This is a genomic window from Oscillibacter sp. GMB15532 (assembly GCF_041020825.1).
Lineage (GTDB): Bacteria > Bacillota > Clostridia > Oscillospirales > Oscillospiraceae > Oscillibacter.
On sequence record NZ_JBEVTO010000011.1, the window covers coordinates 55926 to 111526 of the forward strand.

Consider the following 55601-nt stretch of genomic DNA (forward strand, 5'->3'; position numbering starts at 1 on the left):
CGCTCCACCGCCTCGTCCAGCCCGTAGCCCTTCGCCAGGTTGGAGGCGATGGCGCTGGAGAGGGTGCAGCCGGTGCCGTGGGTGTTGGGATTGTCGATGCGCCTGCCGTTAAACCAGCGGGCTTCTCCGTTTCGGTACAAAAGGTCGTTTGCGTCGTTGAGCTGGTGGCCGCCCTTGCACAGCACAGCACAGCCATAGGCGTCCGAAATGGCCTTCGCGGCCCGTTCCATGTCGGCGGCGGTTTTTACCGTCATTCCGGAAAGAACCTCCGTTTCCGGGATGTTGGGCGTAAGCAGCGTTGCAAGCGGAAGCAGCAGCCGCTTCAGCGCGTCCACCGCGTCCCCACTGATGAGGCGCGCGCCGCTGGTGGACACCATCACGGGGTCCACCACAATGTTTGCAGCGTTGTACTGCCGCAGCTTCTCTGCGATGACTTGAATCAGCCCCGCGGACGAAACCATGCCGATTTTCACCGCGTCGGGCGGGATGTCGGTAAACACGCAGTCAAGCTGCTGGGCAAGAAATTCCGGGGGGACCTCGAAAATCCCCTGGACGCCGGTTGTGTTCTGGGCAGTCAGGGCCGTGACGGCGCTCATGGCGTATACGCCGTTGACGGTCATGGTTTTAATATCTGCCTGAATCCCGGCGCCTCCGCTGGAATCACTTCCAGCGATTGATAATGCTGTTTTCATAAATGAAAACTCCTTTCCACTGTCAGCACTATTTTTATGGAGCGGCAGAGAGTGGTGCCCCCGGTCTGCCGCTATTTCAAGGCGCTTTCGCCTGTGAAATCAATGAAACGGTGGGGCCGGCAATGCGCCGGCCCCACAAAATGGGTAGGGCCTATTCGCGGCCATCCACCAGCTTTTCCGCAAGAGTCCGCAGGGCGGCGGTGGCCGCGCCGGGGTCCGTTGCCCCGAAAATGGCGGATACCACCGCCACGCCGTCCACTCCGCTGCCGGAGAGCTTTAAAATGTTCTCCCCGGAGATGCCGCCGATGGCCACGGTGGGAACGTCCACGGCAGAGCAGATGGCCCGGAGGGTTTCGAAGGGCATCACATCTACGTCCGATTTTGTGGAGGTGGAAAACACAGCCCCAAGGCCCAAGTAATCCGCACCGTTTTTCACCGCCTCCAGGGCTTCGTCCACGGTGTGGGCGGAAACGCCCACGATCATACCGTCGCCCACCCGTGCCCGAACGTCGGCGGCAAGCATATCCTCTTGTCCCACGTGAATGCCGTCCGCGCCGGATTTGATGGCGATTTCCACGTTGTCGTTGACGATGAAGGGTACGCCATACTCCTTGCAGAGTTTTGCCAGCGCCGTAGCCTCGGCGAGAAACGCATCCCCGTCCAGCTCCTTTTCCCGGAGCTGGACGCAGGTGGCCCCGTTTTTCAATGCCAGCTCCACCTGCTGATACAGGCTCAGCGTTCCCACCCATGCCCGGTCCGTCACCGCGTAGAGCAGCATCGCCTTTTTATCGCACTTCATACCGTGCTCCTTCTTCCAACGCCTCCGGCGTGAGATTGTAAACCGCGTCGATGATATAGTTCCGATAGCTGGAGTTGCCGTCCTGCTCCGTCATGCGCCGCCGGGCCGTTTCGCCGCAAAGACCCATGGCGCAGACGGCAGCGGCTGCCGCATCCAGTGTACGCCCCGGATTGGCGGTGACGTAAGCCGCCGTCATGGCGGAGAGCTGGCAGCCGGTACCGGTGATTCGACTCATGTCCGGGTGGCCGTTTCGGATGCAGTAGGCCGTGTGTTCGTCCGCCACGAGATCAATGGCTCCGGTAATAGCCACCACCGCGCCGGTTGTTTTGGAAAATGCCTTGGCAAACGCCACAGCCTGCTCTAGATTCTCCTCCGTCACCCGGTCTGCAACGTCCGCGTCCACGCCCTTGGTGGTTCCGCTGCCCTGTGTCAGCGCCTTGATTTCCGAGATGTTGCCCCGGATGACGGCAAACCGGACCTCCCGAAGCAGCTTCAGCGCAGTTTCGGTGCGAAGATTTGACGCGCCCGCCCCCACGGGATCCAAGACCACGGGGTGACCCAGCGCGTTTGCCTGTTTTCCGGCGGCCAGCATGGCGGGGATGGTACGCTGATTCAGGGTGCCGATGTTGATATTTAACCCACCGCAGATGGAGGAGATTTCCTCCGCTTCCTCCAAATCGTCCGCCATAATGGGTGACGCGCCGCAGGCGAGAAGGATATTGGCGCAGTCGTTCACGGTGACATAATTGGTGATATTGTGGATCAGGGGAGCCTGACGGCGGACATTTTCAAGCAGTTCACGCATCTGCTTCACTTCCTTTCTGATTGTAGGCGGATGGATGTAGACGGGACTGCATTCCCGCAAGCGTGCCGGTTTTCTCCAGAGAATAAATTAAAATTCCGGACAGGATGGAGCCGCCCGCGGTTGAGATGAAAAACGGGAGGATATACGCGTAAAACGCCAGTTCCCCAGCGGATTTTCCCATCAGGAAAACAGCCACGGGATAGGCGCACAGACCGCCAAGCACGGCGGTGCCGAACACCTCGGCAACCAAGGTGGGGAGCAGGCGGCGGCTTTTCCGGTACACAAGGCCGCACAGAAGCGCGCCGAACATGCTGCCGGGGAACGCCATCAGGCTTCCAAGGCCCAAGAGGTTTCGAATCAGGCTTGCGCCAAAGGCCACGCCCACGCCGTAGCCCGGCCCCAGCAGCACCGCGCAGAGGATGTTGACCATGTGCTGCACCGGGGCGCATTTGCTGGCGAACACGGGGAAGGAGAACAGACTGCCCACCACGGCAGCCGCGCAGAAAAGTCCGGCCACAGCCAGCTTTTGGACGTTAAAATTTTTCATGATGATGCTCCTTTTGAATTTGACGGAGAAAACGGCAAGTACAGCGTCGCTTCCCCTTTTGACAGGAACGGGCAGACTTCTGCCCTGGAAGATCGGTCGAGGCTTACTGGCCTCCTCTCACGCCGGAACACGGCTTCCCATCGCTGCAATACAGGGCGCAGGGAGCTCCCCCTCCGCCCGCCACGGTCTGACCGTGAATGCCGTCTGTCACCATCCTTTCAAAAGGAACAAAAAAACGGAGACATCTGATACGATGCCTCCGAAAGCGTATGGTACGGCTTCCTACGGCGGCATTACCCGCATCAGGTTCATGGGTCGAAGGCGTTACCTTCCTCTCAGCCTGCTTGCGCAAGCTCCCCCGGTATTTTCTGTTCGTAACTATAAAAAATTCGGAGACGCCGATACGGCGCCTCCGACTAGAATCAAAGAATTGACTCCCTACGGCGGCATGATCCGCATCAGGTTTCCAGGGTCGAAGTTGAACGACTTCCTCTCAGCCCGCTGTACGGACTCCCCGCCTACTGGAACTATACTCCTGTCGCCCGAAAAAAGCAAGCCCAAAAACGGACGAGGCAAAAATTTCAGCAAAAATATGCGCTCGCCCGGACTTTTTCAACCGTTTTGGAAAAGTCCCCGCCCTGCCAAGAGCGGGACGAAGCCGCCTGTATAGCAGGGAGGACAGCCTTAAAACCAACCCTTTTTTTTAAACCATAGAATCAGGCACCCGCAGATGACCGCGCTGAGCGCGATGACGGCGGGATAGCCGTATTTCCACCCAAGCTCGGGCATCCCCTGAAAATTCATTCCGTACCAGCCCGCAAGCAGGGACAGCGGAAGAAACAAGGCCGTGATGACCGTGAACAGCCGCATCAGCTCGTTTTGCTGCAAGTCCAGCTGGGCCTGATACGCCTCCCGCATTTGCGTGACGTAATCCCGCAGGCTGAGCACGTTGGAAAGAAACCGCCTTGTTCTGTTTTGCAGATTTGAAAAATGCCGCCGCGCACCCCGACTGAGCAGATTTTCGTCGTCTGCCGCCAGATTTTCAAAAATGGCGGACAATTGCTCGTAATAGCGCTTCCGGCGCAAAAGCTCCTTGCGATATTCCGTAATGCGGGCCATGTAATCCCGCCGCTTTGTGTGGAGCACCGCGCCGTCCTCGTCCTCCGTCACGGCGGCTTCAAAAGCGTCCAGCTCCTCCGTGTCGGACTTCAGCAGGCCTGTGAAAAACTGATACAGCACGGATTCATTGTCAGGGCCTTCCATCGTCTCCGTTTGGAGCCGGGTAAGGGAACGGCTGTCCTCGCAGAAGAAAAAAAGGTCCTCTTTGTCCAGATAAATCAGGATTTTTTCGGTGCCCGTCTCCGGGGAGGACACGTCGTACCAGTCAAAGGCCAGCAGATAAAAATCCGCAAAGCCCTCAAATGCCTCCGTTTTTCCCTGCTGGAGATAATCCAGTACCTTTTCGTCCATCTGGTCCCGAACCTCGTCCATCCGGTCCAGCGGCAAGAGCTTTCGCATTGTTCCCGCTCCTTTTATCTGCCGCTCGTTTTGCGCACGGCTTTTTCAATCAGCGCCTGCCCCTCGTTTGAGCGGAGTACGTCCAGCACGGTGGCGCGGAGAACCTCCTGAAACTTTTTGCTGTTTAAAAACGCGTCGAATACCGAGCCGTCCTCCGGAAGCGCCGCCTTTTTCGCGGGGCGGACGGGCGCGGCTGCGGGAGCCGGGGTCGGCTCGTCCATAAACGCACCGTCCATCCAGTCGGACATCTGGGTGCGGTCGTCGCTCTCGCCACGCAGATAGAAGGCGGAGACACCGAAAAAGGAAGCCAGCTTTTGCTGCTGGTCCTGTGTAGGCGTCTGGCGGCCGGTTTCAAATTTTTCCACGGCGGTCCGGGGGAGTCCCAGAGCGGCGGAGAGCGCCGGGGCGCTGACGCCACGCTCGGCCCGGAGCTGCTGAATGCGCTGTGCCATCGTAATCATGAGCTTGCCTCCTGCATGTTAACTGAATATGCAGCAATTTTATCACGGTTGGAACGCTGTGACAATCATTTTCCCCAAATTGCCTTGCCAAAATCCCCAGAAGAACGCAAATAAAAACCCGTGGGCCTGTTGAAAGGCTCCACGGGTTTAGAGGATTTTAAAGCGCTGTCGGGGTAGGGTTACTTACCAGTGGATAAATTCATCCTGAAAGTGAAGCATGGCCCAGGAGACAAAGAAGACGCCCAGTGCCAGCAGCACCAGAAAAAAGCACAGCAGCATTCCCAGCCAGTCGTATTTCATGCGACCCTCCTTTCGGGCGGAGAGAAGCACCTCCGTTCCCAGCAAGATTAAAACGAGCGGGGAAAAGCGCAGGAACAGCCGTAGATCCAGCGCGGGAAAAAACAGGGCCGCCGTCATAGCAAGGCCCGACGCCACCAGCGTCACACCGAAGGTAAACGTTCCTACACGGCGTTCGCGGGGAGTAGGGGACGTTAGAACCGAAGACGGGACATGGGTTACATCCGTCACAGGGGCGCTTGCAGAATTATTTTCCGTCATTGTGCACGTCCTCCTCTTCGAGATTGCTTTCCCATGGGACGGCTTTGCCGACCTCCGCTCCGGCGGCCTTTTCGTCACGGAGCATGCGGGATACCTCGTCGGAAACGGCGCGATATTCCGGGGCGCGGATTTCGGATTCGTCGGAAGAGGCGGTGGATTTTTGCGGGGCCGGTTCCTGCGCTTTGTCGGAGGGCGGGGTGAAGCCGGTGAAGCCGTCGTCCGCGGGACGGGGCTTCGGGCCCCGGATGAACCATACTCCCAGCGCGATGATCAGCAGGAACAGGACCAGCTGGGGCATTTGGTAGGTCAGCCAGTAAAAATTCACACCGAACCGCGCCGAAAGGAAGTCGGAAAAAGGCCGCGCCACCATCCCCCACATACCGTACAGCCCAACAAGCACCAGCCCCCAGCCTACCAGATTGTGCCTCGTTGCCAAAAGGCGGGAAAACTGCTCTTGATCCATGAGAGAAATGCTGAGAGGATAGGCGTCCGGTTCTGCTTCGCCGTTTTGCAGAGCACGGGAGAGGTTGTAGGTGTCAAAAAAGGAATACAGCCACAAAACCGGCAGTGCCAGCGCCAGCTGCCCGAAATAGAGCCAGGTGGCAAGGCCGATGATCACAGCGAACAGGGACATGAGAGACAGCCCACGCTTCATGTAGCCCTGATACATCTGCCCGCAGCCGGGGATGCAGGCGGATAAGAACAGCAGAAACGGATTTTTACGGGTCATGAAAAAGCCCTCCTTAAAATTGGGGTTGGTTTATTTAATCTGCGGCTTCTCCGCCAAAAGTGAATAACGCGCTAAGCCGCGCAAGGCTGTCGCCAAAGGTTCTGTCAAGCTGTTGCGCTTGCTGGGGGAAATCCGCCTGGCGGAGGGCGGAAAGGGCCGAGTCCGACAATGCGGCGGAGCCTGTCACCAGCCCGCCGAAGACGTTGAAGCTCCATAAGCTGGCGGCAATGGCAATGGCGGCGGCGGCGGTGGCAAAGCGGCCGGCAAGCTCACGGGCGTTCCGGCGGCGAATGCGCGGCCACAGCGTATTACGGCAGGAATGCGCCGGGGTCAGCAGGGCATCTCGGGGCATGCGTTCCACGGAGCGGAGCAGACACGCGTCACAGAACTCTAGATGCTCCGCGATTTCCAGCCGGTCAAGCTCGGTGAGCGGCCCTCCTGACAAAAATGCTTGCAGGGCATCGTCCGTCAGATGCCCGCCGGAATCAAATGTATTCATGGGACGACCTCCTGTTCCATTGTTCCTGAATCAGCAGCTTTCCCCGGGAAATCTGCGTGCGGACGGTTTTCACCGGCCTGCCCAGACACCGGGCCGTTTCCTCCGGCGTGCGCTCCTGTAAAAGATGGAGAATGCACACCTGACGGTAAGGCTCCCGAAGGGCTTCAATGATCTGCGTGATGGCGGCACGCTCGCTGTTGGCAACGGCCAGCTCCTCCGCCGGGGGAGACAGGCCGGGCGGGATGAACTCGTCGCCGGGGAGAAGTGTATGGCGGGAATAGGCGGTTTGAAGGTGGTCCTTCGCCTTGTTTGCAGCGATTCTGGCCAGCCATTGCCGCTCAAAGCCTTCTGGGCAGCGGTCCCGGTGGGCGTAGGCGGCGAGGAAGGTTTCCTGCGTCAAGTCCTCCGCCGCAGCCGCATCCCGCACCAGACGGTGGCAAACGGTGTAAACCAACTGCTCATAGTCCGCCACCAGCGCGGTAAATTCCTGATTTGTCATGATATGCACACCGGCGGACACCTCCCTTGCGTCTGTTGATCATACGACGCGGCAGGACAAAATGCTTCAACTTTTTGAAAATTTATAAACATTTTTCCACAATAGCCCCCAATTGCCACGCTAAAACACACCCCGTCGATGCTTGACGGCGGTCAGGAAAGCTGATAGACTGAACTGCGAAAATTTACCGCTAAAAAACGCGGAATGGGAAAGAGGGATTGTCATGCATGAGATGCGCAGAAAGGACCGTCAGGTGACGGACCGGGCGGAAATCCATCGGGTTCTGGACGAGTGCGAGGTGTGCCGCGTGGGCCTTTTCGATGGAAAAGAGGTCTACATCGTCCCCCTGAACTTCGGTTATGAGGAGAAGGACGGCAAGCTGACCTTTTATTTCCACTCCGCCGGTCAGGGACGTAAGGTGGAACTCCTTGCCAGAGGAGAAAAGGCGGGCTTTGAACTGGACTGCGGACATCAGGTGGTGCCGGGGGAGAAGGCCTGTAACTACACAGCGATGTATAAGAGCATTATCGGCACAGGCCGGACCTGTGAGGTGATGGAGGATGCGGACAAGCTGCACGCCATGCAGTGCTTGATGGCCCATTATACCGACAAAACCGGCGAAAAGCCGGAGCTTCCTCCCGAGGCCCTGAAACGGGTGCGGATGTTCGCTCTGGAGGCGGAGGAGCTGAGCTGCAAGGAACACCTGTGATAGAGATGCTGCGTATCGAGTCCGCGCCGCTGGAGGGAATCTCCACATGGCTGTTCCGCAAAACGCATCAGCAGATGTTCGGCGGAGTGAACCGGTATTTCACGCCCTTTTTCTCCCCCACGCCGGAGCGGAAGCTGACCACAAAGGAGCTACGGGACCTTTCTCCGGAGAACAATGTAGGTGTTCCCGTCGTGCCACAGATTATGGCGAAGCGCCCGGAGGACTTTCTGTGGGCGGCGGAGGAGGCGCGGGAGCTGGGCTTTGACGAGGTGAACCTGAATCTTGGCTGCCCGTCCGGCACTGTGACGGCGAAGGGCAAGGGGGCGGGGTTTCTTCTCCGCCCGGAGGAGCTGGACGCGTTTTTTGAAGAAGTGTTTAAAAGCGTCTGTCTGCCGGTTTCAGTGAAGACCCGTATCGGCTATCACGACCCGGCGGAATTTGGGCGGCTTTTAGAAATTTTTAATCGCTATCCTATCCAGGAGTTGATTATCCATCCCCGCCTGCGTGGGCAGTTTTACAGGGGAGAGGTGCATCTGGATGCATTTGCCGATGCACTTGCCGCCAGCCGCCTTCCCGTGACCTATAACGGCGATTTGGTGACGCAGGAGGATGTGGCGGCGTTTTCCCGGCGTTTTTCGTCTGTAGACACGGTGATGATTGGCCGGGGGATGATTGCGGACCCGGCGCTGCCCCGCAAGCTCCGGGGCGGCCCCCCCGCCAATCGGGAGGAGATACGTACCTACGTCGGCACACTTTACGAGGGCTATCGGACGGCTTACGGCTATCCCGGCTTTGCGGCCCAGAGGATGAAGGAGCTGTGGTTTTACCTCATTAACCTGTTTGAAGACGGGGACAAATACGCCAAAAAGCTGCGCCGGGTGGGCAACGCGGCGGAGTATGAGCATCTGGAGACGGGGATTTTCCGGGATTTGGAGCTGCTGACTCAGCCCCGCAAGCCGCTGGACGGAACAGGGCAGGGGAAAGAATAGCGACCCCGTCGCTGTGCGTAAAAGATGGCTTTTTACGCGTATGTTTTTTCGTGTGCGGGAAAGACTTTTCCCGAGGTGATGCGAATGGATACCAACGAGCTGCCCCTTGGCTTGGGGATGGCGCTGGCGCAGGATGTGGCCGCTATGGAGCGGTTTTCCGCTTTACCGGAGGCGGAGAAGCAGTCCGTGATTAACGGCGCCCGTGCCGCCCGGTCCAGTACGGAGATGCGGGCGTATCTGCAAACCACACTGCGTGGGGAATAGCGCAAAAAGGCTCCCCCGGACATTTTGTCCGGGGGAGCCTTTCTCTGTGGAAAAAACTTGGGGGAAGACCACGCAATTGCCGTGATCGTGAGTGTGGTGACTGTGGTCACAGTGACCGCCACCGCCGTACCCGGTGCAGCCCATTGTATATCCGGGTGTGCCGCTGGGCGGGATTGCCCGCAAATAGGACGGCGGGGGTGCATGGAATGGCAGCGCAGAAAGATCGGCGAGAGCTCAGGGCTTTTGGTTGTTGCAGTCGTCGCAGTTGTCGCTGCGGCCACAGCGGTCGCAGCAGCCGTCGCACCCGGCGCAGCCGCCCCTATGCCGATGCCGGAAGCGGAGCGCCGCCGCAAGCCAGAGTGCCAGCGCCAGAAGAATCAAAAATTCCAGCATAAGCCGCCCTCCTTAGAAAATCCGCAAAGCGTCGTGTTTCAAAGCAGTAGAATCAGCTGGTAAACTACAAAGGCAATTAGCCAGGCCACGGCGCACTGGCCTATCGCCACCTCCGCGGCCTTCCAGCCGGAGCCAAGCTCCCGCCGAACAGCGGAAATCGCCGCAACGCAAGGAGTATAAAGCAGCGTAAAGGTTAAAAAGCTGATGGCTGAAGCAGGGGTAAATAACCCGCCCAAGGCTCCTGCAACATTGCCCGCCGCCCCGGTGAGCACGCCCAGCGTGGACACCACAGACTCCTTGGCGATAAAGCCGGTGACCAGTGCGGTGGATACCCGCCAATCCGCAAAGCCCAGGGGGGCAAACAGGGGAGAGAGCATCGCACCTGTCAGCGCCAGAAGGCTGTCCGCGCTGTCGTCCACCACATTGAACCGCGTATCAAAGGTCTGGAGGAACCAGACAACGAGCGTGGCAATAAAAATGACGGTAAAGGCTCTTTCCAAAAAATCCTTTGCCTTGTCCCAGCACAGCCGCCCAACGCTTTGAAGCGAGGGGAAACGGTAGTTGGGAAGCTCCATGACAAAGGGGACGGGGTTGCCCCGAAATACCGTGCTGTCCATGAGCTTTGCCGCCAGAATGCCTGCCAGAATGCCCATCAGATACAGCGAGGACATCACAAGTCCGCCCTTTCCGGGAAAAAAGGCGGCGGTAAACACGCCGTAAATGGGAATCTTTGCTGAGCAGCTCATAAAGGGAGTCAGCAGAATCGTCATCTGCCTGTCTCGCTCGGAGGCCAACGTCCGAGTGGCCATGATGGCGGGGACGGAGCAGCCGAAGCCCACCAGCATGGGTACGATGCTGCGGCCCGACAGGCCGATTTTCCGAAGAAGCTGGTCCATGACGAAGGCCACCCGGGCCATATACCCTGTGTCCTCCAGAATGGAGAGAAAGAAAAACAGCACCACGATGATGGGCAGGAAGGACAGCACGCTCCCCACCCCGGCAAACACCCCGTCGATCACCAGAGAATGGACCACGGGATTCAGGTCGTACTGCGTCAGCGTCCGGTCCACGATGGAGGCCAGCGCATCGATACCCATTGCCAGAAGATCGGAAAGGACCGCGCCCACCACGTTGAAGGTGAGATAAAAAATGGACAGCATCACGCCGAAAAAGATGGGCAGCGCCCAAATCCGGTGGGTGAGGACCCGGTCAATCCGCTGGCTTCTTGCCCGCTCGGCAGATTGAGAGGGCTTTACCACCGTGCCCCGGCAGACCCGCTCGATAAACTCATAGCGCATGTCGGCAAGAGCTGCGTTGCGGTCCATCCCTCGCTCCGTCTCCATTTCCGTGATGCTGTGCTCAATCAGCTCCAGTTCGTTCTGGTCCAGGTCCAGCCGTGCGGCGAAGTCCGAATCGCCCTCGATCAGCTTGGTGGCGGCGAAGCGAACGGAGATGCGGGCTGCCTGCGCATGGTCCTCAATCTGATGGGCCACCGCGTGGATACACCGGTGCACGGGCCCGGGGGGACAAAAATCCTTGACGGCGGGAAGCGCACGGCGCTTGGCGGTTTGCACCGCCGCGTCCACAAGCTCGCTCACGCCCTCGTTTTTCACGGCGGAAATGGGAATCACCGGAATCCCCAAGGCCTTAGACATGCCGGCCACATTGATGGTGCCGCCGTTTTTGCGCACCTCATCCATCATGTTCAGCGCCAAAACCATGGGAATCTGCATTTCCATAAGTTGAAGTGTTAAGTACAAATTTCGCTCGATATTGGATGCGTCCACGATGTTGATGATACAGTCGGGCCGCTCGCCCAGAATGAAGTTCCGGGTGACAATTTCCTCCGGCGTGTAGGGTCGGATGGAATAGATGCCCGGCAAATCTACCACCGTGCAGTTCTTCTCTCCGCGGATTTCTCCGAATTTCCGGTCCACCGTCACGCCGGGGAAATTGCCAACGTGCTGGTTGGAGCCGGTGAGCTGGTTGAACAGCGTGGTTTTTCCGCAGTTCTGATTTCCCGCCAAAGCAAAGATCATGGCATGACCTCCACTTCGATGTTCCGGGCGTCCTCCCGCCGCAGGGACAGGGAATAGCCCCGCACCAGCAGCTCCATAGGGTCCCCCAAAGGGGCCACCCGCTCAATCCGCACCACGGTTTTCGGAATCAGCCCCATGTCCAGCAGGCGGCACCGCAGGGCGCCCTGCCCGCCCACGGCGGTAATGACGGCCCTTTGGCCGATGGGTAAGGTATCCAGCTGCATCGTATACGCGTCCCTTCGACGTAATTCTGCTTGAGAGTTAGTAAATGGTAACTCTGTAAGGTTAGAGTAGCATAACGCCGCCCGCCTGTCAAACCCCAGCTTGGGAAAAGTGCGCTTAAATCCGCTGCCCTGATTTGTGAAAAACGGCAGGACCGTGCTATGGTTAGGCGCAAAAAAAGCGCGGGGGCCTTTTGGCCCCCGCGTCGGAAAAGGTCATTAAAAAATAATGGAATGGTTGTAAAAACCGGGAAAAACGCAAAGGGTGCAAAAATCGGGGGAAGTGAGGAAATCCGCAGAAAAGCGGGGGCGGAGGGTGGTCAAGCAGAGCGTCAGCCCAGACTGTCGGTGCCTTGCTGCTTGATGCTGCACAGCGCCGCGCCGATGGCGGTTGCAAAGGTGGCGTTTTCGGGAATGATATAGCGGATGCCGTACAGCTTTTCAAACACCTGAAAGGATGGCTCCGCCTGATCCAGCGTGGTCATGGAGCCGGTGAGAATGACCGTATCCGTCCCGCAGCAGCGGCAGGCCAGCACCGTCATGGTGCCGATGGCCTGAATCACCAGATTCACCGCTCCGGCGGCAAGGTCTGCGGGGGAGGCATCCTCGGCCAGATTGCCGAAGTTGGCGGCGGTCATATCCGGGTGCAGGGTTTTGGCGGCATCTGTGACGATGTCCGCAATGCGCAAATCCACGTGGGAAAGGTCGCCGCCGACGGCCAGCTTCTTAATCTGGCCAAACCGCTCCACACCCACCAGTTTGCGGCAAAGGCCGCCCAAGGTGCCGCCGCCGATGCCGCTGCCGCACAGGTGCTCTACCTTTCCGTCCTTTGCCCAGAGAAAGGCCGTGCCGGTGCCCATGGTCGCCACCACGCCCTCCGATTGACCGGAGAGTGCCAGCGCGCCAGTGCCGCTGGCTGTAAATTCGTCCACCCGGCAGGTGGGAATACCGTGGATATCCTCCTGCACATAGGAGGCGCCCACGCCCGTGAGCACAATTTGCTGCACGTCGTCCAGCCACATGTGGTTGCTGACAAGATAGTTGCCCAGAGCCCCAAATAACGATGTAAGCTGGTCCTCCGCCCGGACGCGGAGCATGGATATCACGGTTCCACGCGCGTCCAGACCCACAACTTTTGTGGTGGAGCCGCCAATGTCGATTCCCAGAATCAGGCCCATGCCTCTGGCTCCTTTCAAATGCGGACGCCGCGCGCGGTCATATGTCCGCCATTTTAAAATCTGCTTGTATCATAGGGGAGAAGCGCGGGATTGTCAATTCAAAGAGTCGACAAACTTTTAAGGAAAAATGCGGAAAACATTGCTTTCCCCGGCAGGGAGCGCTATAATCTATGCAATTACCTCCGTTTTTGACGGAGTACGTTTGAGGTGCGATATGAGCGTCCGCGGGAAACTCAATATGTCCATGCTTTGCGACTTCTATGAGCTGACCATGGGAAACGGGTACTTTGAAACGGGCTTTCAGGACCGGATTACCTATTTCGACGTGTTTTTCCGTAGCGTGCCGGATCAGGGCGGTTTTGCTCTGACGGCGGGACTGGATCAGGTGATCGAATACATCGAGGACCTGCATTTTTCAGAAGAGGACCTTCATTATCTCCGGGGACGGAAGCTGTTTTCCGAGGCCTTTCTAAACTATTTGAAGAGCTTCCGCTTCACCGGCGATTTGTACGCTATCCCGGAGGGAACTCCGATTTTTCCGCAGGAGCCGCTGATAACGGTCCGTGCGCCTGCTATTCAGGCGCAGCTCATCGAGACGTTTTTGCTGCTGGCTGTGAACCACCAGAGTTTGATTGCCACCAAGGCAAACCGCATTGTCCGCGCCGCCAAGGGACGCACGGTGCTGGAATTCGGCTCCCGCCGCGCCCAGGGGACGGATGGGGCCATCACCGGCGCACGGGCCGCCTATATCGGCGGCTGCGGGGGAACTGCCTGCGCCATTGCCGACCAAATTTACGGTGTTCCTGCCGGGGGAACCATGGCCCATGCATGGGTGCAGATGTTCGACAGCCAGTATGAGGCGTTTCAGACCTACTGCCGCCTTTATCCCAACAACGCAACGCTGCTGGTGGACACCTACAACACCCTCAAGTCCGGCGTGCCGGACGCGATCCGTGCCTTTAACGAGGTGTTGCGGCCTTTGGGCATCCAGAAATGCGGCATCCGTCTGGACTCCGGCGACATGGCGTATCTCACGCGGGAGGCCCGCAAAATGCTGGACGACGCAGGCTGGCCGGGCTGTGAGATTTCCGTGTCCAACGCACTGGACGAATACCTGATTCAGGATTTGGTACAGCAGGGGGCCAAAATCGACATGTTCGGCGTGGGCGAGCGGCTGATTACGGCCCGCAGCGAGCCGGTGTTCGGCGGGGTGTACAAGCTGGCGGCGGTGGAGGACAAGGAGGGGAACATCCTTCCCAAAATCAAGGTCAGCGAAAATATCGCGAAGATTACGATTCCCCATTTTAAAAAGACCTATCGGCTGTATGACCGGGCCACCGGAAAGGCGGAAGCGGATTACATCTGTCTTCACGACGAGGTTTTGGACGATACAAAGCCATTGGAGCTGTTTGACCCGCTGGCTACATGGAAACGGAAAACTCTCACGAACTTTACCGTGCGGGAGTTGCAGGTGCCCATTTATCTGGGGGGAAAGCTGGTGTACCGCCAGCCGGAGCTGCGGGATATCCGGGCATACTGTGCCCAGCAGGTGGACACGCTGTGGGATGAGGTGAAACGGTTTGACAATCCCCACAAATACTATGTGGACCTGTCCCGGAAGGTATGGGACATCCAGCACGAGCTGCTGAAGCAGAGCAGGTAAGGCCGACAGGCGTCGGCACAGCGGCAGGCCCTCAGGTCGGGCCGCCGGATTGACAGGAAGGGAGCGGTTTATGCGCCGGACGGGAGACAGACAGGCACGCAGCCAGAGAATTGAGCGGCGGATATCCGCCGTGTCCAGCATTGCCATGTGCGTGCTTACGGTGCTGGTGCAGATTGTGGTAACGCTGCTGCTGACGCGGCTTTTGAAGCAGCATGCAAGTCTTGCCTATGCAATTCTGGAGCTGACGGGCGTGGTGATGGCGGTGAGCGTGTTTCTGCGCTCCGGAAGCCCCAGCTATAAGCTTAGCTGGCTGTGTCTGCTGCTGGTGCTGCCGGTGTCCGGTATGCTGCTGTTCTTTCTGTGGGGCGGCACCCATCAGGCGAAGACCCTGAGCCTGAAAAAGGTTCCGCCCCCCGCCGAGCGGGAGAGCACCCGCCGCCAGAGCGAAAACAACGTGGCAAAGCTCACCCGGAAGGATGCAGCCATGGGCCGCGTGGCGGCCTATCTACAAAAGCGTGACTTTCTGCTGTATAACAGAACCTCTGCCAAATATTTTGGCGACGGCATGGAGTTTTTTGAAGACCTGATTGCCCACATCCAACAGGCCGAGACATATATCTTTCTGGAGTATTTCATCATTGCCGAGGGAAAAATCTGGGACCGGATTCTGGATGCGCTGAAGGAGCGGGCCGCAGCCGGTGTGGAAATCCACGTGATTTTTGACGACTTCGGGAATCTCACCCGCTTTTCCGACGACATGATTCAGACCATTCAGGACGCGGGCATTGAAATCCGGGACTTCAACCCGGTTCACCGCTATGTGAACCGCATCTACTTCAACTACCGCGACCACCGCAAAATCGCGGTGATCGACGGCTGCTGGGCCTATACCGGCGGCATCAATCTGGCGGATGAATACGGAAATATCTTCGAGCGGTTCGGACGCTGGAAAGACTCCGCAGTCCGCATCGAGGGAGACGGAGCATGGGCCTTGGCGGCCCAGTTCATCCAGATGTGGGAGATGATGTACGGAACCCTGCCCAACGAGGACGACTATTACCGTCCCCGGACGGAGGGGCCGGAGGCCCCGGGGTTCTGTCAGGCGTTTACAGACGGGCCGCTGAACAACCCGGACAACCCCATGGAGGATACGTTTTTCCAGCTTATTTCTTCCGCCACCCGCTTTCTCTATATCACAACGCCCTACTACGCAGTGGAGGAATCCATGCAGCAGGCGCTGTGCATCGCGGCGGACTCCGGCGTGGACGTGCGGCTGATGATGCCCGCCATTCCGGACAAGAAATACGCCTATATAGTGGCGGAAACCTATTGGGGCGAGCTTTTGCGCCATGGGGTGAAAATCTATAAATATACCCCCGGCTTTATCCACGCAAAGAGCGTGCTGGTGGACCGGAAAATGGCGCTGGTAGGCAGCCCCAACATGGATTACCGTTCCTTCCAGCTCCATTTTGAAAGCGCCGCCCTGCTTTATGACATGCCGGTGGTGGAGGAGCTTTTGGAGGACATGGACGCCGTGATGGCGGAGAGCGCCCTTTACACCATGGAGGACTGGAAAAATCGCTCGTGGCTCCGGCGAACCTTTGCGTCGCTTTTGAAATTGGCCGCCATTTGGTTCTGACGCCTTTAGCTGGCGGATTTTTGATGCAAGCAAAATGACTTTACACATATTGGAGAAAAAACTATGCCAAAGGACCTGACTCCCTGTGAGACCGCCGAGCGGAGCATTATTAAAAAGTACCGTAAAACACTTTGGAACCCCTTCATCGCGGCGGTGAAGCGGTATGAGCTGGTAGCTCCCGGAGACAAAATTGCCGTGTGCATCTCCGGAGGGAAGGACTCCATGCTGCTGGCGAAGCTGATGCAGGAGCTTCGCCGCCACACCGACCGGCCCTTTGAGCTGACGTTTATGGTGATGGACCCGGGCTATGCCCCGGAGAACCGGCGGCTGATCGAGGAGAATGCGGCCGCGCTGGAAATTCCCGTGACGATTTTTGACAGCGATATTTTCGACGTGACTGTGCAGGCAGACCGCAATCCCTGCTACCTGTGCGCGCGGATGCGCAGGGGGTTCCTCTATGCCAAGGCGCAGGAGCTGGGCTGCAACAAAATCGCCCTTGGGCACCATTTTTCCGACGTGGTGGAAACCACACTCATGGGCCTGCTGTACGGCGCGCAGATTCAAGCCATGCCGCCCAAGCTCCGCAGCAAAAATTTTTCCGGCATGGAGCTGATTCGTCCGCTGTACTGTGTTCACGAGGAGGACGTCATCTCGTGGAAAAATTACAACCATCTGCAATTTTTGCAGTGTGCCTGCCGGTTTACGGAGGAGAGGGACGCGGCCGAGGACGGGGTGGGCCACAGTAAGAGGCAGGAGATGAAGGTTCTGCTCCGGGAGCTGAAAAAGACGAATCCAAATGTGGAAAAGTCCATTTTTGCCGCCATCCATGGAGTACAGCTGGACACCATGGTGGGCGTGAAGTCCCGGGGGAAGGAATATTCCTTTCTGGACCTGTATGACCGAAAATTGGGAGATTGACCGCAAAGAAGCGGAAAAGAAGACCGCCGGTTGGCGGCGGGGACAAAGGTCCCCGCGCCAACCGGCGGCTTTTTACATCAGAAATAAGCTTTTGAAAATAAAAAATTATTTTTTTGGGTTCGTAGTCGGCCCGAAATATCCCTTGGGATGGTTTCCGTCGTCGAACAGGTGGTTATAGGCCATCATGCGATAGCTGTTGTAAAGCCGCTCCTCTTTTGAGGAAAGGCTGCTTTCCTCTGTATCGCCAAGAAGCGTGCCGTCGGCTCTTCCAAAGCCCACGGTGGAGTTAACAGGCAGCGTGTCCAGCAGCTTTTGATGCAGCCGCTCGTAGCCAGTGGGCTGAATCCCCGCCAAGTCCATGGTCAGCGTACCCAGCAGGTTCGCACTGATGGTTACGTCCTCCTGCTCCGGCAGGTCATAGTTGGCCCAGATAAAAAACGGCGTTTCGTACTGCTGAAATACCTCTGCCGCTGTGCGGTCGTCCAGCTTTTTGCCGTACAGATCTTCATAAAAGCTGTTGCCAAGGGGCGGCTGGTGGTCGCCGAAGAAGACGATCATGGTCCGCTCATCGGAGGCCTTGTAGTGCTCAATCAGTTCCCGGATAGCATTGTCGCTTTCCCGGATAAGGGAGAAATACTGGGCTGCCACCGCGGAGGCGCCCTTGCTGGCTCCGTCCAACTCCACGGTGCGCTCAAGGTTCTTCCAGCCTTGAGAGTAGCCGCTGTGGTTCTGCATGGTGACGTTGAAGACAAACAGAGGGCCGTTCGTCTCGTCGGTGAGACGGAAAAGCTGCTGATAGTCCGACGAGTCGCTGATGTAATTTCTTATGTACTGGGGGTCCTTTACGTCCTCCTGATACATCTGCCGGTCAAAGCCCATCCAGCGGTAGACGGACGTGCGGTTCCAGCCGGAGGAGAGATAGGGGTGGAAGGACACGGAGCGATATCCCAGAGAAGACATCTGGGACACCATAGAGGGCATTCCATCGTAGCAGTAAAGCTGGTAGGCTACGGTGGAGGAGGGGAGAAACGCCAGAGAGTCTCCCGTGAGATATTCAAATTCCACGTTGGCGGTTCCGCCGCCGGTGACGGGGGAAATCATCGTGCCCTTCACCGTGTTCTCCGTCAGAGAATGGAGAAAGGGCATGGGGTCTTCCGTCAGCTCCAGATTGGGAAAGCTGGATTGCATATCCGCAAAGGACTCGTTCATAATCACCAGCAGATTTTCCGGTGGCGCAGCAGACACCGTTCCGCTTACGGTTCCGGCAAAGGTTCCGCCGGCAATCTTTTGGGCCTCCTCTGCAGAATAGCCATCCGGCGCGGAGACAAAGCTGTACCGCAGAGCAGTCATGAAATTCAGCATAAAGCCGTTTTGCTGGGTCTTCCACTGCTGTGCCCAGATACCAACGCTGGGGAGCAGCGGTGTGCAGAAAAAGGCGTATAGAAAGACGGCGGAGGCAGCCAAGGATCCAAAAGCCGTGACCCGCCGCAGCTTTTGCCGACCCTTGATTTGCTTAGGGACCAGAGCCAACAGCAGCAAATATACCGCCAGAATGGCCGCTGCCAGCCAGACGGTTTTGTCCGGCCTGAAATCATAGCCGGTGGCTACATTGGCGGCAGTGCCCAGCGTCATCAGATCCACAGGGAAAATGATGCGTCCCCGGAATTTCAAAACATAATGATTCGCAACCCCCAGCAAAAAGCAAAAGACCGCGCCTACGCCCGCGGCGGTCTTGAGCCGCCCCGTAAGCATCCGGCACACCCAGAAAATGAGATAGTACCAGAAGGCGGAAAAAAGAAGCTGGGTGGCATTCAAGGCGGTGAAGGGGTTGTTTTCATTCAGATACTCCACGCACAGATACGCCACCCACGGCCCCAGCATAAAAAGAAGCCGGATGGGGGTGCGGTCGTCATGCAGCACCTTTTGAAGCCACAGCCGCGCACGGGAACTCTTTTTTTCCGGAGGGGGGGAAAGCTCTTCCGGGCCGGAAGGCTCGGTCTGGGGAATCAAAGTTTCGTTGCTCAAGGGAAAACGCTCCTTTCAAAAGCGGAGATGGCAGGCGGAGCAAGCCGCCTGCCATGCCGAAAAAGCGCTTACCTGTGCAGAAGGGGAGACAGAGGCTTGTAAATCAAAAAGCACAGTGCCACGGTCAGGACCCCCTTCAGGAAGGTAAACGGCATGTTAAAGGTGACAAGGCATTCCAAAAGCCCGTTCACAGAGGGACGGATTGCCTGATACATACCAAGAATCACATCAATGGGCATGAACTTGGCGTAGACGGGATAGGTAAAATAGTAGTTCAGAGGTACCGAAATGAGCGCCATGGCAACCGCCCCGATCAGCGCGCCGACCAATGCGCCCCTGCGGCTCTTGTGTTGGCCGAAGCGATCATAGATAACGCCTGCGGTGCCCACAAAAACGGCGCCCATCATAAAATTTGCCGCCTCGCCCACCCCTCCGGTGGAGGTTTGTAAAAGGTGAAGGGCATTTTTAATAAAGCACACCGCCACACCGTACCACGGGCCGAGACTGAAAGCCGCCAGCAGAGCGGGAAGCTCCGACACGTCCATTTTGACAAACGCAGGGATCAGGGGAACCGAGAAATCCAGGGTCATCAGGACAAGAGCAACGGTGCTGAGCATGGCGGTGACGGTGAGCCGGTGGGTGCGGGATTTTGCATGGGTGCGGCCTGCTGTGGTGGTTTCGGGCTGGGACATAAAAAACACACTCCCTTAATTGTCTTGAAAACACCTTGAGTACTGAGTCTTCCCAAGGTGAAACAAGCAACAAAGGAGCACGCCTAGGCGCAGCTCTGCCGCTATGATCTTCTTCCATCCAGACTGGGCCTCCTTGAAGGAGGCTTCACTGTCGGTCCCGGAGTTGCACCGGGTCAGCGGACATCCAATGGATGCCCGGTCGCGGACTATACCGCCGGTGGGGAATCGCACCCCGCCCTGAAGACACGTATTCAGTTGCTTTCTGCCCATTAGTATACGACGGCGGCAAAAAAAGTGCAAGAGGGAAATATGTCCTAAAAGAAAATTTTCGACTTTTTATGGTTTTTAAAATTGGACTTTACAAACAGGAACGCCTGTTCTATAATGGTGCAAACTGCTATGAAGATTAAAATACAGTCCGGCTGCCGGGGAAATGCGCGGCCTGCCGGAGGAAGTCCCTTATGCAAAAGGGGACGGAACGGAAGGAGGGAAACCGCGAATGCGGGGAAGACAGTCGGCCTGCTGCTTTACGGGGCATCGACCGGGAAAGCTGCCATGGGGCTATGAAGAGAGCGACCCGCGCTGCGCGTCCCTGAAGCAGCGGCTTCTGGATGCCGTGGAGGCCGCTTATGCGGAAGGGTACAGCCACTTTCTGTGCGGTATGGCGCAGGGCTGCGATTTGTATGCCTGCGAGTGCGTGCTGGCGCTGAAGGAGCGGCACCCGGAGGTGACGGTGGAGGCGGCGATTCCCTGTCCCTCGCAGGCGAACGCCTGGTCCGAGGCGGAGCGGGCGCGGTATCGGGGGCTGCTTGACCGGTGCGACTATGAAACGGTGGTTTCCGCCGCATACAGCCCCAGCTGCATGCAGCGCCGGGATCGGTACATGGTGGACCACGCGTCCATGCTGATCGCCATGTTCGACGGCAGCCCCGGGGGTACCCGCTATACCATTGAATATGCCATGCGGCGGGGACTGGACGTGGTGGATTTGCCGATTGTGGAGGAAACATGATGAAGGAATTAACTCTTTTTGCCCCGGCGAAGTTGAATTTAACGCTGGATATTCTCCGTCGCCGGGCGGACGGTTATCACGATTTAAAAATGGTCATGATTTCCGTGGACTTGGGGGATACGCTGACGGTGCGCCTGCGGGCGGACGGGCGGATTCTCGTCCGTGTCCCCGGCACGGATTTGCCAGAGGGGGAGGACAATCTGGCGGGCCGGGCCGCCAGAGTGTTTTTCAATGAAACCGGTGCTACACCCGGTGCGGAAATCATCATTGAAAAGCGCATTCCCGCGCAGGCGGGCATGGCCGGGGGCAGTTCCGACGCGGCTGCTGTTTTGCGCGCTTTGCGGACGATCCTGCGCCCGGAGATGACAGACCGGGAATTGGAAACCATGGGGGAGCGGATTGGCAGTGACGTGCCCTATTGCGTCCGGGGCGGAACCGCCCTGGCGGAGGGGCGGGGAGAGCGGCTGACAGACTGGCCGTCTATGCCGCCCTGCCAAATCGTGGTGTGCAAACCGGACTTCGGTCTGCCCACACCGGCGCTGTTCGGACGGGTACGGGTGGAAAAGTTGAAGACGCATCCTGACCACGAGGCTCTGCACGCCGCTTTGCTGGGAAAAGATCTGCGGGCTATGACGGAATCAATGGTCAACGTGTTTGAAGAGGTTCTCACGCCTAATGAGGCGGAGACGATTGGGGACATCAAGGCCCGGCTGCTTCACTTCGGCGCGGCAGGCGCGGTGATGACCGGCTCCGGCCCCACGGTGTTCGGCCTGTTTGAAGACGGGGCGGCGGCTCGTGGGGCGTTTGATGCGCTGAGAACGGTATATCCCCAGACCTTTTTGACCAGGCCTGTGCCGGAGGTATGAAATTTTGCGTTTCTGTCCAAACTTTTACAAACGGGACGATTGCCCGGTACATCACCCGCCTTTTGGCGGGAAGGTAAAGGACGGAAACGGTATGCAGAAGACGAAGGAGCGGCGCGCCCGCCGGACGGGCCGCGTGTTGGAAATCGCGCTGGGCATCGGCCTTGCGGCGGCGCTGGTGTGGGGGATATCCTCTCTCCACCGCCAGCAGGAGCTGGCGGACCGGGTGGTGCGGCTGCACATTTTAGCAAACTCCGATTCGGAGGAGGATCAGGCTTTGAAACTCCGGGTCCGGGACCGGCTTTTGGAAAGAGCCACAGAAATTCTGGAGGCGTCGGAGGACCGAGCGTCGGCGGAGAAGGCCCTACGGGCTGCTTTGCCGGAGCTTCAAACACTGGCGGCGGAGGAAATTGCCACGGAAGGGTATACTTATTCCGTGACGGCGGAGCTGGAGGAAACTACCTTCCCCACTCGGGAATACGAGGACTTCACCCTCCCGGCGGGGGATTATCTGGCCCTGCGGGTGCTGATCGGAGAGGGCGCGGGGCGCAATTGGTGGTGTGTGGTGTTTCCGCCCCTTTGCACGGCTTCCACCACCAGTCTGGCCCAGACTGCCATGTCTGCGGGACTGAGTGACGACGACGTAAAGCTCATTACGGAGGACGGGAGCGGCTATGCACTCAGGTTTAAATCCATCGAGCTTTGGGAGGCCCTGAAGGAGAAGCTTTCCTGACGCGGTTTTTTGGGAATCCTATGCTTGCGGGGCTGTTGTATAAGCGTGCTGTTTTAGACTGCCGATTGAAGAAGGGTTTAATGATTAGCTTGCGGGGGGATATGGATGCGCCGCGTTTCGGACTGTCAATCGACGCTGTAATTGATCAAACCACAGTTTGTGTGCGGCTTTACGATGTATAACGCCAATAGGCAAAGAGAGATAAAAGGCTCCGCCGGAACAGCGTTCCGGCGGAGCCTTTACTGATATGGGAAAACCATCCGCAGCCGCACATGGGGCAGCCACTGCAAAATGAAGGTGAGATAAAGCTTTGCAGGAAAAGAACTTGCCGCCCACCGTAAATGATGCAAATGAACGGTGGGGAAAAGGCGCACGGCTCAGTTGTCTTTCAGCTGAAAACGATCCACCAGTTCCCGCAGCATCTGTGCCTGTGCGGAAAGCTCCTCGCTGGAGGCGGCGGTTTCCTCCGCCGTGGCGCTGTTGGTCTGCACCACGCGGGAAATCTGCTCCACACCCTGAGAAACCTGCTCAATGGAGCGGGACTGCTCGTCGGAGGCCTGCGCAATCTGGTCCACCGCCTGCGTGACGGACTTGATGTCCTCTACCGTGGAGCGGAGGGAGGCAGCGGTTTCATCCGCCAGAGCGCTGCCCCGCTGGACGGCTTCCTTAGAGGCCTGAATCAGGTCTGCGGTTCCCTTTGCGGCCTCGGCGGATTTGGAAGCCAGATTCCGCACCTCGTCCGCCACCACCGCGAAGCCCTTGCCGGCGGCGCCCGCCCGGGCAGCTTCCACAGCGGCGTTCAGGGCCAGAATGTTGGTCTGGAATGCGATATCATCGATGGATTTGATGATGCGGCTAATCTGGGCGGAGCGCTCGTTGATATCACTCATGGCGGAAATCAACTGCTGCATCCGATCGTTGCTCTCGGAGACGCGGGTGGCGGCAAAGTCCACATCGTTGCTGGTCTTACGGGAGGCGGAGGCGTTTGCGCGCACCTGCTGGGACAGATCTTCGATGGTGGCGGACAGCTCCTCCACGGCGGAGGCCTGCTCCGTTGCGCCCTGAGACAGGGTCTGCGCTCCGGCGGAAAGCTGGTCCGCCCCCACGGAAACCTGATCGGATGCCTGATTGATCTGGGACAGAGTCTGGTTCAGGGAGACGGAAATATTTTCAAGGGCTGCCTTGATGCGGGCAAAGTCGCCCAAATACTCGCGCTTCAGGGTGAAGGTGAGATTGCCCCCGGCAATCTCGTCCAACACGGCCGAGATTTCGTCGATATAGTCCACATAATCGTGGAGCCGTTCCGCGGTTTTTCCGAAGTTGGTGGTCAGTGTGCCGAATTCGTCTCCGGAGAGGTGGTCCAGCTTGACGGTCAAGTCGCCGTCGGACATGCGGCGGGCCGCAGCGTCCAGCTTTTTTACAGGCGCAATGACAATCAAACGGGTCATAATGAAAATCATTGCGGTGAGAATCACGATGGAACCCAGCGCGATGGAGGAAAGCAGGGTGGTCAGGAAGTTCAGATCCTGCAAAATCTCCGCTCTGGGGACATAGGAAACCGCCACCCAGTTGCAGCCGGGCACCTGTTTGAGGTCAAGAGAAATTGTATCGTCGCCGGAGCCGAAGGTCTGAAGGCCAAATACCCCATCCGTAATCCACTGGGATACCTGTATATAGAGGGGATTGTCGGTAAGCTCGGAGAGAACCTGACCCGACAGGGCGTCTTCCTTGTGGCCGATAATCATATCCGTGTTGGCATCTACCAGAAATGCACTGCCGGTCTCCTCAAGCTGCACCTGCTTCACAATGCCGGAAAGTGCGGTTAAATAGATGTCCGCGGCAGCTACACCACGAACCCCTCCATCCTTATTGTGCAGAGAGGAAGAGACGCTGACTACGTTCATATTCGTGATAATGTCCAGATAAGCGGAGCCGAAAACAAAGCTGTCGGAGGCCAGACCTTCCTGATACCAAACTCTTTCCCGAGGCTCATAGCTGGCGTCGGGAACAAAGCTCTGGTGGATAAGAGTGCCTTCCGTAGTGGCAAAATAGAGGCCGTCGGGGAAATCTTCGTCGGTACCGGCAATGTGCTGAAGGTAGGCCAGCTCCTCTTCGGGGGTCATCGCCATGTATTCCAGCGTGTCGCGCTGGGCGTCCAGCGTGGAGGTGACGCCGCTCATCCACGTCTGGACCATGCTGACCACATTGTCGGTGTTGGCCTCCAGCAGGGAGTCTCCTCTTTCCAAAAGAATTTTGGAGGCTGCAGACTGAATAATCACCAAAATCCCGATGATAACCACCGCAATCATGGGAATCAGGGCAATCAGCAGCTTTGCCTGAATGCCAAGACCTCTTTTGCGGCCTGTTTTGGAAGCGGTCAAGGGGGCGGAACCTACGGCTGCTGCTCTCTCTTTTACACTCTTCATAATCTGTTCTCCATCCTTTCAAAATCGAGATGTGTGCAGGGCCGTATACGTGCTGCGGAATCTAGTGCTTTAGCAATGCTTATTGTAAAAGTTTAGTTGAGCTATTATAGCAGTTTGAATTCGACAATACAAGACAGAAAGGAAACATTTTCATAGAAGAAATTTAGCAGAGACGAAGAAATATATATGGTTATTTTTCACAAAAGGTGTCTGAAAAATTGTATGTATCCGTCTATAAAACGCCTGCGGGGCCGATTAAGACCCCGCAGGCGTTTTGTGCGATGAATCCGTATTAAAGACCAATATGCAGGTTGGAGACAAGGGTCTCCATCTGCTCCGCAGGGGTGCTTTCAATGCGGAGCAGGAGCCGCTGCTTTTCCTGAGGGGTGCAGGCGTCGTAAATGCGGGCGGCCTCCGGGTTGTCCCGCAGCAGCGCACCAAAGGCCATGGCGGAGGAAATACCGTTGTCCATTATTATCACCTCAAGAAGAAGTATATCGCTTCCGTGGAAATTTATACCGAGAGGAGGTGGAAACCCTTTTGGTGGGAAGGGCCTGCGCCATCCTGCAACAAAGGATAAAAAACAGAGAAACAGGTCCTTGAAAAAAATTTGGCTTTTTCTGTTGACAAAGCCGTTTTTCTTTGCTATACTGACAACTGTTCTGAGTGCTGCGGCTGCCACACAGCGTTGCAGGGCAAGGGATTCGGGGGATTGGCACAAGGCAGGTTTGATGCACGTATGTATTGCTCTCGTTCTCTTATAGGATATCAAAAGTTTATATTTGCACTCGCTACTATCTGGGGGATTAGCTCAGCTGGGAGAGCGCCTGACTGGCAGTCAGGAGGTCAGCGGTTCGATCCCGCTATTCTCCACCAAGAAAAGTTCTGAAACGTAACTGTTTCAGAACTTTTTCTTTTTTTGGATTTTAACATGTGTTCGAAACGTGGTCATAATAGCTGCCGATAGACGCGCAGTGTGGTCGGCGTATAGCGGCAACTGTGTGGGTTCATCCGGCGCTGTGTTGTGCGGATACCCAGACGCTCCGGTGTCGGGTAATCGTTCCGCCTGCGAAAGTGGTTGCCATTAATATTGCCGTCAGAGCACTCCCATTGATGGTGATGGTCATAAAGGTTTCTTGATTTTTCATGTCCGGATAACCTTTATATGGGCTGTTTGCCACATCAAATAAGCTCAGATGTGCGATGGTGAATCACAAATTGTAATCCGCTATTCTTTGTGTTACCATTATCGTACATACAAAATTTGGAGTGCTCGGGGAAATATAAATAGTGGGCTTTGTCGGAAATCGATTCCTTATATAGGAAAAAGCATAGCGCAGTATTCATATATCTAGGCCTTTTACGGTAGCGATGAATTGGTTCATTTCATTTCGTTTACCGATGCGGCGGAAACGATCGGGCATAAGCAAAGCTATGCATTTTTCCAGTGGAGCAGCTCAACAACATTATCGCCCAGCTTACATCCGGGAATGTCTCGTTTTCCACCGGGTCAAAAATCCCGATACTCAGTCGAAAGTACGCGGAGTTTAAAAAGCGGTACATGGATTATGTCTGCAATCGCTGAGGGAGAGCTTTTTTATGGATATGATAACTGGTATCGTGATATTTGTGCAATTTTTGCAGACGGCGGCTTACATCATCTTCTCGCTCGTCAAGCTGAAGGCACCGGGAAGAAAACGGGTTGGGCTTACACTGGTCATTTTTTCCGGGCGGCCTTGGCATACTGCGCACTTTTGGCAGTATGGGGACAGGAACTGGCGGAGAGCCTGATTGTTCCCGTTGAAATGGGACTGTGCCTGATCCTGATTGTCCTCTGCTCGGCGGACAGATGGCCGGTATCGATTTTTGTTATGTTTTCGCAATTCAATTTGTATCTTGGCATCAGTTACCTCGCGGATGTGTGGGCTACGGAAGCGACACCGCTCGCCTATAACCTCCAGTATCTGCTGTACCGAACCGTGTTGTTCGGCGCGCTTTTGTTTTTTAACTTTAAAATTTTGCGTCCCCGCTTTCGTAAGCTGGTGAAACTTCTGGCGAAGGAATGGCGCTTCATCGCGTTTGTAGCCTTTGCCTTCTATGCGTTAGAGGCGGTTATTTTGTATGTCCCGCGTTTCTACTGGTATGAGCCGGACTACCGCTGGTATCTGGTCGCAAGCTCCTATCTTGTGTTTTTCGGCGTCTATTGGCTGATTTTCCAATCCATCAACGCCATCGCGGCAAAATATGAGGGACAGGAGCGGGAACGCATTCTGGCACAGCAAAATAAGCTGTGGGAGGAGCAGCTTGCCGAGCAGAAGGCGGCTGTCAGCGCCGCCCGCCACGATCTCCGGCATCACTTCGACACGCTTCTGGCAATGCTTGTGGGCGGGAAAACGCAGGAGGCGCTTTCCTATTTGAACGCCCAGACACAAAGGGGAGGGCGCAACGCTTGCAGATGTTTGCGAGCATCCGGCGGCGAATGCCATTTTATCCAGATGGGCGGCGCGGGCAAGGGAGAGCGGCATCCGAACCGAAGTAGATGCGGGCATTCCCGCAAGCCTCCCGCTGGACGAAGTCGCTCTGGCTGGGATGCTTGCCAATTCCTTTGAAAACGCGGTGGAGGGCTGCCTGCGCTGTCCGGACGCAGCGGCGAAGTTTATTAACGTAAAGATTGCCTATTCCGTTTATAACGGCGCGGGAAAGCTGCATATTGTTATTGAAAATTCATGTGAAGACAATATTACCTTTGAAAGCGGTTTCCCAAAATCTCAGAAGCCCGGCGGCGGGACTGGAACAAGAAGCATTCAATACACCGCCGAACGGTACAACGGCATGGCGGAGTTTTCCGCTGAAAACGGTGTTTTTCGAACGCGTGTTCTTTTTCATCTGCCGTCCCTGCCCCGGTAAAATCCGACATTTACGCCAAATATTCGACAATTACGCCACGGCCGGTTTTCGGTCGTGGCTTTTTTGTATATTCTGCGTGAAATATGCTGTTGGGATGTGACTTGGATGGCAAGAGAACCGTGTGAAAGAAGCGCGGAGCAAAGGGCGTCACTTAGAAAGCTTGAAATAGAACAGGGCGACTTCTGCGACTGGTTCGAGCAGGGCGAGGGACGGCTGTTCTCAAACCGGGAGTGCTGGTACTGCCGGTATGGCGACTTCGGCATTCTGACCGAGCATCCCACCCAAAAAGGCGTGTGCGGCTTTGCGCGCCGGGCAGGTAGCGTGCCAGAGTTTCCCACGCGGACAAAGAAAAAACAGGAGGAGAAAACATGAAAAAGAGAATTTTTAGCGTTTTTTTGGCGGTGGGGCTGCTGCCGGTGCTTACCCTGCCCGCGCTGGCGGGGCTTACCCCGATAAGCATCGGCGAGAGCAGTCTGTATTTTAAAGAAGACGACGACGGCGCCATGAAATATTCCACCGATAACACGAACTGGATAGAGTACGGCAGTAGATTCATCATCACGGGCAGCAGCACCAGCGATGGCACCAACGAACCCGATGTCACCAATACGGTGGTCGTTCTGAGCGGTGAGCACAATATTATCCTGTCGGACTGCTCCATCGGGGCCGCGACGCCCACGGGTTCTGCCAATTCCTATGCCCTCTCCCCCTTCGATATTCAGGGGACTGCGAGGGTGAACCTGACCCTTGACGGCAACAACAAGCTATATTCCGCAAATTATGAAAAGGCCGGCTTGCACGTTGCGTCCGGAGCGGCTCTTGAAATCTTCGGCGAAGGCTCGCTGGAGGCCTATTGCCGAAAGCAAACCGGCTTTGGCGCGGGCATCGGAGGAAACTCCATATATGGCACCGGAGAGAGTAACGGCAGCATCACGATCAGCGGCGGCACGGTCAGCGCCTATAGCTTTTATGGCGCGGGCATCGGCAGCGGCAGAAATCAAGCAAGCTTTGGCCCCATTACTATCTCCGGCGGCACGGTCTATGCGCTAACTGAAAATAGTAGTCAAGGCATTGGTCGTGGTGGCTACGTGACGGGGGCAGGAAACGGAACGGTAACCATTACCGGCGGCAGCGTGAATGCGCTTTGTAAGCCTCAATTCTCCACCCCCACTACCTCAATCGCCAGCCCGGTGAACGGCAGCGGTGCGGCTGTCGAGCTGTACACCCTCACGCTTCCCGCAGGGAACGAAAACACATCCGTGACAAGCCTGACGACAACGCCCGCCCTTACCGGCTATACCTACGGCACAACCGATATGCAAACCGATGCGGACGGCAAGCTGTATGTTTATCTGCCAAGCGGCAAAACGGCAGTAAGCGTGACTACCGCGAACGGTACTTATACGGGCACGATTGCGTCCAATGCCGCACCCCTGACACTAGCGCCGCCAAGCTATACCGCCACCGTGACGGTGCAGAAGGACAACAGCGACTGGAGAAGCGATACGCCGACAATCCAGCTATCCACTTCATCAAGTGCGCTGGAAAACGCGGTTGCTGGGTCGTTTTCAAGTTCAACCTGCGTCTATACCTTTTCGGGTCTTGCGGATGGAACTACCTACTACGTTTGGGACGCCACAACGGATACCTATACCGGGCAGAGTGTGGACAAAACCGGAACCTCCGCCACATTGTACTATTATACGCTTACTTTGAACCCGGACGCGGGTGTAAGCTCGACGACAGGCGGCGTTTACCTGCCGGGCAAAAGCGTGGCTATTAATGCCGTGCTCCGCCCGGGCTACGCTTGGTCGAAGTGGGTAGACCTCGCCAGCAGCGCTACATACTCAACCGTGCAATCCGGCAACATTACCATGCCCGCATCCGTAATTACCCTGATGGGGACCTCGACGGTGATCGCTTATGACATCTCTTATGAGCTCAACGGCGGTACTGTTTCCGGCACAAACCCCGCAAGCTATACCATAGAAACTGCCGATTTTACGCTAAATACCCCCACCCGAGCGGGCCATTCCTTCGTAGGCTGGAGCGGAACGGCTCTGACAGGCAACACAAATCAGACCGTTACAATCCCCACAGACAGCACAGGAGACAAAAGCTACACCGCCAACTGGAAAGCAAACGCGCCCAGCGGCATTACGTTTTCCTTTGACGGCGACAACGCAGGAAAGCTCATGGGCACGACCGCACTGATGGAATACAGTTTAAACGGCGGCGCGAGTTATACCGATTGCACGACAGACACGGACCTGACAGGCAGCCTAAGCAGCATTACGGCGGTCAACGATATACGCGTGTGGGTGAAGGAAACCACAACGAGCGCGGCCGGGGACGTTTTGACCATTGATATCACGCAAGCAACCGCACCTGCCCTAAGTCCCACCCAGCCCTCGACCATCGGCGGCAGCGGCAGTATCCCCATGACACCCGAGCACGAATACAGCGCAAACAACGGCGGCACATGGACTTCCGCCAGTGGGACAATGACGCTTGCGTCAGGTACATATCTTGTCCGCGTTAAGGCGACGGGCACCGTATTGGCATCCGCCGCACAGAGCGTCACGCTGACTGCCTATACCGGAAACCCCGCAACGACGCCTTCTGCATCCTTTTCTTTTGACGGCGCAGACGCCGGGATGCTGACGGGCACCACAACGCAGATGCAATACTCGTTGGACGGCGGAACAATCTGGATAAACTGCGCCGACCCCTCCACAGACCTTTCAGGGGTCATCGACAGTATCACGGTAGGAAATGGTATCAAGGTCAAGGATATGGGAAACGGCAGCACGACCTCCGAATCAGCAGTGCAGAGTATTGACATCACCCAAACGGCGACACCTGCCCTAAGCCCCTCCCAGCCCTCGATCATCGGCGGCAGCGGCAGCATCCCCATGACACCCGAGCACGAATACAGCGCAAACAACGGCGGCACATGGACTTCCGCCAGTGGGACAATGACGCTTGCGTCAGGTACATATGTCATCCGCGTCAAGGCGACGGGCACCGTATTGGCATCCGCCGCGCAGAGCGTCACACTGACTGCCTATACCGGCATCGCGGAAGCAACGCCCTCAGCGGGTGTGGATTACGCTGCCGAACAGCTGACCGGCCTGACGGCAAACGGCAGCTATGCGATAAATGGAGCAGATATCACAGCAGACGACACCGGCAATATCTCCATTGCAAACGCATGGTTTGACACCGCAATTTCACTCGTGAAGAAAGGCGACGGTACAACGACAAACGACAGTGCGGCGCAGAGCATTTCACTTACGGCCCGTCCGGCCGCTCCCTCCTGCACTGTAACGCAGCCCTCCGCAAGCTCCGCCACTGGCACTATTTCCGGTGTCACAGCGGATATGGAGTGTTCCACAGATGGTGGCGTGATCTGGACGGACGGAACCGGAAACGACATGTCCGGGCTTGCCCCCGGTACGGTGCTCATTCGTGTAAAGGCCATATCCTCCTCTGCACCGGCCGGTATGAGTCAGAGTATTACAATTACCGCTTACAGCGCACCATCGCATCCCGGTAGCGGAGGCGGCTCATCCGCCGCCCCCGTCACATCCACAACCACCAGCGCGCCGGTTATCGTGGGCGGAAAGACAGAGAACATCGGCACGGAGAAAAAATCCGGCGGTACGACTACTGTCACCGTGGATCAGTCCAAGCTCGGCACGAATATCGGCGGCGCGGCATCCGGGTCCTCCGTTGTGGTGCCTGTTAGCGGAAACAGCTCCGCCACGGCCTCGCTTGTGGTCAAAAACATTGAGGACATGGCAGCTAAGAGCATGACACTCACCGTCCAGACTGGAAACGTGGCCTATAACCTTAATACCTCCGCCATCGACACCGGGGCGCTGACAGAGGCTTTCCCCGGTGCGGATATGAGCAAGGTGCCTTTTGAGGTGACCATCACAAACAGCTCCGTCAGAGTCCAGGGCGAAACACTGGTGCTTTCTCCGGTGGAATTTACGGTCACTGCAAGCTACAACGGAAAAACTGTCAGCGTGGATGCTTTCAGTGCCTATGTTAACCGCGTGATTGAGGTCACGGCGGAGCAGGCGGAGAAAATTACCACGGCGGTGGTGGTGAACACCGACGGCAGCGTCCGCCATGTGCCGACGAATGTCGTGGAAAAGGACGGCAGGTATTACGCGATCATCAATTCCTGCACCAACAGCACCTACGCGCTGATTCAAAACGAAGTCACCTTTGCCGATGCCGCGGGCAAATGGTTTGAGACGGCGGCAAACGAAATGGGCAGCCGCAAGATCATCGCGGGACGCAGCGCAGATATCTTTGATGGCGGGGCAAGTATCACAAGAGCCGAGTTTGTAGTCATACTCGTCAGGGCCCTGGGCCTTCCAGCGAACGGAACAAGCGGCTTTTCGGATGTACCCGCCGGTGCGTGGTATAGCGGCGCGGCGGCAACGGCGGCGCAGTATGGGATTGTGAGCGGCAAAAGCGGAAATCGTTTTGATCCCAACGCGGCGATCACCCGGCAGGAAGCCATGGTCATGCTGCAAAGGGCGGCGGTGCTCGCAGGGTTTGCCGGAACCAGTGGCGATCTGGACGGATTTGCGGACGCGGACAGTGTCGGCTCCTGGGCGAGAGACGCGGCGGAATGGAACGTCGGCTCCGGCCTCATCCAGAGCGCGGACGGGAAGCTGAACCCGACCGCCAGCATCACTCGGGCCCAGAGTGCCGTCGTAATCCTCCGCCTGCTGCAAAATGCAGAACTGGTGGATGTACGGAGCTGAGCAGTACAACGTGCAGCGCGTCCCATTGTAATGAATGTGCTAAAACGCCTCATTTCCAATGTGCATTGGAAATGAGGCGTTTTCAGTTTGCCTTATGGAGTAGGTCCGGGATTTTGTAGTGACTGCCCGACTTTTCACTGTTCTCCTTTTTTAGGCTTAAAAAGGAATTGGTGGGCTTTCTTATCTTGCATACATAGAAATAAATCTCTTATTGCAATATTGCTGGTACGCGGCGGAATTCCTTTAAAGCACTACGAGCAAAACAAACGGGTTCCCATGTACAACACGGACATTCCCTGCGTGCCCTCCGCGCTGTTTTACGGCAACTACGTGGTCAGTATGCGGCCCGTTAAACGAAAGCTGGTCCCGCTGGCGGTTTCCATTACGGAAAAGATGGATTACGCGCATGGCGCTCCGGTACAGTTGGGCAATCCCGAGGAAATCGGTATTTTTGACATTGAGCACCCGGATTACGGCGATCCGCTGGACATCGCAGCGGATGAAATCCCGGTTTTCTGGGCCTGCGGTGTCACAGCACAGGCCGCAGCGCAACAGACAAGACCGGAGATCATGATTTCGCATTCCCCCGGCTATATGCTCATCACGGACATTCGCATCAGCGACTTATCCAAATAGAATATACGGGAGGATATTATATGAGCAATCCTAATAAGGAAGCTCTGGACACGCAGTCCGTTAAAATGACTTTTTGGGACTACATGCGCGCCATTGGCCCCGCCATCATCATCTCTGCCGTTGTGGTAGGCCCCGGCTCGGTCACAACGGCCTCTATCATGGGCGCCAGTTACAGCTATCGGATGCTGTGGGTGGTGGTGCTGGCCTCCGTGGCCGCATTTTTCTATCAGCTTCCCGCCGTACGCATCACTCTGAGCACCGGCAGCAGTATTATGGAATCCGTCCGTTCGCAATACGGACAGAAGGTGTCACTGCCATTTTATTTCTGCCTCCTGTTTGGTACCTGCGTGTTTCAGGCGGGCAATTTTCTGGGCGCTGCTATGGCAATGAACTACCTGATCCCCGGTATCTCCCTGATGGTGTGGACGATCATCCTCGTGGCTATGGGTTTCATTCTGGTGTGGATCGGGAAGTTTGACCTCCTTGAAAACTTCACCAAGGTGCTGGTGTTTATCATGGTGGCGTCCTTCCTGTTCACGGCTGTGGCCTCCTCTCCCAGCATCTCCGCCATTGCTTCCGAGGGCTTCAGCTTCCAAATTCCGGATGGCAACTGGTTCCTGATTCTCGCCATGGTGGCCACCACCATGGTGCCGGATATTCCGGTGTCCCTCTCGGCACTGCACAAGAAAAAATACTGCACTGAGGAGACGGCAGAGGGACGCCTGCCCACCGCGAGCAAGTACAAGCTGGCGCATATTGATCTGGTGGTGGGATGTACCATCACGGCCATCATCACCTGCTCCATCATTGTCTGCTCCGCTGCGAATCTGTTCCCCAAGGGGCTCACCGTCTCCAGTGCCTCCGACATGGCCGCGCAGCTTACGCCCATTCTAGGCAAATACGCCGGAATTCTGTTCTCGCTGGGCCTATGGGCGGCGGCGTTTTCTTCCGGAATGTTCCGCATCCAGCTGATGCCCATGCTCTATAATCAGGCCACAGGACAGGAAGAGGATATGAAAGCCTCCCGCAGCCGCTTTTTCATGATTCTCACCAGTGCGGTGCCGATTTTGATTGTAGTCTTGTTCGGCAAGGCCCCCACCTCTCTCATCGTCACGGCGCAGGCCATCAATGGTATCTTGCTGCCCTTTATCTGCGGTGTGGTGTGGAAGATTTCCAGTGATAAGAAATATCTGGGCGAGAATGCCAACAAGCCTTGGTTTAACGGGGTCTTCGGGATTATTTTCGTAGTAACGGTGCTACTGGCCGTGCGTACGTTCCTGAGCCTGTTTGAAATTATTTGAGCTGATTGGGGATAAGCACGCAAATTTGAAAACAAAGGAGTTTCCATCATGAGACTGGCAACGATTCGATACAACGATATGGAGCAGGCGGGGATTGTCACTGCCGGGGGTGTATTTCCTGTCGCGGCGTTAAACGCAGCCAAGGGCACCGCATGGGCCACCGACCTGCTGGATATGATTCGCGCCCGGCAGGTCCCAGGCCTCACCGCGTGGTATAATGCGGGCGGTAAGGAGGAGTTGGAGAGGCTGCCCGGCTGTGTGCCGGCGGCGGAGGTAGTCTACGGTCCGCTATACCGCAATCCACGCCGTATTTTTGGCATTGGGCTGAATTACGTGGATCACGCCGGGGACATCGGTTCCGCCGCACCCACCGGCTTTCCCGGAAGCTTTTTCAAACAGGCGGATACACTGGTGGGTCCGGACGACGAAATTTTACTGCCCATGCTGAAGGAGGCACAAAAAACCACTGCCGAGGCCGAGCTGGGCATCATCATGGGCAGGGATTGCCGCGATGTTCCGGAGGCGGACTGGGAGAGCGCCATCGTGGGCTACACCACAATTCTGGATATGACGGAGGAATCCATTCTCAAAGGCAATGACTTTGTGCAGGGCAATCCCCGCTACCTGACAATTGTCAAGAACTTTCCTACATTTTTCTCCTTCGGACCCGAGCTGGTCACGCCCGACGAGGTCCCCGACGTACTAAAACTGGAGGTGCAGAGTGTCCACAACGGAAAGGTTCATGCGAGAAACACGGTGAGTAACATGACCCATCAGCCAGCAAGACTGGTGTCTCTGCACAGCAGCATTCAGGGCTGGTACGCCGGTGACGTACTCTCTACCGGAACCCCCCGTGCGTTTGAGCTTCAGGACGGCGACATTGCGGAATGCCGCATTTATGGCCCCAGCAACTTTGAGATGCGGCCCCTGCTGAATCCTGTGGTAGATCTCAAGCTGCATCCCAAAAGTAATAAGTAAAAGTCGCTTAAAATTTTACGACATTTCATTTTGAAGGAGGTTTTTCCATGGAGCTGGGACTAAAAGATAAAGTGGTTATTTGCCTGTCCTCCGCTGCCGGTATCGGTAAAGGAATTGCCGTGGAAGCAGCACGTGAAGGTGCGAAAGTGGTAATTTGCACTGCGGAGGCTTATAAGGAGGACCTGTTAACCGCGCAGGCGGAGATTGAAAAGGAAACCGGAAACCGCCCTCATACATTTTTTTATGACGTAAAGGATGCCACTAGCATTAAGAAGCTGATTGACGATGTGGCGGCCCAACTGGGCAGTGTGTATGCGTTGGTCAACCACTGTCCCGGTCCCAAGGCGGCTGGCTTTGAGGACCTGACGGAAGAGGACTGGGAGGACGGCTATGAAAAGTGCCTCCACAGCTATGTCTACGCCATCCGCGCGGCGCTGCCGTACATGAAGGCCGCTGGCGAGGGTCGGATTCTGAACAGCACCTCATCCTCCATCAAGAGTGCGCTGGATAATCTGATTTTGTCCAACACTTTCCGTATGGGCGTAGTGGGAATGAGCAAGACGATGGCGCGTGAGTTTGGCCAATATGGGATTTTGGTGAATACCATGGGCCCCGGGCGCATTTATACCGACCGCATTAAGTACCTGAATAAAATCCGCGGCGAGAAGCTGGGCATCAGCGAGGAGGAATACACCAAGCGCGACAGCGCCGGGTTTCCTCAGAAACGGTATCAAACCGTGGAAGAATACGGACGTACTGCCGTGTTCCTGATTAGTCCCGCCAATGGCAGTGTCAGTGGTCAGGCATTCATCTGTGATGGCGCAATGACCACCTCTTACTAATTGGCATATTTAAAAAAATCGCTATATTGATCAATTAGCCGGAGTTTGAGACACAGGTCGACGCTGATGACCCGGAAGGCGCATGGTTGCGGTTTTTAGCTGACGCGGGGTGACAGAAAAAAGACGGACAGGGATGCCCTGTCCGTCTTTTGCGATTATATTACGCCTTTGCGGCAGGTGAAGGCGGCCATGGACCTGACCGTATCCAGCGTCACGTCGGCATACAGTCCGGCAAGCCGTGCGCGCAGGCTTGCCGCTGTTTCATAGGGCGGCGTGAAAAAGCCGCGGGGCTCGTAAAAGCGGCGAATCCAGCGGTCGGTACGGGGGGTTTCGCCCCGGATGTAGAAGCAGCCGCAAAACACCCCGCCGGGCTTCAAGACCCGGAAGGTCTCCCGGAAAGCCGCTTCTTTGTCCGGAAAGGCATGAAAGCCGTTTAAGGACAGCACAAGGTCAAAACTGCCGTCCTCAAAGGGCAGAGAACCCACATCACCCTGCAAAAACCGGACGTTTGAAAGGCCGAACAGACCTGCCTGTTTTTGGGCCGTGGCCATCATCTCCGCCGAGTAGTCAAGACAGGTTACGTCTGCCTCCGGCAGCGTCCGATATACAGGCATGGTCAGAACGCCGGTGCCCACAGGGACCTCCAGCAGCTTCCCGGAAAAATTTTCGGGGATTCCGGAAAGCGCCAATTCCAGATAGCGGTTGTTTTCCGCCTTTCCCATATCCCAGACCAGACGGCAGACGGCCCGGCCGAACACCGTGGAGCAGGTAATCATTCCGTCATAGGCATTTGCCTCTTTTCCAAGCGACTGATAGGCCTGACGGATTTCTTCATGTGGCATGAAGCATTCCTCCTTATATTTTTCTTGCAATCAGACAGCACAGGGGGCTGACGCCGCCGGGTAAAACCTCCCGTTCCAACGTAGAAAAGCCCCGCTGCTGCACAAACTCAGAAAAAGCCGCAGCATCCCAGCGGTGCAGCACCTTGAACCCGGCTAAGTCCATGAGCGTTGCCCGAAGCCGATGCCCATTGTTCCCGGTCCAGACGAAGGTAGGGGCCAGCAGAAGCCCCCCGGGCTTCAGCACACGATGGATTTCCGAAAGTGCCTTGCCCGGCTCCGGCACGATGTGCAGGGCGTTGGCGATGAAAACCGCGTCAAAGGAGCTGTCGGGGTAGGGCAGGGCCGTGGCGTCCCGCACCGCAAAGGAGAGGTTCGGAAGGGAAGCGCGCTTTTGCGCCTCGGCAACCATCTTGTCTGAAAAATCCGTGGCCTCCCAGCGTTTAACCCTGCCTGCCAGTCGGAAGGTCAATTGTCCACTGCCGCAGGCCAACTCCAGAACGGTCATGTCGTTAGACAGATAGGGGAGACAGCGCCTCACAATTCTGTCGTAAAGCGGCCCGGAGCTTTTCATAAACGGCGCGTATAGCTTTGCCACACGCTGCCAGAAACGAAATTGTTTTGTATACGCCGTATTCATGCTTCCTCACCGTCCTTTCGGGTCAGCACAATCAGCCAATCGCCCGCAGTGTCTGGTACCAGCTTGGGGTTGCCGTTCAGGGCATAGCTTCCGAGGGAAAAAGAAACGTCGGGCAGATTCATGGCGCGGACCTCCTTTTAAAGCATGCAGAGCGCAGTTATAAACGACTAACCCCCGAAGAGAAAAAAGCCGTTTGAGAACGACTTATGAAAACAACTGGCGGCAGGCGCCGCGCACCAATATTTCAAGGACGTTCGGGTAAAGTCCCCCGATTTCATGCTGATGGGAGATGGTGAGCATCAAACCCCGCACCACGGCAGAGGCCAGCGCCATGCCCCCTGCGGGAACAAGCCCTGCCGACTCCAGCAGCTCCCGAATGTGAACCTCGTCACTGTGATAGTGGTTTTTCTGGTAGTCCTCCGGCACCTTGCGCAGAAGATATGCGGCGTCCCGCTCCACAAAGGCCATCATGCCTGAGCGCTCCATGGCCCGACAGGCCGACAGAATTGCTTCGAAGGCGCGGTCGGCAGGGGAGAGGTAGGTATTTCCGGAGAGAACCGACGCAGCTTCCCCATAAATTTCGGCATGCATATTCTCCAGAACATCGAGAAAAAGCAGTTCCTTGGAGGCGTAAAATTTATAAAACGCACCTTTGGAGATTCCGGCTGCCGCCGCCAGCGCGTCCACCGTGGCGCGGCGTACGCCAAGGGATACGGCGCTTTCCCGCGCCGCGCGTTGAAGCTGATCCAGAATAATCGCTTCTTCCTGTTGTGTAAAAGCTGCTGCCATTATAATCACCGTATGACCAAATTTGATATTTCAGTCACAGAATACGCCTGTTTGGTCTTGCTGTCAAGTCTTCTGAGCCAAAGTCCGTCGGGAAGGGAGCGGCGGCGCGGTTTACCCGCCGCTCCGGGTTGACGGGCAAAATAAAAATGGAATTGGTCTTGACTTTTTTTAGTAAAGTGATAACATTGTTATCAGTTTTGGTAAGGGTGTGCCGATGAAATGAGTGTGAATTCACAGATGACCCGAACGCGCATTCTGGAATGCGCCAAGCAGGAATTTATGGAATGCGGCTATCAGAGCGCCAATATCCGCCGCATTGCGCAGGCGGCGGACGTGACCACCGGGGCGATGTACAACCATTTTTCCAATAAGGCGGTTTTGTTTGACGCGCTGGTGCAGGCTCCTGCGGAAGAGATGCTGGACCGATTCCGCAAAATTCACACCGAAGTCCAGGAGGCCCTGCCCAAGCTAACCTTTGTCCATATGAAGAAAACGGCATATTCGGGAACGGATTGGATGCTGGAGTATGTTTACGCGCATTTTGAGGCGTTCCGTCTGATTTTTTGCCGTTCGGAGGGCACGCGCTGGGCCTCGTATCTGGAGGAGCTGATTGCCGTGGAGGAGCATGCCTACCGTGTTTACTGCGACGCTTTTGGAAAAAGCGGGCGGCGAATCGAGGATATGTTCCTGCACATTATCTCCACCTCCGGATTTCAATACCTGGTGGAATGCGTATCCCATGACCTGCCATATGAACAGGCCGTCGCCGTGCTGGACAGCGCCAAGCGCTTCAGCATGGCCGGCTGGCAGGAATTATTAAGGCTTGCGCCTTAATTTTTTAGACAAAAGTTAGCTATTACTAACCGTGCGGCTGAAATTAACAGGAGGTTTTTGTGATGTCTACGCTTCATTCCCGCGCAAGTTCCGGACGCCTGACCGGAAAAGATCTGATTAACACAGGTATTTATTCGGCCATCTATTTCGTGATGATCATGGCGCTTGCCATGACGGGCTACATACCGGTGATGATGCCGCTTTTATGCGTCATCGGGCCGCTTGTAGGCGGCATTCCCTTTATGCTGTTTTTAACCAAGGTTAAAAAATTCGGCATGATTCTCATTATGAGCGCCATCATGGGCATTATGATGGCGTTGACCGGCATGGGCTTTTATGCGCTGCCGGTGGCACTTGTCTCCGGTCTGATTGCGGAGCTTTTGTGGAAGCGGGCAAATTACAGCCGGGCGCGCAGCTCCGTGCTTGTCTGCGGATTTTTCCACATCTGGCTCTGGGGCAACTTTATCCCCCTGTTTATGAATCCCGAGGGCTATTTTGCCACCCGTGCGGAGTTTGGCGCGGACTATGAGGCGGCGCTGACGGCGCTGCTCCCTCCCGTGATGAATCCGGTGCTGCTGGTCTGCTGCTTTGTATTCGGCGTTTTGGGCGGGCTGCTGGGCCGGGCCATGCTGAAAAAGCACTTTATCAAGGCGGGGATTGCCTGATGGGCAAGGGCATTCTTCAGACAAGCAGACAGCGGCGGGGACTGATATTGGACCCCCGCACGAAGCTTTTGATGCTCATCACAGTTTCCGCATTTGTTCTGGGTGGACTGGGGGGTGACAGGCTGCCGTTTCTGGTGCCGGTCCTTTGCCTTGCGGTGCTGGCGCTGTTTTTGACGGCGGGGAAGTATCGGGCGGCGGCAATCTATCTGTCGGTCTATGCAGCCGCCAATCTGGCGGCCGTTCTGCTGCTGCCCCGCCTATCCGGTTTTTTCTATTTTTTGCTGCTGGGCAGCGTGGGTATTTTCAGTAGGGTGATGCCGGGCGTGGCGCTGGGGGCGTATGTCGTTTCCACCACCACGGTGAGCGAGTTTACCGCCGCCATGCAGCGCATGCATGTCAGCGAGAAAATTACGATACCCATGTCCGTGATGTTTCGCTTTTTCCCGACGGTGGGAGAGGAGTTTTCCGCCATCAACGCTGCCATGCGGATGCGGGGCATCAGCTTTGGCGGCGGCAGCCCCGGGAAAATGCTGGAATACCGTTTGGTACCCCTGTTGACCTGCTCGGCAAAAATCGGCGAGGAGCTGTCTGCTGCGGCGCTGACCCGGGGTCTGGGAGGCGAAACCCGGCGCACCAACATCTGCCGCATCGGATTTGGAATGCAGGATATTGCGGTGATTGCCCTGTGCGGGGGCTGCTTTGCAGCCGTGGGGCTTTCCTATCTGGGCGTAATTTGAGGAGCAGACCATGATTGAACTAAAAAATGTCGGCTTTCAATATGAAAACGCCGATTCAGGCTCTTTGTGCGGCGTCAACCTGCGCATCGGACGGGGAGAGTGCGTGCTGCTGTGCGGCAGGTCCGGCTGCGGGAAAACCACGCTGACCCGGCTGATGAACGGCCTGATTCCCCACTTTTACGAGGGAACGCTTTCCGGCAGTGTCCGGATTGGAAACCTTGACGTGGCAGAGTCCGAGCTGTATGACACAGCGCGTTTGGTGGGCAGTGTATTTCAAAACCCGCGCAGCCAGTTTTTCTGCGTGGATACCACTGGAGAGCTGGCCTTCGGGTGTGAAAATCTGGGCCTGCCGCCCGAGGAGATTGAACGGCGGACAGCGCGTTCCGCTCTGGAGATGGGCGCGGAAGACTTGCTAGGACGGAGCATTTTTCAATTGTCCGGAGGTGAAAAGCAAAAAATTGCCTGCGCATCCGTATCCGCCATGGGACCGGAGGTCTTTGTTCTGGACGAACCGACCTCCAATCTGGACATGCGCGCAATCGGGGATTTAAAAAACACGCTTCGGCTGTGGAAGGCGCAGGGCAAAACGATTGTGATTGCCGAACACAGGCTTCATTGGCTGACGGACCTATGTGACCGGGCGGTGTATCTAAGGGACGGGCAGGTGGAATACGACCTGCCCATGGCGGAGTTTTGCCGCTTTTCGCCGGAAAAATTGCAAAGCCTTGGCCTGCGCGCCCTGTCGCTTGCCGATATTCGCAATGAGCGGACGCGGCCCTGCCCCGAGGAGACATTTTTACTGAAGAACTTTCTCCATTGCTATCGGGGCAGGGAGCCTTTGGCGCTGGACATTGCCGAGACCGAACTGCCGAAAGGCGGCGTAATTGCGGTGGTGGGCGGCAACGGTGCGGGAAAATCCACGCTGTCACAGTGCCTGTGCGGTTTGAAGCGGGGCTTTGGCGGCGTGTGCGTCTGCGGGGGAAAAACCTATTCCCGCAGGCAGATGCTGAAAAAAAGCTACCTTGTCATGCAGGATGTGAACCATCAGCTTTTCTGCGAAAGCGTGGAGGAGGAGCTGCGTCTCGGCATGTCCGGGACGGACGAGACGGGGCTTTGGAAGATCATGGACGCACTGGCCCTGACAGCCCTGTGGGAAAGGCACCCGATGTCTTTGTCCGGCGGGCAGAAGCAAAGGGTTGCCATTGCCTCCGCGCTGCTGGCAGGGAAGGAATTTCTGGTGTTTGACGAGCCTACCAGCGGGTTGGATTTTTATCATATGGAGAAGACCGCTGCGCTTTTGAGAGCCTTGGGTGGAAAAACCACCGTGTTGATCGTTACCCACGATCCGGAGCTGATTGTCCGCTGCTGCGACTATGTGCTGCGTTTGGAACGTGGCCGGGCGGTGGAGCAGTATGCGCTGGACGAAGCGGGGCAGCAAAAGCTGCGCCGCTATTTTGACCGGGAAGAAAGGATGGAGATTTTACATGGATGAACAAAGTCAAACAAAGAGGGGGCCCTTTTCCTATCTCTTTGAGTGGGCGGCGCCCTACAAGGGGAACTACGCTGTCTCGGTGCTCACGGCGGTGCTGGAAGTGCTGTGTGCCATTGTGCCCTATTACGCCGTCAGCCGGATTGTCACGCTTCTGATTGCAAAGGAGCAGGCAATGGGAGCTTACGCCGAGTGGCTGGGAGTGGCGGCCGTGTTCTGGATTGCAAGCTATCTGCTGCACGCAGTATCCACCACTGTTTCCCACAAGGCCACGTTTACCGTCATCGCGGACGTGCGCAAGCGGATGTGCGAAAAGCTTGCGCGCATGTCCATGGGGCGGGTGATGGACCGCCCCAGCGGCGAGACGAAGAACTTGATTGTCGAGCGGGTGGACAGTATCGAGCCGACTCTGGCGCATCTGGTGCCCGAGATGACCAGCAAGCTTATGGCCCCGGTGGTTATTCTCGTCTACATCCTCATTCTGGACTGGCGGGTGGGGCTTTGGTCCCTTGTCACGCTGCCGGTGGGTCTTTTGGCCATGACGGGGATGATGGTGGGCTATCAGGGAAAATTCAGCCGGTATGTCAATTCCGGCAAGCATCTCAACGCCGTCGCCGTGGAATACATCAACGGCATTGAGGTCATCAAAACCTTCAGCCAGACCGCCAAGACCTATCAGAAATTTACCGACGCAGTTCATGATTCCGCCCACTCCGCCATCGACTGGATGCGGGATACCCAGGTCTTTTTCTCCGCCGCCATGGTGATTATCCCCTCGGTGCTGGTGAGCGTTCTGCCCGCCTGCGTACTGTATTATTTGCAGGGAACACTGGCCGTGAATGATATTGTAATGATTGTGGTGCTCAGCTTCGGCATGATGACGCCCCTCATTGGTGCCATGAGCTATTCGGACGACCTTGGGAAAATCAGCACCATTGTGGGGGAGATTAACGAGATTTTGGAAGAAGAGGAGCTGGAGCGACCGGAAAAGGCGGCGGCGCTCAGCCAGTTTGACATCTCGGGAAAGGGCGTGCGCTTTGCTTATCGAGATGTAGAGGTGCTCCACGGGGTGGACTTCACCTTCCGGGAGGGCACAGTAAACGCGCTGGTTGGCCCCTCCGGCAGCGGGAAAAGCACCATTGCCCGTCTGATTGCCTCCATGTGGGACGTCACCTATGGCAGCATTTCCATCGGCGGCACGGACATCCGAGAAATTCCCTTGAAGCAGACTAACACCATGATTGCCTATGTCTCGCAGGATAATTTCCTGTTTAACGAAACCGTGCGCGAAAATATCCGCAAGGGCCGCCCCGCAGCCACGGACGCCGAGGTGGAGGCCTGTGCCCGCGCCGCCGGCTGTCACGACTTTATTTTGCAGCTTGAAAACGGCTATGACACCGTAGCGGGCAGTGCGGGCGGACATCTCTCCGGCGGGGAACGGCAGCGGCTGGCTATTGCAAGGGCTATGCTGAAGGACGCGCCCATCGTGATTTTGGACGAGGCCACCGCCTATACCGACCCCGAAAACGAGGCGGTGATTCAAAGCGCGGTGGCAAAGCTGGTGGAGGGCAAGACCCTGATCGTGGTGGCTCACCGCCTGTCCACCATCACGGACTCCGACCAGATTATCCTGGTGAACGGAGGCAAAATTGAAGCGGCGGGCACCCATGAAACGCTGCTGGAGGACTGCGGCCTGTACCGTCGGCTGTGGGAGACTCATATCGGCGCAAAAGACGCCTTGGAGGTGCGGTAATGTTTGGCTACATCAAAAAATTTATTGATTTTGCGGGGGATCAGCGCAAAAAAATGATGGCAGCACTCGTGTTTGGCTTTTTCCAGAGTTTTTTCAATGCGTTTTCCCTGCTGGCGGCGGCCTATGCGCTGGGTGCGATTCTGGACGGCAGTGCAAGCAAAAAAACCGCGTGGGTTTCTATGGGTATTGTGTTGGCAGGGATGCTGGGTGCGTATTTCTGCAACTGCTTCTCCATCCAACTGGAGACTCGGGCGGGCTACACCACGGCGGCGGGCGCGCGCATCCGTCTTGCCGAACGGCTGCGCTACGCGCCCATGGGCTTTTTTAATCAGCGCAATCTGGGCCAGATTACAAACGTCGCCACCAATACCTGCGAAAGCCTTCAGGAGACGTTGACCCGATGTATGGTTTTGTCCGTGCAGGGATTGATGACCACGACGGCAATCACGCTCATGCTGTTCGCATTCGACTGGCGCATCGGGCTTGTGACACTGGCGGGCTTTTTGCTGTTCCTTCTTGTGAACAGCCGGATGCACAAGGCGGGCGAGGTGATGAGCGGACGCAAGCTGAAATCCGTGGAGGGTGCTGTGGAGGCTATCTTGGAGTATGTGCAGGGCATCGCGGTAATCAAGTCCTATAACCTAAGCGGCGACGCCAACAAAAAGGTATCCGACGCCATCGACGAGGAAAACACCGTTTCCTACCGGATGGAGCGGGCCTTCATCCCGCTGATGTCGGTGCAGGGGATTGTCACAAAGCTTGCGGGGCTTGCCATTGTCGGGTGCTCCATCGCGTTTTATCTGGATGGCTCCATGTCCTTGCAAAACGCGCTGATGATGTGCATCGCATCGGCCATGGTCTATAACGAGCTGGCTACCGGCGGCAATATGTCTGCCCTCATGCGTACGGCGGCGCTGGCCATTGACAACATCAACGCCACGCTGAATATGCCGGTGATGGATGAGGATGGAGCGGACATTGCCCCGGAGAATACGAATATTACAGTGGAGGGCGTGGGCTTCTCCTATGATAAGCGGAAGATCATCGACGGTGTGAGCATCGATATTCCGCAGGGCTCTACGCTTGCCATCGTGGGCGGCTCGGGCGGAGGAAAGACCACCCTGTGCAACCTCATCATCCGATTCTGGGATGTAAACGAGGGTAGAATCACGCTGGGGGGACGGGACGTGCGGGAATACACGCTGGACAGCCTGCTGCGAAACTACGGCATGGTATTCCAGAATGTATACCTGTTTAATGACACTATTGCCAACAACATCCGCTTTGGCAAGCCAAACGCCACGCTGGGGGAGGTGCGCGCCGCAGCGCGCCGCGCCTGCTGCGACGATTTTATCATGGCGCTGCCCCACGGCTATGACACGGTAATCGGAGAGGGAGGAGCCAGCATTTCCGGCGGGGAAAAGCAGCGCATTTCCGTCGCCCGCGCGATCATCAAGGACAGCCCCATCATCATTTTGGATGAGGCCACCGCCAACGTAGACCCGGAAAACGAGTGGCTGCTTCAGCAGGCGATTGCGGAGCTTACAAAGTCCAAAACCGTCATCATGATTGCCCATCGGCTGAAAACTGTCCGGAACGCGGACCAGATTGTCGTGATAGAAAACGGGCGCATCGCCCAAAAGGGGACCCACAGCGAGCTGATGGAACAGGGAGGGCGCTACGCAGACTTTATCGGCATGCGCGAGCAGTCCATCGGCTGGAAGCTGGGTCGAACGGCGGCACAGTCCGTTATGTGAATCAGCAGGTATTTGCCGCAAGCCGAAAGCCGGAGCCGGTGGGAGGCGGCCATTAAAATTCAAATATCAACGGCAGCACCGGTTTGTGCCGGGAACTCATTGCTATGGGGCCCTGTGTGTATTCAAATGCATTGACAGACCCACTGCCGGAAAATAAGACCGTCCGCTGTATGCATGCATACAGCGGACGGTCTTGCTCATATCCCGGAGCCCGCAGGGACGCCGGTGAGGAACGGCGGCGAAGCGGGGCTATTTCAGGCGCAGATCCTGAAAAAATTCATCAAAGCTTTCCACATGATAAAGCTCTTTCAGGGCAAGCAGGACACTCACTCTGATATTGTAGCGGCCCCGCTCCATTTGCGAAAGAACCTCCCGGCTGATGGATAAGCCCATCAGCTCAAGGCTTGCGGCGACCTGCTCCTGAGAGAGCCGTGCGTGTTTTCGAAGCCGCTTTAAATTGGTTCCCATGGAAATGTCCTGTTTGAGTTTCTCCGACATAAAAGCCCCCTTCCGGAAGTATTTAAAAATCCTTTAAATACTTTTGTTGATTTTATCGTATTGTATATGATAAAATTGGAATGCATGCATTCCAAAATTAAGGAAAGCACACATCTAAAAAGAAAAGAGGCGAGTTAACAAAAGACAACGCGCCGTTGCGGCGCAATGAATGAACGGAAACAACTTTAAAAAAAGAGAAGGAGGAAAAATATATGGGGAAATGGTATAAAAATTTAAAAATTGCGTCGAAGATCACGGGGGGATTTTTAATTGTGGCGCTGATTGCGGGCATCATCGGCGCGATTGGGATTTTTAGCCTGGAGGGTGTGGACGCGTCTTATAAGACCGCTTATCAGGATACCACAGCCGCGCTGGAATGCCTTGAAAAAATCAGCGCGGGAAACCAAAAGGTCCGGGGCAACCTTTACAAGATTTTGCTGGTGGAAACGCAAAAGGAAAAGCAGGAGGTCCGGACCGAGCTTTCTGAAATCGACGCGGAGATTGAGGCGGGGCTTGCGGACTACAAGGAAATGCTGGCTACCTACGACGCACTTGAGGTTGAAAAAGAGGCGGCGCTGATTGCCGAGATAGAGTCAAGACTTCAGGCGTTTCAGAAAATACGGGATGAATTTGTAAGCGGACCCGCAATGGATGTTGATAACTGGATGGAGGGCTATGCCGTTTTGACCGGGGAGATTGCTCCGTACCGCACGGCGGTTGACGAAAGTATCGCCGCAGCCATTGACTATAACAACACATATATTGTCGAGCAGGTTGAGACAATGGACCGGCAGGTGAAGGTGACCGAGGTTGTCATGGCCGTGGCCATCGCAATCGGTGTGGTGCTGGCGGTGTTGATCGGGATTTTGCTGGCCCGGAATTTGTCCCGGCGCATTCGTATGGTGGTGGAGGCCACGGAACGGCTGTCTGAGGGAAATCTTGACGTCCATATCAATGTGGATTCCAGAGATGAAATCGGCGTGCTGGCCGAATCCTCACGTAAGATGTCCGACACGCTGAAAGTAATCATCAACGACCTTTCCCGGGGACTGGAGGCGTTTGCCGGCGGCAATTTTGCATTGGATTCTCAGGCGCAGGACAGCTACGTGGGCGACTACCGTCCCATGCTGGACAACATCCGGAAGGTGAGGGACAAGCTCAGCGATACGCTCAGCAATATAGGCCTTGCGGCGGAGCAGGTGTCTACCGGTTCCGAGCAGGTTTCCGCCGGGGCACAGGCGCTGGCCAGCGGCTCCACAGAGCAGGCCGCCGCCGTAGAGGAGCTGGGCGCCACAGTGGAGCACATCTCGGATCAGGCACGGGGAAATCTGGACATGGTGGATTCTGCGGCAAAGTCCATCCGCAAGTCCGACGAAGGCGTCACTGCCGGAAACCGGCACATGGAGCAGCTCACCGAGGCCATGGCCGAGGTGGCTTCCGCGTCCAGCCAGATTGCCAGCATCACCAAGGTCATCGAGGACATCGCCTTCCAGACCAATATTCTGGCGCTGAACGCCGCCATTGAAGCAGCCCGGGCAGGTAACGCGGGCAAGGGCTTTGCGGTGGTGGCAGACGAGGTGCGCACCCTTGCGGCAAAATCCGCCGAGGCAGCCAAGCAGACGGCGGAGCTGATTGAAAACTCTGTGTCCACGGTTGCCCGGGGGACGGAACTGACGAATCAGACCGCCCAGATTCTCAAGGATATGGATGCCGCAGCACGGGAGGCCACGCAAAGCTTCGGAAGAATTGAGCGGTCCATCTCCGAGCAGACCGGAGCCATTGAGCAGATTCGGGAGGGGCTCTCCCAAATTTCCTCCGTGGTGCAGACCAACGCCGCCACGGCGGAGGAAAACTCCGCCACCAGCGAGGAGATGTCCGCGCAGGCAGTCAGCCTGCGGCAGGAGGTGCAAAAATTCAGGCTGTGGGAAGGGGAGGAGCAGGAGCCCCGCGGCAAAGACGATGGGGACGAACCCGGTGAAGCACAGCGGGGCAGAGCGAAAGAAAATTCTGACGCACGTGTGGAATTGTCCGCGGGAAAATATTAACGGAAAAATGCGGCTGACACGCGGACGGCGTATCCGTATGACAGGAGGCGAATCCGCAGAATTTGCCTCCCTCCGCTTTTCCGGCGTCCATGAGAGACGAGGGAGGGTGAAAAGTCCGGTCCCGCTGATTCGCACTTCCCGCCCCGGAGGTGAATATGATGCTGATACAGGGATATTACCTCATCATGGAACAGGAAGTGTTAGCATGGCAATCAAGATCTTTATTGACCAGGGGCACAATCCGACGGGCTATCACAATACCGGCGCGTCCTGGTACGGGCTTGACGAGCAGGACGTTACGTATCAGGTGGGCGTGTATCTGGCGGAGATGCTCAACAGCGACCCCCGCTTTGAAGCGCGCCTGTCCCGGCCAACGCCCGAAACGGTGCTTGGCACCAACAACTCCACAAGTCTTGCAGAGCGGGTGCGCATGGCCAACGAGTGGCCCGCCAATTATTTTATCAGCATCCACGTCAACGCAAACCCCAACCCCGCAATTAACGGCACCGAGGTCTACATCTATCAGCTTTACACCCAGTCCAACTGGCTGGGAGAGGCTGTGTTGGACGGGATCGTGGACGCCGTCGGCACAAAACGCAACGGCGTGATCGCAAGGCCGTCCCTGTACGTTCTGCGCAGGACCAATATGCCCTCCATTTTGGTGGAGATGGCGTATGTGTCCAATCCCTCCGATATGGAGAAGCTGCGGGATAACCAATATCAGTTTGCGCAGGGCATTTACAACGGCATCATGCGGTATTTCGGCTTTGCCTCCTAAAGAAAGAAACTCCCCCTGCCATATGCCGGCAGGGGGAGTTTTATATGCTTAAAGAGCGGCCAAATCCTGCAAAAACCGATCCACAGCTTCCCGGGGCGTGGCCCAGCTGGTCACAAGACGGATGCCGGTGAGGCCGTCCCCGACGGGACCGTTGTACTCAAACTCATAGCCCCGCTCCAGACCCTTTACCACCGCGTCGGGGAATATGGGGAAAATCTGATTGCTGGGGGAGTCGGAGGCAAAGCCATAGCCCAGCGCCGCAATCCCCTGGCGCAGAAGCTGCGCCATCTCGTTGGCGTGGCGGGCCAGATCAAAATACAGTCCCCCTTCCAGCAGGGCGGAGAACTGAAGACCCAGCAGACGGCCTTTTGCCAGCATGGCGCCCCGCTGCTTCATATAGGCCCGGAAGTCCGATGCCTTGCAGCCGCCGGAGAGAACCACGGCCTCGCCAAACAGTGCGCCGTTTTTGGTGCCGCCGATGGTAAACACATCGGTAAGCGCCGCCAGGTCGGAAAGCGTAAGGTCGCTGCCCTCTGCCGTCAGGGCAGAGCCAAGGCGCGCGCCGTCCAAAAACAGGTACAGCCCCCGCTCAAGGCAAAATTCCCGCAGGGCGGAAAGCTCCGCTTTTGTGTAGACGGTGCCAACCTCTGTGGTGTCGGAGATGTAAACCAGTTTGGGATGGACCATGTGCTCCGAGCCATCGTGTCCGTCCAGCACCTGCCGCACAAGCGCCGGGGTCAACTTCCCGTCGGGAGAGGGGACAGTGCAGACCTTATGCCCGGTGATCTCCACCGCGCCCGTCTCGTGGGTGGAGACATGGCCGGTGTCCGCCGCAATCACCGCCTCAAACGAGCGGAGCAGTGTGTGAATCACCAGCATGTTTGCCTGCGTGCCGCCCACGAGAAAATGCACGTCGGCCTCCGGTGCGCCACACAGAGTGCGAATTGTTTCTGCCGCCGCAGCGCAGCGGGGGTCCAGACCATAGCCGCGGGTCTGTTCTTCGTTTGTTTCGGTCAGGGCGTTCAGCACTGCGGGGTGTGCGCCTTCGCTGTAATCGTTGCGGAAGCTGTACATAAAGTTCCTCTTTCCTATGATTAAAAAATCGGTGCGCAGGCGGTTGGTGGGGGTTCTGTTTTTCGTGATTGAGGGCAGATGCATCCTTTGCAGCAATATCCATTGAAATCGCCTGCCGTTTCTGCTATCATACCTCTGGAAAGCAAAAAAATCAAGAACGAACGCCATTCCGCCATCGGGGCTGTGGCTGAGAAAATCCAGCATTATGACGGGAACATTTTTTCCGTTTGATCCGTTTACAAAGTGAGACTTCCGGCTGCGGCCGGAAAATGAAAGGAACGTTATATTGCCATGAAAAAGCTGTTATTTCCTGTTCTGGCGGCGCTTGTGCTGATGATGGGGCTGACCGCCTGCGGCGAAACCGGGGACAAGCATCCGGACCTGACCTCTTATTACAACTCCATGGCGGAAACGCTGGGCTGGGACAACGAAAGCATGGCGGAGACGCCCGACGACGTGCTGGACATCTACTATCCGGGGCTTAAAGACATTGAGACAAAGCAGTTTGTTGCCCGCTCGGTGATGATCAGCGCAGCGGCGGAGGAGCTGGTTTTGATGGAGTGCAATTCCCCCGAGGACGCGCAGGCCGCCAAGGCCATCCTCCAGCAGCGGGTGGACGATCAGGTGGACGGCGGGGCATGGTATCCCAGCACCATTGAGACATGGGAAAACGCGCAGGTGTCCGTCAATGGAAGTTATGCCGCCCTGATTGTATCCGGGGAGCATCAGGAGGAGCTGACCGAAGCTTATAATGCGCTGTTCGCGTCCTGAGCGGCGGCGCTGTACGGTCGCGGTTTCAAGCCGCGGCCATTTCTCTGCATATAGAAAGGAGGCGCCGCATTGGTATTCAGCAGTCCTGTGTTTTTGTTCTTTTATCTGCCCATCTCGCTGGCGCTGTACTTTGCCGTCCCATTGAAGTGGCGGAATCTGGTGCTGTTGGCGGTGAGTCTGCTGTTTTACGGCTGGGGAGAGGGGATTTACGTCCTCATTATGCTTTTGTCCACCGCCATCGACTATACCCACGGGATCCTGGTGGAAAAATACAGGCACGAGGATAAAAAGGCCCGGTGGTTTGTGGCGCAGTCCGTCATTTTCAATCTGCTGATTCTGGGCTTTTTTAAGTACTATAATTTTTTTGCGGCGAATCTCTCGCTGATTCCGGGCCTTGCCCTGCCAGACCTGAATGTGCATCTGCCCATTGGCGTCTCTTTTTACACGTTCCAGACCATGAGCTATACCATTGACGTGTACCGCAAAGACGCGCCGGTGCAGAGGAATGTTGTGGCCTTCGGGACCTTTGTCACCATGTTTCCCCAGCTCATCGCGGGACCCATCGTGAAATACAAGCAGGTGGCGCTGGATCTGAATTCCCGCCGCTCTACGGCGGAGGGCTTTGCCCGGGGTACACTTCGGTTCACCGTGGGCCTTGCAAAAAAGGTGCTGCTGGCAAACGCCGTGGGCGTGCTGTGGGAGACGCAGTTGGCGGCCCAGTCCGCCGGCACGCTGACGGCTGCGGGAGGCTGGCTGGGGCTGGCGGCGTTCTCTCTCCAGATTTATTTCGATTTTTCCGGCTATTCCGACATGGCCATTGGCCTTGGGTATATCTTCGGCTTTCATTTTCCCGAAAACTTTGACCATCCGTATCTTGCCAAATCCGTCACGGAGTTCTGGCGGCGGTGGCACATGTCTTTGACCGGGTGGTTCCGGGAGTATGTCTACATCCCCCTGGGCGGCAACCGGGGCGGGACATGGAAGACCTTGCGGAATATCCTGATTGTCTGGACGCTGACGGGTATCTGGCACGGGGCAAGCTGGAATTTCCTCCTCTGGGGCGAATACTTCGCCGCGTGGCTGATTCTGGAGAAATACGTGCTGGGGGGCGCACTCAGCCGCGCGCCCGTGACGGTGCAGAGGATGTATACCCTGATCATCGCCGCCGTGGGCTGGGGCCTGTTTGCCATTGAGGATTTGGACCGGTGCGCCGCGTATCTGAAAATTTGCTTTGGCGGCGGGATGCTGTGGAGCGCGGGGGACGGGTATTTTTTGAGGAGCTACGGCTTAACCCTCGTGATTCTGGCCCTTGCATCCACCACGCTGGGCCTGCGCCTGTGGGCGCGGCTGCCGGAGCGGGCCAGACAAATTGCCGCGCCCTTGCTGATGCTGGTGGGACTGACGGTGTGTACGGCGTACCTCGTGGACAACAGCTACAATCCATTTTTGTATTTCCGCTTTTAGGAGGTGAGGACGTGACAAAAAGGTACGGCATGTTCCTCTCCGTCCTTTTCTGCACATTTTTATGCGGCCTGGGCGCGCTGCATCTGGCGCTGCCGGATCGGCTGTGGTCCGAGACGGAAAACCGGACGCTGGCAAAGCGCCCGGACCTCACCGCAGCCAGCGTTGCGGACGGAACGTTTATGACGGATGCGGAGGACTATATTGCCGACCAGTTTCCGGGGCGGGATGGCTGGACAGGGCTGAAAGCCCGGGCGGAGCAGCTTCTGGGTAAGTCGGAATTCCGGGGCGTGTACCTGTGCGGGGAGACCCTGATTGACTGGGGCGACGAGCCGGGAGAGCAGGCAGAAAAAAATCTGGGCTATGTCTCCGCATTGGCGGAGACGGCGGAGGTTCCGGTGTATCTGGGGCTGATTCCCACCGCGTCGGAAATCTGGGCGGACAGACTTCCCGCCGGTGCGCCGGTTCCAAACCAGAGCGCGTTTATCCAAAGGGCGCTGGAAGAAACGGGGCTTTTAGGAGTGGAGTATCTCTCTGCGCTTCAAGACCGGGCGGCGGAGAAGCTTTTCTACCGCACGGACCACCACTGGACCAGCCTGGGGGCTTATTATGGCTATGTCGCCTTGTGTGAGGCTTTGGGTGAAGCGGCTGTAAGTCTTGATTCCTTTACACTGGAAACGGTCAGTGAAGACTTTAACGGAACCCTGTATTCCACATCCGGCGTTCACTGGCTGATGCCGGACACTATGGAGTATTACGTGCCGGGAGAGAGTGTGACGGTGAGTGTTCCGCAGGAGGGCGGAGAAGAGCGCCTGCCGCTGTATGACCGCTCGTATCTTATGAAGAAGGACAAATATTCCTCGTTTTTGGGAGGCAACCGGCCGGTGTGCGTCGTCAGAAATCCAGACGCTGCCACGGACCGCAAAATTCTGCTGATTCGGGACTCCTATGCCGACGCCATGGCGCCGTTCCTGTCTCAGACCTTTGCGGAGGTACACCTGCTGGACCTGCGGTATTACCGCCTTTCCCCGGCGGAGTATGCCCGGGAAAACGGGGTGGACGGCATTGTGGTGAGTTACAGCGTTCAGAATTTTGTGACGGACAAAAATCTTGTATTTTTGAGCCGATAAAAGTGGGAGCGGTGCGGTGATACCGCGCCGCTCCCATATCATGTCCCGTAATATCCACTTTCGCTGTTTTAGGGAAAGTTGGGGCAACAGACGAAGAAAAAGAAGGAGCTTGAGATTGCTGCTCAAGCCCCTTCCATTGTTCCCTTATTTCTCACTTTTTTCATCCTGCCCGTCGGAGAGGAGCAGGTCCACAATCTGGCCGTACAGCCGCTCCGGGCTTTGGCGAAATCGCTTTTCAACCGCCTTAGCCATGTCCTCCCGCACCATCATCAACTCCATATCCATTATGCTGCCCATATCGTCGGATAGAGACAGGTTCACCGTCCATGTCCCGTTGGGCCGCTGGACGGAGGTGGCCTGCACCTGACTTTTACGCCGTAGGCGGCGGTTGTAGTCCGCCAGATTCCTGTCGCACCGCAGGCGGACGGAATAGGGCAAATTAGACTCGCAAATTTCGCTGTTCCGCTGGCCCTTTTCGGTAATGGCGTATAGACCGGCGTCCGAAAGTGTCAAGTGTTCTGTCTTTACAAGGTCTGCAAGACAGTCTGAAAAATCAAAATAGTCAATCGCATCGTCGCACAACGTCAGCTCCAGCACCGCGTCAAAGGGCACCGGCTCAATAACCCGGGCGGCGATGTACAAAATGAGAAATTTAATCTCCAGATGATCGTGAATAAAGCCGTGTCCGGCCATGGGGCCACCTCCCTGCGCCGCTGGGGCGCTATTTCTTACGAACCATTATAGCCGTTTTCGACCCGTTTGTACAGAGCAAACCTACAAAATGACTTGACGGAGCGGCTCCGGGGTGGGATGATATAGAAAAAGCTGACGAAAGGCGGCACATCCGTTGAAACGATTTTTTTCGCTCCTGTGCGCGGCTCTGACCGTGATCAGCCTTTCCGCCTGCGGTGGAAAAGAACCTCCTGCTCCGGCAGAGTCGTCCGCAGCCGTTTCTGTCCAAGCGCCGGAAGTACTGGAAGAGCCGGCGCCCTATGTACCCTCCGGGACCAACCCCCTGACAGGGCTTCCCATGGAGCCGGAGTATGAAACGCTGCGGCCCGTGGCGGTGATGCTGAACAATCTCAAGGAGGCCCAGCCACAGTTAGGATCTTCGCTGGCCGACGTTATTTACGAGGTCACCGCCGAGGGAGGGATTACCCGGATGCTGGCCCTTTACCAGACGCTGGAGGGGGCACAGGTGGGGGAGCTTGGCAGCGTCCGCTCCAGCCGACCCTATTACATTGAGCTGGCGTTGGGCCACGACGCGCTGTACGTCCACGCCGGGGGTAGCCCCGAGGCGTATTCCGACCTGTCTGCATGGAAGGTGGACAACATGGACGGGGTGAACGGCGGGTCCGACGCGGAGATTTTCTGGCGGGACAAGGAACGGAAAAAGACCATGGGCTATGAGCACAGCATGATTACCTCGGGAGAGAACATCCTTGAGTATCTTGCGCAGGGCCGCTTTTCCACGGAGCACAAATCCGGATATACCTACGGTCAGAAGTTTGTGGACGACGCAACGCCCCTCAACGGCGAACCGGCGGAGCATGTCCGGGTAAAGTTCTCGGTCTACAAAACCGGGACCTTTGAGTATGACGCACAAAGCCGCAAATACCTTGCGGCGCAGTATGATGCGGCGTATGTGGACGGGGGTACGGGAGATCAAGTGGCGGTGACAAACCTGCTGGTGCTGGAGACAAATATCTCCGTGATTTCCGGGGATTCCTACGGGCGGATGAAAGTGAGGACTACCGGAGAGGGTGACGGCGCGTATTTCTGCGGAGGGAAAACCATTCCCATCCGCTGGAGCAGGGCAAACCGGAACAGCCCTTTTGTCTATACCACGCAGGGCGGAACGCCGTTGAATCTGGAGCGGGGGAACAGCTATGTGTGCATCATCAGTCCGAAAACCGGGGCTGTGGAAGCTTCGTAACCGCAGAACGATCCGCATTGTGAGGTGAGGCCATGTACTTCAGGCGCATTCGGGAGCTGAGAGAGGACCGCGACCTTACCCA

At 56.6% G+C, this 55601-nt stretch carries 55 protein-coding genes, 1 tRNA gene and 3 riboswitches (2 of these 59 cut by a window edge); of the genes, 31 read left to right on the forward strand and 25 right to left on the reverse strand.

Going from position 1 to position 55601, the window contains the following annotated elements:
• From thiD to ABVS15_RS13120, 10 genes are all read right to left on the reverse strand, one after another.
• A protein-coding gene (gene thiD, locus ABVS15_RS13075; protein ID WP_369284126.1) for a bifunctional hydroxymethylpyrimidine kinase/phosphomethylpyrimidine kinase crosses the window boundary here: on the reverse strand, window positions 1-692 show its 5' portion. The gene continues 118 nt to the left of window position 1, outside the view; only the first 692 of its 810 coding nucleotides appear in the window; the start codon lies at window positions 690-692; the stop codon falls past the left edge of the window.
• Window positions 693-843: 151 nt separating this feature from the next.
• Window positions 844-1491, reverse strand: coding sequence for a thiamine phosphate synthase (gene thiE / locus ABVS15_RS13080; protein ID WP_369284127.1), 648 nt, complete (start codon window positions 1489-1491; stop codon window positions 844-846).
• Window positions 1478-2296, reverse strand: coding sequence for a hydroxyethylthiazole kinase (gene thiM / locus ABVS15_RS13085; protein WP_369284128.1), 819 nt, complete (start codon window positions 2294-2296; stop codon window positions 1478-1480). Before thiM ends, thiE begins: the two co-directional genes overlap by 14 nt.
• Window positions 2289-2843 (reverse strand): energy coupling factor transporter S component ThiW, encoded by a 555-nt coding sequence (gene thiW, locus ABVS15_RS13090; protein ID WP_369284129.1) that lies wholly within the window; start codon window positions 2841-2843, stop codon window positions 2289-2291. Before thiW ends, thiM begins: the two co-directional genes overlap by 8 nt.
• Window positions 2844-3105: 262 nt before the next feature.
• Window positions 3106-3213, reverse strand: a riboswitch (TPP riboswitch).
• A 47-nt stretch (window positions 3214-3260) separates the two neighbouring features.
• Window positions 3261-3370: riboswitch (TPP riboswitch) on the reverse strand.
• A 157-nt stretch (window positions 3371-3527) separates the two neighbouring features.
• Window positions 3528-4361 (reverse strand): CorA family divalent cation transporter, encoded by an 834-nt coding sequence (locus tag ABVS15_RS13095; RefSeq protein WP_369284130.1) that lies wholly within the window; start codon window positions 4359-4361, stop codon window positions 3528-3530.
• Between the two features lie 14 nt (window positions 4362-4375).
• Window positions 4376-4822: a helix-turn-helix domain-containing protein gene (locus ABVS15_RS13100; protein ID WP_369284131.1), complete on the reverse strand. Its 447-nt coding sequence runs from the start codon at window positions 4820-4822 to the stop codon at window positions 4376-4378.
• A gap of 183 nt (window positions 4823-5005) precedes the next feature.
• Window positions 5006-5380, reverse strand: a complete 375-nt coding sequence (locus ABVS15_RS13105) for a hypothetical protein (RefSeq protein WP_369284132.1) — start codon at window positions 5378-5380, stop codon at window positions 5006-5008.
• Window positions 5367-6110, reverse strand: coding sequence for a hypothetical protein (locus tag ABVS15_RS13110; protein WP_369284133.1), 744 nt, complete (start codon window positions 6108-6110; stop codon window positions 5367-5369). Before ABVS15_RS13110 ends, ABVS15_RS13105 begins: the two co-directional genes overlap by 14 nt.
• A gap of 34 nt (window positions 6111-6144) precedes the next feature.
• Entirely contained in the window at window positions 6145-6609 is a 465-nt protein-coding gene (locus ABVS15_RS13115) for a hypothetical protein (protein ID WP_369284134.1), read from the reverse strand.
• Entirely contained in the window at window positions 6596-7108 is a 513-nt protein-coding gene (locus ABVS15_RS13120) for an RNA polymerase sigma factor (protein WP_369284194.1), read from the reverse strand. The genes ABVS15_RS13115 and ABVS15_RS13120 overlap by 14 nt, the downstream gene beginning before the upstream one ends.
• A 223-nt stretch (window positions 7109-7331) precedes the next feature.
• On the opposite strand from ABVS15_RS13120, the gene ABVS15_RS13125 reads away from it, so the two are divergent.
• The 3 genes from ABVS15_RS13125 to ABVS15_RS13135 all read left to right on the forward strand — a co-directional run bounded on the left by ABVS15_RS13125 (window position 7332) and on the right by ABVS15_RS13135 (window position 9070).
• Complete coding sequence (locus ABVS15_RS13125) at window positions 7332-7817, forward strand: pyridoxamine 5'-phosphate oxidase family protein (RefSeq protein ID WP_369284135.1); 486 nt, start codon at window positions 7332-7334, stop codon at window positions 7815-7817.
• Window positions 7818-7822: 5 nt separating this feature from the next.
• Complete coding sequence (locus ABVS15_RS13130; RefSeq protein WP_369284195.1) at window positions 7823-8806, forward strand: tRNA dihydrouridine synthase; 984 nt, start codon at window positions 7823-7825, stop codon at window positions 8804-8806.
• Window positions 8807-8890: 84 nt separating this feature from the next.
• Window positions 8891-9070, forward strand: coding sequence for a hypothetical protein (locus tag ABVS15_RS13135; protein WP_369284136.1), 180 nt, complete (start codon window positions 8891-8893; stop codon window positions 9068-9070).
• Window positions 9071-9304: 234 nt separating this feature from the next.
• Here ABVS15_RS13135 and ABVS15_RS13140 read toward each other — a convergent pair whose 3' ends face one another.
• From ABVS15_RS13140 to ABVS15_RS13155, 4 genes are all read right to left on the reverse strand, one after another.
• Window positions 9305-9463 carry a hypothetical protein gene (locus ABVS15_RS13140; RefSeq protein ID WP_369284137.1) on the reverse strand — a complete coding sequence of 53 codons (159 nt, stop codon included), beginning with the start codon at window positions 9461-9463 and terminating at the stop codon, window positions 9305-9307.
• A 38-nt stretch (window positions 9464-9501) separates the two neighbouring features.
• Window positions 9502-11502, reverse strand: a complete 2001-nt coding sequence (feoB, locus tag ABVS15_RS13145; RefSeq protein WP_369284138.1) for a ferrous iron transport protein B — start codon at window positions 11500-11502, stop codon at window positions 9502-9504.
• On the reverse strand, window positions 11499-11726 hold the full coding sequence (locus tag ABVS15_RS13150) for a FeoA family protein (protein WP_293009508.1): 228 nt from the start codon (window positions 11724-11726) through the stop codon (window positions 11499-11501). The genes feoB and ABVS15_RS13150 overlap by 4 nt, the downstream gene beginning before the upstream one ends.
• A gap of 329 nt (window positions 11727-12055) precedes the next feature.
• A complete protein-coding gene (locus ABVS15_RS13155) occupies window positions 12056-12901 on the reverse strand; it encodes a BadF/BadG/BcrA/BcrD ATPase family protein (RefSeq protein WP_369284139.1) in 846 nt (281 codons plus the stop codon).
• A 238-nt stretch (window positions 12902-13139) separates the two neighbouring features.
• Here ABVS15_RS13155 and ABVS15_RS13160 point away from each other — a divergent pair, with 238 nt between their 5' ends.
• From ABVS15_RS13160 to ABVS15_RS13170, 3 genes are all read left to right on the forward strand, one after another.
• Complete coding sequence (locus ABVS15_RS13160; RefSeq protein ID WP_369284140.1) at window positions 13140-14564, forward strand: nicotinate phosphoribosyltransferase; 1425 nt, start codon at window positions 13140-13142, stop codon at window positions 14562-14564.
• Between the two features lie 70 nt (window positions 14565-14634).
• Window positions 14635-16203: a cardiolipin synthase gene (gene cls, locus ABVS15_RS13165; protein ID WP_369284141.1), complete on the forward strand. Its 1569-nt coding sequence runs from the start codon at window positions 14635-14637 to the stop codon at window positions 16201-16203.
• A gap of 63 nt (window positions 16204-16266) precedes the next feature.
• Window positions 16267-17121, forward strand: a complete 855-nt coding sequence (locus ABVS15_RS13170) for an ATP-binding protein (RefSeq protein WP_369284142.1) — start codon at window positions 16267-16269, stop codon at window positions 17119-17121.
• A 105-nt stretch (window positions 17122-17226) separates the two neighbouring features.
• Here the strand turns inward: ABVS15_RS13170 and ABVS15_RS13175 are convergent, their stop codons facing one another.
• Together ABVS15_RS13175 and ABVS15_RS13180 are read right to left on the reverse strand one after the other, a co-directional pair.
• A complete protein-coding gene (locus ABVS15_RS13175; RefSeq protein ID WP_369284143.1) occupies window positions 17227-19146 on the reverse strand; it encodes an LTA synthase family protein in 1920 nt (639 codons plus the stop codon).
• A gap of 68 nt (window positions 19147-19214) precedes the next feature.
• Window positions 19215-19838, reverse strand: coding sequence for an ECF transporter S component (locus ABVS15_RS13180; RefSeq protein WP_369284144.1), 624 nt, complete (start codon window positions 19836-19838; stop codon window positions 19215-19217).
• A gap of 102 nt (window positions 19839-19940) precedes the next feature.
• A riboswitch (FMN riboswitch) is annotated at window positions 19941-20087 on the reverse strand.
• Between the two features lie 250 nt (window positions 20088-20337).
• Here ABVS15_RS13180 and ABVS15_RS13185 point away from each other — a divergent pair.
• The 3 genes from ABVS15_RS13185 (at window position 20338) to spoIIR (ending at window position 22446) form a co-directional block, all read left to right on the forward strand.
• Window positions 20338-20850: an SLOG family protein gene (locus tag ABVS15_RS13185; protein WP_369284145.1), complete on the forward strand. Its 513-nt coding sequence runs from the start codon at window positions 20338-20340 to the stop codon at window positions 20848-20850.
• Window positions 20847-21716, forward strand: coding sequence for a 4-(cytidine 5'-diphospho)-2-C-methyl-D-erythritol kinase (ispE, locus tag ABVS15_RS13190; RefSeq protein WP_369284146.1), 870 nt, complete (start codon window positions 20847-20849; stop codon window positions 21714-21716). The genes ABVS15_RS13185 and ispE overlap by 4 nt, the downstream gene beginning before the upstream one ends.
• 91 nt (window positions 21717-21807) lie before the next feature.
• Complete coding sequence (gene spoIIR / locus ABVS15_RS13195) at window positions 21808-22446, forward strand: stage II sporulation protein R (protein ID WP_369284147.1); 639 nt, start codon at window positions 21808-21810, stop codon at window positions 22444-22446.
• 377 nt (window positions 22447-22823) lie between these two features.
• Here spoIIR and ABVS15_RS13200 read toward each other — a convergent pair whose 3' ends face one another.
• Window positions 22824-24872, reverse strand: coding sequence for a methyl-accepting chemotaxis protein (locus ABVS15_RS13200; protein WP_369284148.1), 2049 nt, complete (start codon window positions 24870-24872; stop codon window positions 22824-22826).
• Between the two features lie 292 nt (window positions 24873-25164).
• Window positions 25165-25344: a hypothetical protein gene (locus ABVS15_RS13205; RefSeq protein ID WP_369284149.1), complete on the reverse strand. Its 180-nt coding sequence runs from the start codon at window positions 25342-25344 to the stop codon at window positions 25165-25167.
• 328 nt (window positions 25345-25672) lie between these two features.
• Here ABVS15_RS13205 and ABVS15_RS13210 point away from each other — a divergent pair.
• The 9 genes from ABVS15_RS13210 (at window position 25673) to ABVS15_RS13250 (ending at window position 36323) form a co-directional block, all read left to right on the forward strand.
• Window positions 25673-25748 (forward strand) — tRNA-Ala (locus ABVS15_RS13210).
• A gap of 500 nt (window positions 25749-26248) precedes the next feature.
• Window positions 26249-27481: a hypothetical protein gene (locus ABVS15_RS13215; protein ID WP_369284150.1), complete on the forward strand. Its 1233-nt coding sequence runs from the start codon at window positions 26249-26251 to the stop codon at window positions 27479-27481.
• On the forward strand, window positions 27462-27779 hold the full coding sequence (locus ABVS15_RS13220) for a GHKL domain-containing protein (protein WP_369284151.1): 318 nt from the start codon (window positions 27462-27464) through the stop codon (window positions 27777-27779). The genes ABVS15_RS13215 and ABVS15_RS13220 overlap by 20 nt, the downstream gene beginning before the upstream one ends.
• Window positions 27780-27884: 105 nt before the next feature.
• The gene (locus tag ABVS15_RS13225; RefSeq protein ID WP_369284152.1) at window positions 27885-28151 is read left to right on the forward strand and encodes a hypothetical protein; all 267 of its coding nucleotides are present in this window, start codon (window positions 27885-27887) and stop codon (window positions 28149-28151) included.
• Window positions 28148-32566 (forward strand): beta strand repeat-containing protein, encoded by a 4419-nt coding sequence (locus ABVS15_RS13230; RefSeq protein WP_369284153.1) that lies wholly within the window; start codon window positions 28148-28150, stop codon window positions 32564-32566. Before ABVS15_RS13225 ends, ABVS15_RS13230 begins: the two co-directional genes overlap by 4 nt.
• Before the next feature lie 219 nt (window positions 32567-32785).
• A complete protein-coding gene (locus tag ABVS15_RS13235) occupies window positions 32786-33202 on the forward strand; it encodes a DUF1445 domain-containing protein (protein ID WP_369284154.1) in 417 nt (138 codons plus the stop codon).
• A gap of 20 nt (window positions 33203-33222) precedes the next feature.
• Window positions 33223-34503: an Nramp family divalent metal transporter gene (locus ABVS15_RS13240; protein WP_369284155.1), complete on the forward strand. Its 1281-nt coding sequence runs from the start codon at window positions 33223-33225 to the stop codon at window positions 34501-34503.
• Between the two features lie 48 nt (window positions 34504-34551).
• Window positions 34552-35481, forward strand: coding sequence for a fumarylacetoacetate hydrolase family protein (locus tag ABVS15_RS13245; protein ID WP_369284156.1), 930 nt, complete (start codon window positions 34552-34554; stop codon window positions 35479-35481).
• 47 nt (window positions 35482-35528) lie between these two features.
• Entirely contained in the window at window positions 35529-36323 is a 795-nt protein-coding gene (locus ABVS15_RS13250; RefSeq protein ID WP_369284157.1) for an SDR family oxidoreductase, read from the forward strand.
• 155 nt (window positions 36324-36478) lie between these two features.
• Here the strand turns inward: ABVS15_RS13250 and ABVS15_RS13255 are convergent, their stop codons facing one another.
• The 4 genes from ABVS15_RS13255 to ABVS15_RS13270 form a co-directional block, all read right to left on the reverse strand.
• The gene (locus tag ABVS15_RS13255; protein ID WP_369284158.1) at window positions 36479-37165 is read right to left on the reverse strand and encodes a class I SAM-dependent methyltransferase; all 687 of its coding nucleotides are present in this window, start codon (window positions 37163-37165) and stop codon (window positions 36479-36481) included.
• A 13-nt stretch (window positions 37166-37178) separates the two neighbouring features.
• Window positions 37179-37802: a class I SAM-dependent methyltransferase gene (locus ABVS15_RS13260; RefSeq protein ID WP_369284159.1), complete on the reverse strand. Its 624-nt coding sequence runs from the start codon at window positions 37800-37802 to the stop codon at window positions 37179-37181.
• On the reverse strand, window positions 37799-37924 hold the full coding sequence (locus ABVS15_RS13265; protein WP_369284160.1) for a hypothetical protein: 126 nt from the start codon (window positions 37922-37924) through the stop codon (window positions 37799-37801). Before ABVS15_RS13265 ends, ABVS15_RS13260 begins: the two co-directional genes overlap by 4 nt.
• An 82-nt stretch (window positions 37925-38006) precedes the next feature.
• Window positions 38007-38591 carry a TetR/AcrR family transcriptional regulator gene (locus ABVS15_RS13270; RefSeq protein WP_369284161.1) on the reverse strand — a complete coding sequence of 195 codons (585 nt, stop codon included), beginning with the start codon at window positions 38589-38591 and terminating at the stop codon, window positions 38007-38009.
• A 219-nt stretch (window positions 38592-38810) separates the two neighbouring features.
• On the opposite strand from ABVS15_RS13270, the gene ABVS15_RS13275 reads away from it, so the two are divergent.
• The 6 genes from ABVS15_RS13275 (at window position 38811) to ABVS15_RS13300 (ending at window position 45826) form a co-directional block, all read left to right on the forward strand.
• Entirely contained in the window at window positions 38811-39425 is a 615-nt protein-coding gene (locus ABVS15_RS13275) for a TetR/AcrR family transcriptional regulator (protein WP_369284162.1), read from the forward strand.
• Between the two features lie 62 nt (window positions 39426-39487).
• A complete protein-coding gene (locus ABVS15_RS13280; protein WP_369284163.1) occupies window positions 39488-40090 on the forward strand; it encodes an MptD family putative ECF transporter S component in 603 nt (200 codons plus the stop codon).
• Window positions 40090-40827 (forward strand): energy-coupling factor transporter transmembrane component T, encoded by a 738-nt coding sequence (locus ABVS15_RS13285; RefSeq protein ID WP_369284164.1) that lies wholly within the window; start codon window positions 40090-40092, stop codon window positions 40825-40827. Before ABVS15_RS13280 ends, ABVS15_RS13285 begins: the two co-directional genes overlap by 1 nt.
• A 10-nt stretch (window positions 40828-40837) precedes the next feature.
• Window positions 40838-42319: an ABC transporter ATP-binding protein gene (locus tag ABVS15_RS13290; RefSeq protein ID WP_369284165.1), complete on the forward strand. Its 1482-nt coding sequence runs from the start codon at window positions 40838-40840 to the stop codon at window positions 42317-42319.
• Entirely contained in the window at window positions 42312-44069 is a 1758-nt protein-coding gene (locus ABVS15_RS13295; RefSeq protein ID WP_369284166.1) for an ABC transporter ATP-binding protein, read from the forward strand. The genes ABVS15_RS13290 and ABVS15_RS13295 overlap by 8 nt, the downstream gene beginning before the upstream one ends.
• On the forward strand, window positions 44069-45826 hold the full coding sequence (locus ABVS15_RS13300; protein WP_369284167.1) for an ABC transporter ATP-binding protein: 1758 nt from the start codon (window positions 44069-44071) through the stop codon (window positions 45824-45826). The genes ABVS15_RS13295 and ABVS15_RS13300 overlap by 1 nt, the downstream gene beginning before the upstream one ends.
• A gap of 249 nt (window positions 45827-46075) precedes the next feature.
• Here ABVS15_RS13300 and ABVS15_RS13305 read toward each other — a convergent pair whose 3' ends face one another.
• Window positions 46076-46324, reverse strand: coding sequence for a helix-turn-helix transcriptional regulator (locus tag ABVS15_RS13305; protein WP_312614982.1), 249 nt, complete (start codon window positions 46322-46324; stop codon window positions 46076-46078).
• Window positions 46325-46536: 212 nt separating this feature from the next.
• Between ABVS15_RS13305 and ABVS15_RS13310 the strand changes: the two genes are divergently transcribed.
• Complete coding sequence (locus ABVS15_RS13310; protein WP_369284168.1) at window positions 46537-48369, forward strand: methyl-accepting chemotaxis protein; 1833 nt, start codon at window positions 46537-46539, stop codon at window positions 48367-48369.
• Window positions 48370-48574: 205 nt separating this feature from the next.
• Complete coding sequence (locus tag ABVS15_RS13315; RefSeq protein ID WP_369284169.1) at window positions 48575-49147, forward strand: N-acetylmuramoyl-L-alanine amidase; 573 nt, start codon at window positions 48575-48577, stop codon at window positions 49145-49147.
• 48 nt (window positions 49148-49195) lie between these two features.
• Here the strand turns inward: ABVS15_RS13315 and ABVS15_RS13320 are convergent, their stop codons facing one another.
• Complete coding sequence (locus tag ABVS15_RS13320) at window positions 49196-50221, reverse strand: low specificity L-threonine aldolase (protein ID WP_369284170.1); 1026 nt, start codon at window positions 50219-50221, stop codon at window positions 49196-49198.
• Between the two features lie 291 nt (window positions 50222-50512).
• Between ABVS15_RS13320 and ABVS15_RS13325 the strand changes: the two genes are divergently transcribed.
• From ABVS15_RS13325 to ABVS15_RS13335, 3 genes are all read left to right on the forward strand, one after another.
• Window positions 50513-50992, forward strand: a complete 480-nt coding sequence (locus ABVS15_RS13325) for a DUF4358 domain-containing protein (protein WP_369284171.1) — start codon at window positions 50513-50515, stop codon at window positions 50990-50992.
• Between the two features lie 69 nt (window positions 50993-51061).
• Window positions 51062-52456, forward strand: a complete 1395-nt coding sequence (locus ABVS15_RS13330; protein ID WP_369284172.1) for an MBOAT family protein — start codon at window positions 51062-51064, stop codon at window positions 52454-52456.
• 11 nt (window positions 52457-52467) lie between these two features.
• On the forward strand, window positions 52468-53583 hold the full coding sequence (locus tag ABVS15_RS13335) for a DHHW family protein (protein ID WP_369284173.1): 1116 nt from the start codon (window positions 52468-52470) through the stop codon (window positions 53581-53583).
• 144 nt (window positions 53584-53727) lie between these two features.
• Here the strand turns inward: ABVS15_RS13335 and ABVS15_RS13340 are convergent, their stop codons facing one another.
• On the reverse strand, window positions 53728-54276 hold the full coding sequence (locus ABVS15_RS13340; protein WP_369284174.1) for a DUF4364 family protein: 549 nt from the start codon (window positions 54274-54276) through the stop codon (window positions 53728-53730).
• A gap of 154 nt (window positions 54277-54430) precedes the next feature.
• Between ABVS15_RS13340 and ABVS15_RS13345 the strand changes: the two genes are divergently transcribed.
• Window positions 54431-55519 (forward strand): DUF3048 domain-containing protein, encoded by a 1089-nt coding sequence (locus ABVS15_RS13345; RefSeq protein WP_369284175.1) that lies wholly within the window; start codon window positions 54431-54433, stop codon window positions 55517-55519.
• Window positions 55520-55551: 32 nt separating this feature from the next.
• Window positions 55552-55601: the beginning of a helix-turn-helix domain-containing protein gene (locus tag ABVS15_RS13350; protein WP_369284176.1), read on the forward strand. 172 nt of this gene lie beyond the right edge of the window; only the first 50 of its 222 coding nucleotides appear in the window; the start codon lies at window positions 55552-55554; its stop codon lies beyond the right edge, outside the window.

Bases quoted from the DNA above. Each gene is read 5' to 3' on its own strand.
- thiE (WP_369284127.1), bottom strand. From the start codon at position 1,491: ATGAAGTGCGATAAAAAGGCGATGCTGCTCTACGCGGTGACGGACCGG.
- thiM (WP_369284128.1), bottom strand. From the start codon at position 2,296: ATGCGTGAACTGCTTGAAAATGTCCGCCGTCAGGCTCCCCTGATCCAC.
- thiW (WP_369284129.1), bottom strand. From the start codon at position 2,843: ATGAAAAATTTTAACGTCCAAAAGCTGGCTGTGGCCGGACTTTTCTGC.
- ABVS15_RS13095 (WP_369284130.1), bottom strand. From the start codon at position 4,361: ATGCGAAAGCTCTTGCCGCTGGACCGGATGGACGAGGTTCGGGACCAG.
- ABVS15_RS13100 (WP_369284131.1), bottom strand. From the start codon at position 4,822: ATGATTACGATGGCACAGCGCATTCAGCAGCTCCGGGCCGAGCGTGGC.
- ABVS15_RS13105 (WP_369284132.1), bottom strand. From the start codon at position 5,380: ATGACGGAAAATAATTCTGCAAGCGCCCCTGTGACGGATGTAACCCAT.
- ABVS15_RS13110 (WP_369284133.1), bottom strand. From the start codon at position 6,110: ATGACCCGTAAAAATCCGTTTCTGCTGTTCTTATCCGCCTGCATCCCC.
- ABVS15_RS13115 (WP_369284134.1), bottom strand. From the start codon at position 6,609: ATGAATACATTTGATTCCGGCGGGCATCTGACGGACGATGCCCTGCAA.
- ABVS15_RS13120 (WP_369284194.1), bottom strand. From the start codon at position 7,108: ATGACAAATCAGGAATTTACCGCGCTGGTGGCGGACTATGAGCAGTTG.
- ABVS15_RS13125 (WP_369284135.1), top strand. From the start codon at position 7,332: ATGCATGAGATGCGCAGAAAGGACCGTCAGGTGACGGACCGGGCGGAA.
- ABVS15_RS13130 (WP_369284195.1), top strand. From the start codon at position 7,823: ATGCTGCGTATCGAGTCCGCGCCGCTGGAGGGAATCTCCACATGGCTG.
- ABVS15_RS13135 (WP_369284136.1), top strand. From the start codon at position 8,891: ATGGATACCAACGAGCTGCCCCTTGGCTTGGGGATGGCGCTGGCGCAG.
- ABVS15_RS13140 (WP_369284137.1), bottom strand. From the start codon at position 9,463: ATGCTGGAATTTTTGATTCTTCTGGCGCTGGCACTCTGGCTTGCGGCG.
- feoB (WP_369284138.1), bottom strand. From the start codon at position 11,502: ATGATCTTTGCTTTGGCGGGAAATCAGAACTGCGGAAAAACCACGCTG.
- ABVS15_RS13150 (WP_293009508.1), bottom strand. From the start codon at position 11,726: ATGCAGCTGGATACCTTACCCATCGGCCAAAGGGCCGTCATTACCGCC.
- ABVS15_RS13155 (WP_369284139.1), bottom strand. From the start codon at position 12,901: ATGGGCCTGATTCTGGGAATCGACATTGGCGGCTCCACCACAAAAGTT.
- ABVS15_RS13160 (WP_369284140.1), top strand. From the start codon at position 13,140: ATGTCCATGCTTTGCGACTTCTATGAGCTGACCATGGGAAACGGGTAC.
- cls (WP_369284141.1), top strand. From the start codon at position 14,635: ATGCGCCGGACGGGAGACAGACAGGCACGCAGCCAGAGAATTGAGCGG.
- ABVS15_RS13170 (WP_369284142.1), top strand. From the start codon at position 16,267: ATGCCAAAGGACCTGACTCCCTGTGAGACCGCCGAGCGGAGCATTATT.
- ABVS15_RS13180 (WP_369284144.1), bottom strand. From the start codon at position 19,838: ATGTCCCAGCCCGAAACCACCACAGCAGGCCGCACCCATGCAAAATCC.
- ABVS15_RS13185 (WP_369284145.1), top strand. From the start codon at position 20,338: ATGCGGGGAAGACAGTCGGCCTGCTGCTTTACGGGGCATCGACCGGGA.
- ispE (WP_369284146.1), top strand. From the start codon at position 20,847: ATGATGAAGGAATTAACTCTTTTTGCCCCGGCGAAGTTGAATTTAACG.
- spoIIR (WP_369284147.1), top strand. From the start codon at position 21,808: ATGCAGAAGACGAAGGAGCGGCGCGCCCGCCGGACGGGCCGCGTGTTG.
- ABVS15_RS13200 (WP_369284148.1), bottom strand. From the start codon at position 24,872: ATGAAGAGTGTAAAAGAGAGAGCAGCAGCCGTAGGTTCCGCCCCCTTG.
- ABVS15_RS13205 (WP_369284149.1), bottom strand. From the start codon at position 25,344: ATGGACAACGGTATTTCCTCCGCCATGGCCTTTGGTGCGCTGCTGCGG.
- ABVS15_RS13220 (WP_369284151.1), top strand. From the start codon at position 27,462: ATGCTTGCCAATTCCTTTGAAAACGCGGTGGAGGGCTGCCTGCGCTGT.
- ABVS15_RS13225 (WP_369284152.1), top strand. From the start codon at position 27,885: ATGGCAAGAGAACCGTGTGAAAGAAGCGCGGAGCAAAGGGCGTCACTT.
- ABVS15_RS13230 (WP_369284153.1), top strand. From the start codon at position 28,148: ATGAAAAAGAGAATTTTTAGCGTTTTTTTGGCGGTGGGGCTGCTGCCG.
- ABVS15_RS13240 (WP_369284155.1), top strand. From the start codon at position 33,223: ATGAGCAATCCTAATAAGGAAGCTCTGGACACGCAGTCCGTTAAAATG.
- ABVS15_RS13245 (WP_369284156.1), top strand. From the start codon at position 34,552: ATGAGACTGGCAACGATTCGATACAACGATATGGAGCAGGCGGGGATT.
- ABVS15_RS13250 (WP_369284157.1), top strand. From the start codon at position 35,529: ATGGAGCTGGGACTAAAAGATAAAGTGGTTATTTGCCTGTCCTCCGCT.
- ABVS15_RS13255 (WP_369284158.1), bottom strand. From the start codon at position 37,165: ATGCCACATGAAGAAATCCGTCAGGCCTATCAGTCGCTTGGAAAAGAG.
- ABVS15_RS13260 (WP_369284159.1), bottom strand. From the start codon at position 37,802: ATGAATACGGCGTATACAAAACAATTTCGTTTCTGGCAGCGTGTGGCA.
- ABVS15_RS13265 (WP_369284160.1), bottom strand. From the start codon at position 37,924: ATGAATCTGCCCGACGTTTCTTTTTCCCTCGGAAGCTATGCCCTGAAC.
- ABVS15_RS13270 (WP_369284161.1), bottom strand. From the start codon at position 38,591: ATGGCAGCAGCTTTTACACAACAGGAAGAAGCGATTATTCTGGATCAG.
- ABVS15_RS13275 (WP_369284162.1), top strand. From the start codon at position 38,811: ATGAGTGTGAATTCACAGATGACCCGAACGCGCATTCTGGAATGCGCC.
- ABVS15_RS13280 (WP_369284163.1), top strand. From the start codon at position 39,488: ATGTCTACGCTTCATTCCCGCGCAAGTTCCGGACGCCTGACCGGAAAA.
- ABVS15_RS13285 (WP_369284164.1), top strand. From the start codon at position 40,090: ATGGGCAAGGGCATTCTTCAGACAAGCAGACAGCGGCGGGGACTGATA.
- ABVS15_RS13290 (WP_369284165.1), top strand. From the start codon at position 40,838: ATGATTGAACTAAAAAATGTCGGCTTTCAATATGAAAACGCCGATTCA.
- ABVS15_RS13295 (WP_369284166.1), top strand. From the start codon at position 42,312: ATGGATGAACAAAGTCAAACAAAGAGGGGGCCCTTTTCCTATCTCTTT.
- ABVS15_RS13300 (WP_369284167.1), top strand. From the start codon at position 44,069: ATGTTTGGCTACATCAAAAAATTTATTGATTTTGCGGGGGATCAGCGC.
- ABVS15_RS13305 (WP_312614982.1), bottom strand. From the start codon at position 46,324: ATGTCGGAGAAACTCAAACAGGACATTTCCATGGGAACCAATTTAAAG.
- ABVS15_RS13310 (WP_369284168.1), top strand. From the start codon at position 46,537: ATGGGGAAATGGTATAAAAATTTAAAAATTGCGTCGAAGATCACGGGG.
- ABVS15_RS13315 (WP_369284169.1), top strand. From the start codon at position 48,575: ATGGCAATCAAGATCTTTATTGACCAGGGGCACAATCCGACGGGCTAT.
- ABVS15_RS13320 (WP_369284170.1), bottom strand. From the start codon at position 50,221: ATGTACAGCTTCCGCAACGATTACAGCGAAGGCGCACACCCCGCAGTG.
- ABVS15_RS13325 (WP_369284171.1), top strand. From the start codon at position 50,513: ATGAAAAAGCTGTTATTTCCTGTTCTGGCGGCGCTTGTGCTGATGATG.
- ABVS15_RS13340 (WP_369284174.1), bottom strand. From the start codon at position 54,276: ATGGCCGGACACGGCTTTATTCACGATCATCTGGAGATTAAATTTCTC.